General features: G+C 70.7%; 45 protein-coding genes, 1 tRNA gene and 3 pseudogenes (1 of these 49 only partly in view). 24 read left to right on the top strand and 25 right to left on the bottom strand.

The window, feature by feature from the left end:
- The 3 genes in view from ACIOGX_RS01135 to ACIOGX_RS01125 are tightly spaced (each overlapping or abutting the next) and all read left to right on the top strand, a layout consistent with a single transcriptional unit that may run on beyond the window.
- Positions 1 to 8,014 carry the 3' portion of an amino acid adenylation domain-containing protein gene (locus tag ACIOGX_RS01135; protein WP_401909124.1) on the top strand. Its footprint begins 3,308 nt before the window's first position, so the window shows 8,014 of its 11,322 coding nt (coding positions 3,309-11,322); its start codon lies beyond the left edge, outside the window; it ends in the stop codon at positions 8,012 to 8,014.
- Positions 8,011 to 9,873, top strand: a complete 1,863-nt coding sequence (locus ACIOGX_RS01130) for a class I adenylate-forming enzyme family protein (protein WP_401909121.1) — start codon at positions 8,011 to 8,013, stop codon at positions 9,871 to 9,873. Before ACIOGX_RS01135 ends, ACIOGX_RS01130 begins: the two co-directional genes overlap by 4 nt.
- Complete coding sequence (locus tag ACIOGX_RS01125) at positions 9,870 to 10,640, top strand: hypothetical protein (protein ID WP_401909118.1); 771 nt, start codon at positions 9,870 to 9,872, stop codon at positions 10,638 to 10,640. The genes ACIOGX_RS01130 and ACIOGX_RS01125 overlap by 4 nt, the downstream gene beginning before the upstream one ends.
- A 199-nt stretch (positions 10,641 to 10,839) precedes the next feature.
- Here ACIOGX_RS01125 and ACIOGX_RS01120 read toward each other — a convergent pair whose 3' ends face one another.
- The gene (locus tag ACIOGX_RS01120) at positions 10,840 to 11,706 is read right to left on the bottom strand and encodes an NmrA family NAD(P)-binding protein (protein ID WP_401909116.1); all 867 of its coding nucleotides are present in this window, start codon (positions 11,704 to 11,706) and stop codon (positions 10,840 to 10,842) included.
- Positions 11,707 to 11,769: 63 nt separating this feature from the next.
- On the opposite strand from ACIOGX_RS01120, the gene ACIOGX_RS01115 reads away from it, so the two are divergent.
- Positions 11,770 to 12,126 carry a helix-turn-helix domain-containing protein gene (locus tag ACIOGX_RS01115; protein WP_356513085.1) on the top strand — a complete coding sequence of 119 codons (357 nt, stop codon included), beginning with the start codon at positions 11,770 to 11,772 and terminating at the stop codon, positions 12,124 to 12,126.
- An 88-nt stretch (positions 12,127 to 12,214) separates the two neighbouring features.
- Here ACIOGX_RS01115 and ACIOGX_RS01110 read toward each other — a convergent pair whose 3' ends face one another.
- The gene (locus ACIOGX_RS01110; protein WP_356513083.1) at positions 12,215 to 13,141 is read right to left on the bottom strand and encodes a 2-dehydropantoate 2-reductase; all 927 of its coding nucleotides are present in this window, start codon (positions 13,139 to 13,141) and stop codon (positions 12,215 to 12,217) included.
- Between the two features lie 139 nt (positions 13,142 to 13,280).
- Here ACIOGX_RS01110 and ACIOGX_RS01105 point away from each other — a divergent pair, with 139 nt between their 5' ends.
- Complete coding sequence (locus ACIOGX_RS01105) at positions 13,281 to 14,807, top strand: GMC family oxidoreductase (RefSeq protein WP_401909112.1); 1,527 nt, start codon at positions 13,281 to 13,283, stop codon at positions 14,805 to 14,807.
- Positions 14,808 to 14,923: 116 nt separating this feature from the next.
- Here ACIOGX_RS01105 and ACIOGX_RS01100 read toward each other — a convergent pair whose 3' ends face one another.
- The 3 genes from ACIOGX_RS01100 to ACIOGX_RS01090 form a co-directional block, all read right to left on the bottom strand.
- Entirely contained in the window at positions 14,924 to 15,100 is a 177-nt protein-coding gene (locus tag ACIOGX_RS01100; RefSeq protein WP_401909110.1) for a hypothetical protein, read from the bottom strand.
- A gap of 66 nt (positions 15,101 to 15,166) precedes the next feature.
- Positions 15,167 to 15,346, bottom strand: coding sequence for a hypothetical protein (locus tag ACIOGX_RS01095; protein WP_401909107.1), 180 nt, complete (start codon positions 15,344 to 15,346; stop codon positions 15,167 to 15,169).
- A 12-nt stretch (positions 15,347 to 15,358) separates the two neighbouring features.
- Positions 15,359 to 16,012, bottom strand: a complete 654-nt coding sequence (locus ACIOGX_RS01090) for a TetR/AcrR family transcriptional regulator (RefSeq protein WP_356513075.1) — start codon at positions 16,010 to 16,012, stop codon at positions 15,359 to 15,361.
- Between the two features lie 148 nt (positions 16,013 to 16,160).
- Here ACIOGX_RS01090 and ACIOGX_RS01085 point away from each other — a divergent pair, with 148 nt between their 5' ends.
- The gene (locus ACIOGX_RS01085; protein WP_401909105.1) at positions 16,161 to 16,919 is read left to right on the top strand and encodes an SDR family NAD(P)-dependent oxidoreductase; all 759 of its coding nucleotides are present in this window, start codon (positions 16,161 to 16,163) and stop codon (positions 16,917 to 16,919) included.
- A 145-nt stretch (positions 16,920 to 17,064) separates the two neighbouring features.
- On the opposite strand, the gene ACIOGX_RS01080 is transcribed toward ACIOGX_RS01085, so the two are convergent.
- Positions 17,065 to 19,329 (bottom strand): serine/threonine-protein kinase, encoded by a 2,265-nt coding sequence (locus ACIOGX_RS01080; protein ID WP_401909102.1) that lies wholly within the window; start codon positions 19,327 to 19,329, stop codon positions 17,065 to 17,067.
- A gap of 161 nt (positions 19,330 to 19,490) precedes the next feature.
- Positions 19,491 to 20,249 (bottom strand): DeoR/GlpR family DNA-binding transcription regulator, encoded by a 759-nt coding sequence (locus ACIOGX_RS01075; protein ID WP_356513070.1) that lies wholly within the window; start codon positions 20,247 to 20,249, stop codon positions 19,491 to 19,493.
- Between the two features lie 72 nt (positions 20,250 to 20,321).
- Between ACIOGX_RS01075 and ACIOGX_RS01070 the strand changes: the two genes are divergently transcribed.
- From ACIOGX_RS01070 to ACIOGX_RS01035, 8 genes are all read left to right on the top strand, one after another.
- The gene (locus tag ACIOGX_RS01070; protein WP_356513068.1) at positions 20,322 to 20,588 is read left to right on the top strand and encodes a hypothetical protein; all 267 of its coding nucleotides are present in this window, start codon (positions 20,322 to 20,324) and stop codon (positions 20,586 to 20,588) included.
- A 317-nt stretch (positions 20,589 to 20,905) separates the two neighbouring features.
- On the top strand, positions 20,906 to 23,194 hold the full coding sequence (locus tag ACIOGX_RS01065; RefSeq protein ID WP_401758512.1) for a glycoside hydrolase family 3 N-terminal domain-containing protein: 2,289 nt from the start codon (positions 20,906 to 20,908) through the stop codon (positions 23,192 to 23,194).
- A 214-nt stretch (positions 23,195 to 23,408) separates the two neighbouring features.
- Positions 23,409 to 24,674, top strand: a complete 1,266-nt coding sequence (locus ACIOGX_RS01060) for an MFS transporter (RefSeq protein ID WP_401909099.1) — start codon at positions 23,409 to 23,411, stop codon at positions 24,672 to 24,674.
- Between the two features lie 188 nt (positions 24,675 to 24,862).
- Entirely contained in the window at positions 24,863 to 25,753 is an 891-nt protein-coding gene (locus tag ACIOGX_RS01055) for an SDR family oxidoreductase (RefSeq protein ID WP_401909097.1), read from the top strand.
- A 1,012-nt stretch (positions 25,754 to 26,765) separates the two neighbouring features.
- A complete protein-coding gene (locus ACIOGX_RS01050; protein ID WP_401909094.1) occupies positions 26,766 to 28,634 on the top strand; it encodes a polymer-forming cytoskeletal protein in 1,869 nt (622 codons plus the stop codon).
- Positions 28,635 to 28,783: 149 nt separating this feature from the next.
- On the top strand, positions 28,784 to 28,984 hold the full coding sequence (locus tag ACIOGX_RS01045; RefSeq protein WP_401909092.1) for a hypothetical protein: 201 nt from the start codon (positions 28,784 to 28,786) through the stop codon (positions 28,982 to 28,984).
- Positions 28,985 to 29,366: 382 nt separating this feature from the next.
- A complete protein-coding gene (locus ACIOGX_RS01040; RefSeq protein WP_356513056.1) occupies positions 29,367 to 29,801 on the top strand; it encodes a hypothetical protein in 435 nt (144 codons plus the stop codon).
- Positions 29,802 to 29,936: 135 nt separating this feature from the next.
- Complete coding sequence (locus ACIOGX_RS01035) at positions 29,937 to 30,623, top strand: TetR/AcrR family transcriptional regulator (RefSeq protein ID WP_401909089.1); 687 nt, start codon at positions 29,937 to 29,939, stop codon at positions 30,621 to 30,623.
- A gap of 339 nt (positions 30,624 to 30,962) precedes the next feature.
- Here ACIOGX_RS01035 and ACIOGX_RS01030 read toward each other — a convergent pair whose 3' ends face one another.
- Entirely contained in the window at positions 30,963 to 31,427 is a 465-nt protein-coding gene (locus ACIOGX_RS01030) for a GNAT family N-acetyltransferase (protein ID WP_356513050.1), read from the bottom strand.
- A 90-nt stretch (positions 31,428 to 31,517) separates the two neighbouring features.
- A pseudogene (locus ACIOGX_RS01025) lies at positions 31,518 to 31,635 on the bottom strand (IS5/IS1182 family transposase); the annotation flags it as partial.
- A gap of 314 nt (positions 31,636 to 31,949) precedes the next feature.
- On the opposite strand from ACIOGX_RS01025, the gene ACIOGX_RS01020 reads away from it, so the two are divergent.
- The 4 genes from ACIOGX_RS01020 (at position 31,950) to ACIOGX_RS01005 (ending at position 34,198) form a co-directional block, all read left to right on the top strand.
- The gene (locus ACIOGX_RS01020) at positions 31,950 to 32,255 is read left to right on the top strand and encodes a hypothetical protein (RefSeq protein ID WP_401909085.1); all 306 of its coding nucleotides are present in this window, start codon (positions 31,950 to 31,952) and stop codon (positions 32,253 to 32,255) included.
- Between the two features lie 325 nt (positions 32,256 to 32,580).
- Positions 32,581 to 32,952 carry a hypothetical protein gene (locus ACIOGX_RS01015; protein WP_401909082.1) on the top strand — a complete coding sequence of 124 codons (372 nt, stop codon included), beginning with the start codon at positions 32,581 to 32,583 and terminating at the stop codon, positions 32,950 to 32,952.
- Positions 32,953 to 33,099: 147 nt separating this feature from the next.
- Positions 33,100 to 33,217: transfer RNA gene (locus ACIOGX_RS01010), tRNA-OTHER, on the top strand.
- A 201-nt stretch (positions 33,218 to 33,418) separates the two neighbouring features.
- Positions 33,419 to 34,198, top strand: coding sequence for an SDR family NAD(P)-dependent oxidoreductase (locus ACIOGX_RS01005; RefSeq protein ID WP_401909080.1), 780 nt, complete (start codon positions 33,419 to 33,421; stop codon positions 34,196 to 34,198).
- A 52-nt stretch (positions 34,199 to 34,250) separates the two neighbouring features.
- Here the strand turns inward: ACIOGX_RS01005 and ACIOGX_RS01000 are convergent, their stop codons facing one another.
- Complete coding sequence (locus ACIOGX_RS01000) at positions 34,251 to 34,565, bottom strand: GNAT family N-acetyltransferase (protein ID WP_401909079.1); 315 nt, start codon at positions 34,563 to 34,565, stop codon at positions 34,251 to 34,253.
- Between the two features lie 149 nt (positions 34,566 to 34,714).
- A complete protein-coding gene (locus tag ACIOGX_RS00995; protein WP_401909077.1) occupies positions 34,715 to 36,052 on the bottom strand; it encodes a PLP-dependent aminotransferase family protein in 1,338 nt (445 codons plus the stop codon).
- Between the two features lie 120 nt (positions 36,053 to 36,172).
- On the opposite strand from ACIOGX_RS00995, the gene ACIOGX_RS00990 reads away from it, so the two are divergent.
- Positions 36,173 to 36,859, top strand: coding sequence for a DJ-1/PfpI family protein (locus ACIOGX_RS00990; RefSeq protein ID WP_401909075.1), 687 nt, complete (start codon positions 36,173 to 36,175; stop codon positions 36,857 to 36,859).
- A gap of 192 nt (positions 36,860 to 37,051) precedes the next feature.
- Here the strand turns inward: ACIOGX_RS00990 and ACIOGX_RS00985 are convergent, their stop codons facing one another.
- Entirely contained in the window at positions 37,052 to 37,492 is a 441-nt protein-coding gene (locus ACIOGX_RS00985; RefSeq protein ID WP_356513036.1) for a VOC family protein, read from the bottom strand.
- A gap of 444 nt (positions 37,493 to 37,936) precedes the next feature.
- Positions 37,937 to 39,328, bottom strand: a complete 1,392-nt coding sequence (locus ACIOGX_RS00980) for a Mucin-2 (RefSeq protein ID WP_401909074.1) — start codon at positions 39,326 to 39,328, stop codon at positions 37,937 to 37,939.
- Between the two features lie 230 nt (positions 39,329 to 39,558).
- Here ACIOGX_RS00980 and ACIOGX_RS00975 point away from each other — a divergent pair, with 230 nt between their 5' ends.
- A complete protein-coding gene (locus ACIOGX_RS00975; RefSeq protein WP_401909072.1) occupies positions 39,559 to 40,299 on the top strand; it encodes a VOC family protein in 741 nt (246 codons plus the stop codon).
- A 200-nt stretch (positions 40,300 to 40,499) separates the two neighbouring features.
- On the opposite strand, the gene ACIOGX_RS00970 is transcribed toward ACIOGX_RS00975, so the two are convergent.
- The gene (locus tag ACIOGX_RS00970; RefSeq protein ID WP_401909070.1) at positions 40,500 to 41,024 is read right to left on the bottom strand and encodes a hypothetical protein; all 525 of its coding nucleotides are present in this window, start codon (positions 41,022 to 41,024) and stop codon (positions 40,500 to 40,502) included.
- A gap of 7 nt (positions 41,025 to 41,031) precedes the next feature.
- Positions 41,032 to 42,168, bottom strand: coding sequence for a M20 family metallopeptidase (locus tag ACIOGX_RS00965; RefSeq protein WP_401909068.1), 1,137 nt, complete (start codon positions 42,166 to 42,168; stop codon positions 41,032 to 41,034).
- 238 nt (positions 42,169 to 42,406) lie between these two features.
- On the opposite strand from ACIOGX_RS00965, the pseudogene ACIOGX_RS00960 reads away from it, so the two are divergent.
- Positions 42,407 to 43,312: pseudogene (locus ACIOGX_RS00960) on the top strand (LysR family transcriptional regulator); the annotation flags it as partial.
- Between the two features lie 202 nt (positions 43,313 to 43,514).
- Here the strand turns inward: ACIOGX_RS00960 and ACIOGX_RS00955 are convergent.
- From ACIOGX_RS00955 to ACIOGX_RS00945, 3 genes and pseudogenes are all read right to left on the bottom strand, one after another.
- Positions 43,515 to 44,393, bottom strand: a pseudogene (locus ACIOGX_RS00955) (haloalkane dehalogenase); the annotation flags it as partial.
- Positions 44,394 to 44,420: 27 nt separating this feature from the next.
- Complete coding sequence (locus tag ACIOGX_RS00950; RefSeq protein ID WP_401909066.1) at positions 44,421 to 44,825, bottom strand: pyridoxamine 5'-phosphate oxidase family protein; 405 nt, start codon at positions 44,823 to 44,825, stop codon at positions 44,421 to 44,423.
- On the bottom strand, positions 44,822 to 45,514 hold the full coding sequence (locus ACIOGX_RS00945; RefSeq protein ID WP_401909063.1) for an NAD(P)-dependent oxidoreductase: 693 nt from the start codon (positions 45,512 to 45,514) through the stop codon (positions 44,822 to 44,824). The genes ACIOGX_RS00950 and ACIOGX_RS00945 overlap by 4 nt, the downstream gene beginning before the upstream one ends.
- A 76-nt stretch (positions 45,515 to 45,590) precedes the next feature.
- On the opposite strand from ACIOGX_RS00945, the gene ACIOGX_RS00940 reads away from it, so the two are divergent.
- Positions 45,591 to 46,289, top strand: a complete 699-nt coding sequence (locus ACIOGX_RS00940; protein ID WP_401909061.1) for a TetR/AcrR family transcriptional regulator — start codon at positions 45,591 to 45,593, stop codon at positions 46,287 to 46,289.
- A gap of 10 nt (positions 46,290 to 46,299) precedes the next feature.
- The gene (locus ACIOGX_RS00935) at positions 46,300 to 47,556 is read left to right on the top strand and encodes a hypothetical protein (protein WP_401909058.1); all 1,257 of its coding nucleotides are present in this window, start codon (positions 46,300 to 46,302) and stop codon (positions 47,554 to 47,556) included.
- 409 nt (positions 47,557 to 47,965) lie between these two features.
- Here ACIOGX_RS00935 and ACIOGX_RS00930 read toward each other — a convergent pair whose 3' ends face one another.
- Positions 47,966 to 48,841 carry a LysR family transcriptional regulator gene (locus ACIOGX_RS00930; protein WP_401909055.1) on the bottom strand — a complete coding sequence of 292 codons (876 nt, stop codon included), beginning with the start codon at positions 48,839 to 48,841 and terminating at the stop codon, positions 47,966 to 47,968.
- Positions 48,842 to 48,963: 122 nt separating this feature from the next.
- On the opposite strand from ACIOGX_RS00930, the gene ACIOGX_RS00925 reads away from it, so the two are divergent.
- Positions 48,964 to 49,962: an NADP-dependent oxidoreductase gene (locus tag ACIOGX_RS00925; RefSeq protein WP_401910490.1), complete on the top strand. Its 999-nt coding sequence runs from the start codon at positions 48,964 to 48,966 to the stop codon at positions 49,960 to 49,962.
- A gap of 273 nt (positions 49,963 to 50,235) precedes the next feature.
- Here the strand turns inward: ACIOGX_RS00925 and ACIOGX_RS00920 are convergent, their stop codons facing one another.
- The 6 genes from ACIOGX_RS00920 to ACIOGX_RS00895 form a co-directional block, all read right to left on the bottom strand.
- Positions 50,236 to 51,762, bottom strand: a complete 1,527-nt coding sequence (locus tag ACIOGX_RS00920; protein WP_401909052.1) for a hypothetical protein — start codon at positions 51,760 to 51,762, stop codon at positions 50,236 to 50,238.
- Positions 51,763 to 51,994: 232 nt separating this feature from the next.
- Positions 51,995 to 52,198, bottom strand: coding sequence for a hypothetical protein (locus ACIOGX_RS00915; RefSeq protein ID WP_401909049.1), 204 nt, complete (start codon positions 52,196 to 52,198; stop codon positions 51,995 to 51,997).
- Positions 52,195 to 52,566: a hypothetical protein gene (locus ACIOGX_RS00910; RefSeq protein ID WP_401909046.1), complete on the bottom strand. Its 372-nt coding sequence runs from the start codon at positions 52,564 to 52,566 to the stop codon at positions 52,195 to 52,197. Before ACIOGX_RS00910 ends, ACIOGX_RS00915 begins: the two co-directional genes overlap by 4 nt.
- A gap of 94 nt (positions 52,567 to 52,660) precedes the next feature.
- Positions 52,661 to 53,305, bottom strand: a complete 645-nt coding sequence (locus tag ACIOGX_RS00905; RefSeq protein ID WP_401910488.1) for a class I SAM-dependent methyltransferase — start codon at positions 53,303 to 53,305, stop codon at positions 52,661 to 52,663.
- A gap of 117 nt (positions 53,306 to 53,422) precedes the next feature.
- Complete coding sequence (locus tag ACIOGX_RS00900; protein ID WP_401909043.1) at positions 53,423 to 55,651, bottom strand: RICIN domain-containing protein; 2,229 nt, start codon at positions 55,649 to 55,651, stop codon at positions 53,423 to 53,425.
- A gap of 609 nt (positions 55,652 to 56,260) precedes the next feature.
- Positions 56,261 to 57,049, bottom strand: coding sequence for a hypothetical protein (locus tag ACIOGX_RS00895; protein ID WP_401909041.1), 789 nt, complete (start codon positions 57,047 to 57,049; stop codon positions 56,261 to 56,263).
- Positions 57,050 to 57,671: the final 622 nt, after the last annotated feature.

Here is a 57,671-nt window from a genome sequence, read left to right as displayed (position 1 = left end):
CCTCACCACGGTGGGCGGACTGTGGGCCCTGGAGGTGCTGCCCCACGTCGCGGTCGAACTGAACCGGCCGGATACGGCACTCACCCCGGAGGACGGGCGGATGGTGCACGCGAGCTGGCGGGACGCCGGACCGGCGGAACCGGGCGAGCTGACCCTCACCGCACACCACCTCGGTGTCGACGGCGTCTCCTGGCGCATCATCCGGGAAGACCTCCGGGCCGCTTGGGAAGCCGTCCGGCACGGGCGGACACCGCTGCTGCAACCGACGGGAACCTCCTTCCCCCAGTGGGCGCGGGCACTGGCCCAGTACGCCCACCACACCTCCGTGCTCGACGCGTTCCCCCGGTGGCGGGAGACGCCCGACGATCCCCCCGTCGCCGACCGCGCGCTGGACGGCGCGGTGGACACCGAGGACACCAGGCGCCGGCACTCCGTCACCCTGCCCGGCACGCTCACCGCGCGCCTGGTGACCGACACCACCGCGGCCTTCGACTGCTCGGTGCACGAACTGCTGCTGACCGCGTTCGCCCTGGCCGCCGCCGACTGGCGGGACGGACCGGACGCGCTGCTGGTGGACCTGGAGGGCCACGGCCGCGAGGAGTTCGCCGCCGGCCTGGACCTGTCCCGTACCGTCGGCTGGTTCACCACCCTGTTCCCCGTGGTGCTCGACCCGGGCTGCTCCTGGGCCGACGCGCGGACCCATCCGGCCGCACTCGACGGTGCGGTGGCCATGGTCAGGGCCTGTGTACGGGACGCCCCGCGCGCCGGACTGGCCTACGGTCTGCTGCGCCACCTCAACCCGCAGAGCGCACCGGCGCTGGCCGCCCGGCCGTCCCCGCAGTTCGCCTTCAACTACCTCGGCCGTTTCGACGTCGGCGGTGGCGGCGACTGGGCGGTGAGAGCCGACGCCACGGCCGGCGCCGACGCCACGGTCGTCGGTGCCCCCACCGGCGGCGGGTTGGCGATGAGCCACCCCGTGGAACTGGACGTGGTGATCGCCGACCACCCCGACGGCCCCCGGCTGGTCGCGAACTGGTCCTGGCCGGACGGACTGCTCGACGAGGCCCGGGTCGCCGCGCTCGCGCGGCAGTGGTCCGACGTGCTGGCGGCGCTGGCGCACCGGGGCCGCGCCCGGACGACCGGCGAACTGCCGCTGCCCCCGCTGGCGCAGGGACTGCTGTTCCACTCGCTCTACGACCACGACGGCGCCGACCCCTACCTCGTCCAGTTCGTCTTCGAACTCGGCGGAGCGCTGGACCGCGCGCTGCTGCGCGACGCACTCCACCGTCTGCTGCTGCGCCATCCCCAGCTCTCCGCCGGCGTCCGGCACAGCCCGTCGGGACGTCCCGTCCAGGTGGTCGTCCCGGACTCCACCGTGGAATGGCAGGAGATACCCGCGCACGAGGACCTCGAACGCTTCCTCGACACCGACCGCAGAAGGCGGTTCGACCTCGCCGACCCTCCACTGGTCCGCGGGGCCGTGCAGCACCGGGCCGACGAGCGGCACACCTTCGTACTGACCACGCACCACCTCCTGCTGGACGGCTGGTCGATGCCGATCCTGATCAGGGAGCTGTTCTCGCTCTACGCCGGCCGCACGCTCCCGCCCGCGACGCCGTACCGCGACTTCCTCGACTGGCTGTCCACCCGGGACTCCCGCGCGGACGAGGCCGCCTGGCGCGCGCTGCTGTCCTCCGTGGACGGTCCGACACTGGTCGGTGGAGCCGGGCGGCGCGGTTCGGCCGCGGCCCGCCACCGGCTGACCGCCGAGCTGGACGACGCCACGAGCGCACGTGTCGGCGCCGTGGCACGACAGCACGGGCTGACCACCAACGTCGTCGTACAACTGGCGTGGGCGGTGCTGCTCGGCGCCCTGACCGGACGGGACGACGTGGTGTTCGGCGCGACGGTCTCCGGCAGACCGGCGGAGCTGCCCGGTTCCGAGCACATCGTCGGCCTGCTGATCAACACCATCCCCGTACGGGTCCGCCTCGACCCGCACCGGTCGGTCACCGAGTCCCTCGCCGGCCTGCGGGCCCAGCAGCTGTCCATGCTGGACCACCAGCACGCCGACCTGACGCGGCTGCGGTCGATCGCGGGGCACGCCGAACTGTTCGACACCGTCGTGGTGTTCGAGAACTACCCGGTCGACGAGAACGAACTGCGTGATCTCGTACCCGGCCTGGACCTCCGGGACGTCCAGGGGCGGGACGGCACGCACTACCCGCTCACCCTGATCGCCATGCCCGGCGACCGCCTGCGGTTCCGCCTCGACCACAGCGCCGACCTGCTCGACGAGGAGGGCGCCCGCCGGCTGCTCGACCGCCTCGGCGTACTGCTGCGCCGGATCACCGCGCACCCGGAGGCGCTCCTGGGGCAGCTCGACCTGCTGCTGCCCGACGAGCGGGAGACTCCGGCGGACACCGGAGCGGACCCCGCCCCGGTCGCGCTTCCCGCGCTGTTCGAGGCACAGGTGCGCCGACGGCCGGAGGCCCCGGCTCTCACCTGCGGGGACACCACCCTGTCCTACGGGGAACTCAACGCGCGGGCGAACCGCCTCGCACGGCTCCTGATCGCGCGCGGCGCCGGACCGGAACGCCTGGTGGCCCTGGTGCTGGGACGGTCCGCGGATCTCGTGGTCGCGGTGCTGGCCGTGCTGAAGTCGGGGGCCGGTTATCTGCCCCTGGACCCTGCCCATCCCGAGGAACGGGTGCGGCAGACGCTGACGGACGCCGACCCCGTGCTCGTCGTGACGAGCGCGCGGATCGCGTCGCCCCGTCCGCAGATCGTGCTCGACGGCACCGATCCGGCCGCCGCGTACCCGGCGGACGACCTCCGCCTGCCCCTGGACCCCCGCGGCGTCGCCTACGTGATCTACACCTCGGGCTCCACCGGCGCCCCCAAGGGCGTCGTCGTGTCGCACCACAACGTCGGGCGGCTGCTCGCGGTGACCGACAGCCGGTTCGGTTTCGGTGACGACGACGTGCACACGCTGTTCCACTCCTACGCCTTCGACGTGTCGGTCTGGGAACTGTGGACGGCGCTGGGCCGCGGGGGGCGCCTGGTGGTGGTGCCGGACGACATCGCCAGATCACCGCGGGAACTCCTGGAACTGCTCGCCCGGGAGCGGGTCACCGCGCTGAGCCAGACCCCGTCGGCGTTCTACCAGCTCGTGCGGGCCGAGGCGGAGACGGCACCGGCTCTGCCCGCGCTGCGCGTCGTCGTGTTCGCCGGTGAGGAGCTGGAACCGACGCGCATCCGCTCCTGGCACGGCCCCGGCCGGCCGACGCTCGTCAACATGTACGGGATCACCGAGACCACCGTGCACTCGACCTACGCCGAGCTGACCGACCCCGACGAGACCGCGGGGACCGTCGGCACCGCGCTGCCCGATGTGCGACTGCACCTGCTGGACCACGCCCTGCGGCCCGTCCCACCGGGCTGCCCCGGTGAGATCCACGTGTCCGGCCCCGGCGTGACGCGGGGGTACCTGGGACGGCCCGGACTCACCGCGAGTCGTTTCGTCGCCCATCCCTTCGGCGCGCCCGGCGACCGGATGTACCGCTCCGGGGACCTCGCGCGGCGCCGGCCCGACGGCACGCTGGAGTACCTGGGACGGATGGACCAGCAGGTGAAGATCCGCGGCTACCGGGTCGAGCCCGGGGAGATCGAGCGGGTCCTCGAACGGCATCCCGCCGTGGACCGCGCCGCGGTGCTCGCCGATGGCGGCCGGCTGCTGGCGTACGTCGTGACGAGCGGGGATCCTTCGGCGGCCGAGCTGCGCGCGTACGCCCGGACGGTCCTGCCCGCGCACATGGTCCCCGCCTTCATCCTGCCGGTCGACGGGATACCGCTCACCGGCAACGGCAAGCTGGACCGACGGGCCCTGCCGGGACCGGAGTCCACACTGCCGGTGAGCCGCCCGCCGGAGAACGAGAGGGAACGGCTCCTGTGCGCGCTGTTCGCCGAGATCCTGGGGGTCCCCGAGGTCGGCGCGGAGGACAGCTTCTTCGATCTGGGCGGGCATTCGCTGCTGGCCACCCGGCTGATCAACCGGCTGCGTGCGGAACTCGGCTGCGAGCTGAGCATCCGCACCCTGTTCGACGCCCCGGTCGTCGCCGACCTGGCGGTGCGCCTGCCGGAGCGGTCCGGCGCACCGCGGGCCGGGATCGCCGCGTCCGCCCGCCCGGACCGCGTCCCGCTCTCCGCCGCGCAGCGGCGACTGTGGTTCTTCAGCCGTCTCTCCGGCCCCAACTCGGTCTACAACATGTCCTTCGCGGTCCGGCTGAGCGGGCCGCTGTCCGCGCGGCACCTTCGCGCGGCCCTCGTCGACGTACTCGACCGGCACGAGAGCCTGCGCACCACCGTCACCGAACTCGACGGCGAGCCCTGCCAGCACATCCGCACCGCCGAGGAGCTGCCGTTCGAGGCGGTGGCCACCTCGGAGGCCGAGCTGCCCGGCCTGCTCGCCGACGCGTCCGCCCACGTCTTCGGCCTCGGCACCGAACTCCCCGTCCGGGTCCTGCTCTGCGAGACCGCCCCCGAGCGGCATGTGCTGCTGATCCTGCTGCACCACATCGCCGCGGACGGCTGGTCACTGGCCCCACTGGCCCGCGACCTGTCCACCGCCTACCGCGCGCGCCTCACGGACCGGGCCCCGTCGTGGACGAGCCGGCCCGTGCAGTACGCGGACTACGCCCTCTGGCAGCGCGATCTCGACCGCCGCGCCGAGATCGCGTACTGGACGGAAACGCTGCGCGGTGCCCCCGAGGTACTGCCGCTGCCGACCGATCACGCGAGACCGCCGGTGTCCGCCCACCGCGGCGAGACCGTCGACCTCACCCTCGACGCCGGACTGCACACGCGGCTGAACCGGCTCGCACGGTCCACCGGGACCAGCCTGTTCATGGTGGTGCACGCCGCGGTCGCGGTACTGCTGTCACGGCTCGGTGCCGGGGAGGACATCCCCCTCGGCACCCCGGTGGCCGGACGGCACGACGCGTCGCTGCACGACACCGTCGGCTGCTTCGTCAACACCGTGGTGCTGCGCACCGACCTCAGCGGCGGCCCGACGTTCACCGAACTGCTGGAGCGGGTCCGCACCACCGATCTCGACGCCTTCGCCCACCAGGAACTGCCGTTCGAGCAGGTGGTCGAGGCGGTCAATCCGCCGCGCTCGCTCTCCAGCCACCCCGTGTTCCAGGTGATGCTGGCCTTCCAGGACACGCCGCCCGTGGAGTTCGACCTGCCGGGGCTGCGGGCCGAGCCGGTGGCCGTCCACGGCGGCGCCTCACGCATGGACCTGCTGTGGAGCCTGCGCCAGCGCCATGAGGACAACGGGGCGGAAGCCGGAGTCGAATGCCTGCTGGAGTACGACACCGAACTGTTCGCCCCCGCCTCCGCCCGTCTGCTGCTCGCCCGGCTGGAACGGCTGCTGCGCGCGGTCGCGGCGGAACCGCACCGTCTGATCTCCGACCTGCCGCTCCTCGTCGCCGGTGAGCGGGAGCAGCTGATCGGGCGCTGGAACGCCACCGACCACGACGTGCCCGGGGCCACGGTGGCCGAACTGTTCGCGGCACAGGCGCTCCGCGCCCCCGACGCACCGGCCGTCCACCACGGGGAGACCGTGCTCACCTACCGGGAGCTGTCCGAGCGGGCGGACCGCCTCGCGGCCGAGCTCAGCGCCCGCGGGGCCGGCCCCGGCAGCCTCGTCGCACTGGAGCTGCGGCGCGGCCCCGACCTCCCCGCCGCCCTTCTCGCGGTCCAGTCGACCGGCGCCGCCTCCATGCCCCTCGACCCCGCACTGCCACCGCGGCGGATCGCGGCACTCCTGGCGGACGCCCGCCCCGTGCTGGTGGTACGCGATGACGGCGGGCTCACGGTCACCGCCGGCGCCGGGCAGCCGGCGCTCGTGCCGGAGGGCACGGCGTACGTGACCTACACCTCGGGTTCGACCGGGCGGCCGAAGGGCGTCGTCGTGCCTCACAGCGCGCTGGTGAACCTGGTGCTCGCCCTGCGCGAGCGGCTGGCGGTCGGTGCGGCCGACCGCGTACTGGCCGCCGCACCCGCGGGCTTCGACATGTCCAAGCCCGAGCTGTACCTCCCGCTGGTCACCGGAGCGGCGATGGTGCTCGCCGGCCAGGACACGCTGCGGGAACCCGACGAGCTGTCCGCGCTGCTCGACCGGCACCGGGTCACCGTGATGCAGGCGACCCCGTCGCTGTGGCAGGCCCTGGTGACCCGGCGGCCTGACCGGCTGCGCCACATCCGCGCGGTCATCGGCGGCGAAGCGGTACCCGCGCCGCTGGCCGCGGAACTGACCGGCCTCACGGCATCACTGCTGGCCTGTTACGGCCCGACCGAGACCACGGTCTGGTCCACCGCCCACCCGGTCGGCCGCGTGACGACCGCCACGGTGCCCCTCGGACGTCCGCTGTGGAACACCCGGTGCTACGTGCTCGACGCCAGACTGCGGCCGGTACCTCCGGGCGTGACCGGCGAACTGTACGTGGCCGGCGCGGGCGTGGCCACGGGCTACCTGCACCGGCCGGCGCTGACCGCGACCCGATTCGTCCCGGACCCCTTCGGCCCCGCGGGGCACCGGATGTACCGCACCGGCGATCTCGCGTCGTGGACCACGGGCGAGGTGCTGCTCTTCCACGGCCGGACCGACGACCAGGTGAAGATCCGCGGTCATCGCGTCGAGCTCGGTGAGATCGAGGCCGTACTGGCCCGCCACGAGGACGTCGACGCGGCCGCGGTGGCCGTGCACGACCGGAACGCCGACGACCGCCGGCTGGTCGGATACGTCGTACCCGCCGACGCCGACCTGTCCTCGGTGGGCGCGCACCTGGCCCGGCACCTGCCGGACTACATGGTGCCCGCCCGCCTGCTGGCGCTGGACCGGCTTCCGCTGAGCGCCAACGGAAAACTGCTGCGCGACCGGCTGCCCGAACCGGACTGGGCGCCCGGGGGCGAGGACGACGTGCCCCCGCCGGAGAACCTGCGCGAGCACCTGATGGGCGAACTCTTCGCCGAGGTGCTCGGCCTGCCCCGCGTCGGCCCCGGTGACAACTTCTTCGAACTGGGCGGGCATTCGCTCCTGGCGGCGCGGCTGACCGACCGGGTACGGACCGTGCTCGGCCTGGAACCGACGATCCGGAACGTCTTCGAGGCGGCCACCCCCGCCGCGTTGAGCCGCCTCCTGGACCGCGCGTCGCCGGACCGCGCCCCCGGGCACCTGGTGCCGTTCCGCACCGGCGGCACGGCCGCGCCGGTGTTCTGCGTGCACCCGCTCAGCGGGATCAGCTGGCTGTACTCGGGGCTGCTGCGGCACATCGACCGGGACCACCCGGTATACGGCATCCAGGCCGAGGGCCCCGGGGGAGTGGCCGATCTGCCCGATTCCATCGAAGAGATGGCCGAGCGGTACGTGGGCCTGCTGCGCGCGGTCCGCCCCAGCGGCCCGTACCACCTGGTCGGCTGGTCGTTCGGCGGACTGGTGGCGCACGCGATGGCCGTCCGACTGCACGAACGGGGCGAACCGGCCGGAGCGCTGTTCCTGGTGGACACCGTCGCCGGCGACGCCGCCGGACCGGAACAGCCCATCGACGACCAGCGCGTCTTCCGGGTGCTGCTGACGGCCGCCGGTCTCGACGACGAACGCTTCGCGGCGACGGACCTCGACTTCGGCACCGTCGCGTCACTGCTGCGCCGCGAGGGGAGCCTGTTCGCCCGGTTCACCCAGGACGACATCAGGCGTCTCATCACGGTGTCGCGCCACAACGACAGGCTCACACGGGCCTACCGGCCACCGCGCCACCCGGGGGACACCACCTACATCGAGGCGGCGGGCGCGCCGCGCCGCGTACCCCACCACGAACTCTGGCGGCCCCACACCGGGGGCGACCTGACCGTCGCTCACGCCTCCGCGGCCCACCACCGGGTGATGCAGCCGCAGCACGTGGACGACGTCGGAGTCCCGCTCCGCGACCTGCTGAGGAGGCTGCGTTGACCCGTACCGGTCCCGGTGCCCTCGCCGAACTGCCCGTGGGCGCACGGGTGGTGATCCGGCTGCCCAACGGACGCGAACTCGCCGACACGCTGCTCACCTGCTTCGACCTCGAACTCGTCGCGGTCCCGCTGCACCCGCGTTCCACCGACCGGGCGGTGGCGGCCATCGCGGAACGCGTGTCCGCGAAGGCCCTGGTGGACGTCCACGGGCTGCACCGCACCAGCCTGCCCGACACCGACGCCGACGCGGCCCCGGACGGCCTCGCGTTCATCATGTTCACCTCGGGCTCCACCGGCCCCCAGAAGGGAGTCATGCTCAGCCGGCGGGCGGTACTGGGAAACGCGGCCAAGACCGCGGCACTGCACGGACTGACACCGGACCGTCCGCACGGGACCTGCCTTCCGCTGTACCACTGCAACGCGCTGGTCATGTCCCTGCTCGGCACCCATCTCACCGGCGCGCCGCTGACCCTTCAGGCCGGCTTCGACCCGGCCGCCTACTTCGCCGCGCTGAGCGCCACGGGGGCCAGGACCGCGTCCATCGTGCCCGCCCTGCTGGCGGACCTGCTGGAGACCGGTCCCGACTGGCCGGACGGCCTGGAGTACCTGATCACCGCGGCCGCCCCGCTGAACAGCGATTTCGCCCGCCGCTTCCACCGAATGTACGGCCCACGCCTGCGGCAGGGCTACGGCCTGACCGAGGCGGTCAACTTCAGCTTCACCATGCCCCGGCTCGACGACGCGGGCTTCCGCGAGCAGTACCTGGACCATGTGCCGCCGGTCGGGGCGCCGCTGCCGGACACCGAACTGCGCCTGGAAGCAGGCGAGGTGTGGATCAGAACGCCGGATCTCATGACCGGTTACTGGCAGGACGGCCGCGCGACCGCCGCCACGGTCACCGACGACGGCTGGCTGCGCACCGGCGACCTCGGCGAACTCCGCGACGGCCTGCTGGTGCTGCGCGGGCGCGCCGGTGAGCGCATCAACCGGGGCGGGGAGAAGCACTACCCGCTCGACCTCGAACACGGCTGGCGCCGGGCCGGCCTGTCCGGCCGCTTCGCGGCGGTCGCGGTGGGGGAACCCACGCTCGGCCAGGACATCGGACTGATCGCCACGGAACAGCCGGTCTCCGCCGTACGCGCACTGTACGAGCGGACGCCGCTGCGGCCGGCCGCGATCCAGTTCGGCGGATTCCTGGCGACGTCCACCGGCAAACCCCGGCGCAAGGCGATGAGCCGGGCCCTCACCGCGCGCCGGCTGGCCCCCGCCCGGTACGAACGGCTGCTGGACTACGCCGCGGCCACCGCGCACTCCCTGCTGCGCTCGGGGGCCGGGCATCCCGGCCTGCGCGCGCTGGCCGCTCGGGCCGGGGAACGCCCACGAGCGGGCGGCGAAGCCGTCTTCGGCGCCTTCGACTTCCTGCGGGAGCACTGGCAGAGCGCGGACGACCCGGAGCTGTCCCCGGCCAAGGCCCGGTGGCGGCGGACACTGCTCACCGAATGGCCCCTGGCGGTGCACGGCGAACTCGCCGCGGAGGTGGCCGCCCGCCACGGGTTCGAGGGGCCGCCCATTCCGCTGGGCACCGAGGCCCGTTTCGGAGACGGCTCGCTGCTCGTACTCCCGCACGGTCCCGCGGCCGACGACCCCGCCTGGCCGCTGGGCCTCCTGATGTCCTTCCTGGACGGTTCCGCCGAGGACGGCAGCGCCGATCGCTGGACGCGCCTGGCCCGGCTGCGCCGGGGCGGATTCCTGACCACCGGCTGTTCGGTGCTGCGCGCCGGGCGACATGATCTGGGTGGCGTCCTGTGGGCAGGGCAGCCGGATTCCGCATCGAACGAACTCACTGGAGCGACGGGATGACCCGAGACACCGAGACGACCGGCCGCATGAAGCGGTCGCCCGACCACGAGGACGAGATCCTCGACGTCCGGCGGCACCAGGACCCCGGCCGCAACCGGCTGACCCCGGTGCTGCGACTGCCGCCGGACGTCGCGCTGGCCGTGGTCGACGGCCTCGCCGGTCTGGTCCGGGAGGCACACCGCGGGGAGCGGGAGCAGCCCACCCCGGCCGACGCGCTCAAGCAGGCGCAGGAGTTCGAAGAGGGCCATGTGTTCATGCTGGAACCGCCCTTCGAGGGCTTCTTCGCCGACCGCTATCTGATGGACTTCTACGACACCGCGGAACGCGACCTCTGCTCGCGCATGCATCTGCACACCGGGCTGCGGTTCGTACGGATGATGACCGGCCCGGAGACCACGATCCGGGTCTCGAGCCTGTCGCCCCTCACCGTGCGCCCCGCGCCGCCGAGTTGGACCGGGCCGCTGGCCACCTTCACCGACGCGCTGCCCGGTACGCCCGCCGGGGTGCACCGGGACCGGCACAACGTGATCGTGCCGCCGAACTCCTGGGTGGACATGCAGATACCGCGAGGGGTGTCGCACCAGTTCAACGCGGTGGGCCCGAACGCGGTGATCGACTCGGTGCACCCGGAGGAGTCCATCGAGACCCTGCGCGAGGAAATGTCCGGGTACCGGATGATGGCGCAGACCATCTTTCTCGCCAAGGACAAGAGCCCGGCCGACACCTGCGCCGACACCACGGCCCCGGACGCCGGCGCACCCCGCTGACCACCGGCCGGCAGGAGGCGGACGTTTCCGTGCCGGGCGGGCGGCTGGTCCGTCGCGCGCAGGGTGAACGCCGCCTCCGTCGTACGGCACAGTGCGTGCACCGCGTGACGCGGAGCGCGCCGGGAGGCCGGACCCGGGAGGCCGGACCCAGGAGGGCGCCGATCGGGGCCGCGGCGCAGGGCACCGGGAACGCGGCCGGTCAGAAACCGATGTCCTCCAGCCACCGGCTCGCGGTCCGGGGGGTGATGCCCAGCAGCTTCTGGGCCGAGTGTTCGAGGGCGATCGCATACTCCGGGAGCGTGTCGAGAGCCCTGTACAGGTCAGCGACATCGGCGGCGGCGCCTTCTCCGATGAGCGGCGCGACGGAGGCGCGGAAGTCCTCGGGGGTGACCTTCTCGAAGCGCACGCGCCGCCCGAGCCGGGCACCGAACGCCTCGGCCAGATCCGGCGCCGTGATCGCCGGGGACTGCCCTACGGACACCACTCCGGTGACCTCCGGCCGCTCCAGCAGAGCGACCGCGACATCGGCGACGTCCAGGTGTGACGCCCACGACACGGGGAAGCCGGCCCGCATCGGGTAGGGCAGTACGCCCCGTTCGCGCACCGCCTCCACGATATGCGGCATGAGCAGGTTCTCCAGGAACAGCGTGGGCGCGATCACCGCGTGGGACACTCCGCTGTCCGCCAGGCCGCCCGCCAGCGTCGCGACCGCGTTCCCGGCCCGACCATCCGGATCGCCGCCGTCAGCGGGGGCAAGCGGCGAACCACTGGTCGAGAACACCACGCGCGCCGTCCCGGCGGCACGGACGGCGTCGGCGATATGGCGCGCGTAGGCCCGGCGGTCGTCCTCGGAGGCCAGTGGCAGATGTACGAACACCGCCTCGGCGTCACGGTAGGCCCGTGTCAGTTCCGCTGTGGACGCATAGTCCGCGACAACCACCCGGGCGCCGCTCACCACAGTGTCAGCGCTGCGGGTGACAGCGATGACCTTCTTGCCCGCAGCGGCCAGAGCCGCGGCAACAGGGGCACCCTGGGCGCCGGTCGCGCCGTGAATCACATAAGTCATGGCCCCATTAGTGCATGGGGTGCACCAGTTACATCAACTGCACTAATGGGCTATCGTCGGAAAATGACCAACTCCCGCCTGCCCGAGTGCGGTGTCGCCCGGTTTCTCACCCTGCTCAACGGGCCGTGGGCCACCCTCATCGTGCGTGAACTCCTGCACGGTCCCCGCCGTTTCACCGAACTGCGCGCCGCCCTGCCCGGCATCAGCCCGCACACCCTCACCAGCCGACTGCGCCAGTTCGAGACCCACGGCATCGTCACGCGCACCGCCTACGCGCAGATCCCCCCACGCGTCGAATACCGCCTCACCCCCCTCGGCGAAGGGCTGCACGACGTCCTGAACGCCATGGCGGCCTGGGCCGTGACCGTTCCCGATGCCCGGTCCGATGTCATCGGCGACGCGGAGGCGGCATCGTCCTGACACGGATCACCCCGTCCACCGACGAAGTGGCCGGCCATCCCGGCCCTGTCCTTGGCGTACCCGGTCCGTCCCTGTGGCAGGACCAGCGTCACGCCGTGGCGGTACGCAGGTGTTCGTAGACGCGCAGGCGAGTGGTCGCGGCGTCGAGGCAGGGCGTGGGCGTGCCGGAGCGACGGGCCTGGTCGAGGAAGGCGCCCAGCATCGGCTCGACTTCGGTCGGCCGCCCGGCGGTCAGGTCGCGGTAGACGGAGGTCGTGAGCGGGGAACCGGGCTGGGTGGCGGCCTCTTCCACGGAGGTGATCGCGTCGTCGCTCTGCGGATGCCCGGCCGCGGAGCTGACGGCGGCGGCCTCCGCGACGATGGCGCGGGCGATGCCGGCACCTCCCGGCACGGCGACGATCTCGCCCACAGGCGCGTTCATCAGTGTGGTGAGCGCGGTGATGGAGACGATGAAGAACCACTTGCGCCACATCTCACCGAGGATGTCCGTGCTCAGGGAGACAGCGATGCCGTCGACGTCGAGGAGGCCGGCGACGGTGGTGGGCCGCGTGCCGTCGAGGCCGCCGACCGTGAGGGACGCGGTGGGGTTCAGCTGCGCGACGGCGCCGTCGGACCGGAGGGCGGCGGCGATCATGGCCACACCGCCGAGCACCGCGCTCGTTCCGAACCGCCCGGTCAGCACATCGATGTGAGCGACACCGTTGAGCAACGGCAGAATCCGTGTCCCGGGGCCGACGGCGACGGCGAGTTGATCGGCCACCTCGGCGACGGCGTCCGCGCGGGTGGTCAGCAGGATGAGGCCGAACGGGCCGTCGAGCCTGTCCGCGGTCACCACCGTGGGGGACAGTGTCAGGTCCTCGTCCGGCGTGACCAGCCGCAGGCCGTGCGTGCGCAGGTGTTCGGCGCGCGCGGGGCGGAGCAGGAAGGTGACGTCACGGCCCGCCTGGACCAGGCGGGCGCCGAAGTACCCACCGGTGGCACCGGCGCCTACGACGAGGATGCGCTCGCCGCTCATCACGATCGTCCTCTCGGAGAGCCTCCACTGATGTGTTCGAGCTTAGGCGCGTGGGCCGCACACTGCCCGATGTCATAGGTTGTAGTTGAATCATTTGTGAGGCTTGTGTGCGGTTTCCTCACGAGTGGGCGGATATGGCATGGCGGATGTCGCGGAGTACGACTTCATCGTGGTGGGCGCCGGAACGGCGGGTTGTGTGCTGGCCGCGCGGTTGTCGGAGGGCGGCGCGGCGCGTGTGCTGCTGCTGGAAGCGGGCGGGCAGCCCCCCGCCGCCGTGCGGATGCCCTCGGTGTGGACACGCGGTCTCCAGGGAAGCAGCGTGGACTGGGCGGGATCCACCGTGGTGCAGGCCGCGACGGGCGCGAGCATTCCATGGCCGCGCGGGCGCGTGCTGGGAGGTTCCTCCGCGATCAACGGGATGTGTTTCCTCCGGGGCCACCGGTCCAGTTACGACGCCTGGCCGGACGCGGGCGCGGAAGGCTGGGGCTTCGACGACCTGCTGCCGTTCATGCGACGGAGCGAGAGAGCCCCGGGACGGGATCCGGCCGTGCGGGGCACGGAGGGGCCTCTGACGGTGGCCCCGGCGTCGTCACACCTCGCGTTGGCCGAGGCGACGCTGGCAGCCGCGGCCGAGGCCGGTTATCCGGTGGTGGCCGACATCAACAGCGGGCTGGAGACTGGTTTCGGCTGGTCGGATCTGAACATCGTGCGGGGGCTCAGGCAGTCTTCCGCGGACGCCTACCTCGCCCCGGCGCTCGACAGGCCCAACCTGGATGTGGTCACGGATGCACTGGTCCGCCGCGTGCTGGTGGAGGGCGGGCGCTGCACGGGCGTCGAGTACGGCGTGGGTACCGAGGTCTTCACGGTGCGCTGCCAGGGCGAGGTGCTGCTCAGCGCGGGCACCGTCGGCTCCGCCCAGTTGCTCATGCTGTCCGGTATCGGGCCCGCGTCCCATCTGCGCGAGGTCGGGATCACCCCCGTGCTGGACCTGCCCGGCGTCGGGGAGAACCTTCAGGACCACCCTCGCTCGACCGTCGTCTACAGCGCGGTACGGCCCATCCCGCAGACGGAGGCCAATCACGCCGAGGTGATCGGTCTGATCCGCAGCGACGACTCCGTGCGGAACCCTGATCTCCAGGTCCAGTTGGTGGAGATTCCCTACTACGCGCCGACGCTGCCTCCGGAGCTGCCGGTGCCGGGCCAGGGCTACTCCCTCGCCTTCTCCGGGGTCACCCCGCGGAGCAGGGGCAGGATCCGTCTGGCCACCAACGGCCCCGCGACTGCGCCCTTCCTGGACCCCGACTACTACGGCGACCCCCGCGACCTCGACGTGATGGCCGCCGGCCTCCGGATCGCGCGCGCCATCGGCCAGGGGCAGGCCCTGGAACCCTGGCGCGGCGAGGAAGTACTGCCCGGCCCCGGCGTACAGACCGTGGAGGATGTGCACCACTACCTGTGCAAGAGCCTGCGCACCTACTCCCACCAAGTGGGAACCTGTCGCATGGGTACGGACGACATGGCCGTCGTGGACACCGACCTGAGCGTGCGGGGAATCGGCGCACTGCGGGTGATCGACGCCTCCGTCATGCCCACCATTGTCTCCGCGAACATCAACGCGACCGTCTACGCCATCGCCGAGCGCGGGGCATCCCTCATCAGAGGCTGACCGCTGTCGTGCAACGCGCCGGGCAGGCGCGAACTCCGGCCGGCACGGAGGGTGAACGAACTGCTCGAACCGGCTGCAAGAAGGGCTGACAGCCACTCAACCAGCCTGCGGGTAGCTCAGTGGGGACCGCCCATCGACGAGTAGTCATAGGTGCCGTTGGGCTTGGCACGGTATGGGTAGCGGCCGAACTTCCGGCCGCGCCGCACTCGGCGCCCGCACAGCAGCAGCGCGGTGAAGATGGTCAAGAAAAGCAGCGCGACCCCGCTGCCGCCGAGTATCAGTGCTGTCTCCATCGGCTGCGTGTATGAGCCAGGGGACGGAGAGTCAGCCGGCATAACAGCCTGAGGTGCGGCCGGTCCTCACCCGGCCTCGGGGAGCATTGGCAGGCTCCAGGTCCGCCGAGCGAAGGAAGTCGGCGACCTGCCCGGCATGTCGCCGGTGACCGGAAACTCCGGGGCGGGGATGTCCTCCTCGACGCCGGTGTGACCGGGCAGAAGGTCGGCGACGGCCGTCCGGATCGCGCCGCGGACGTGGAACATGGCGCGCCAGTGTCAACGTTCCGGCTTCGGGTCAGGCCGGCGGGTCGGGGTGTATCTGGCGAGCATGGTCTGGACGGCCTGTTCGACGGCGTCGTGGATGTCGGAGGCCGCGGGGTTCCAGTCGGTCAGCAGCATGCGGGGCCACAGGACGTAGTTGGCGATCATGCCGAGGAACTGGTTCGCGGCGCTCACCGCGTCCGGGACATCGGCGTTGCCCGCCTCGTGCTCGGATTCCAAGTAGTGCTGAACGGAGGTGAAGTAGGGCAGTTTGCCGAGCTGGAACTGCATCCGTCCCAGTTCGGGGAAACGAGGCAGTTCGGCGATGACGATCCGGAACAGAGCTGTCATGCCGGGCCGGCCGACCAGGTCGGCATAGCGGTGGCCGATGGCTGTCAGCCCGGAGCGCAGATCTCCGGTCTGTGGCCGCGCGGCAGCGTCGCCCGCGTCACGCTGCCAGGACTCGGTGACGATGGCCTCGAAGAGGGCCGCCTTGGTGGGGAACCGCTTGAACAAGGTCGACTTCGAGACCCCGGCCGCTTCGGCGATCCGGGCCAGTGAGGTGCCGTCGTAGCCGCGATCCAAGAACAGTTCTGTGGCCGCGGTGGTGATCGCCTCGCGTTTCTGCTGAGCGAGTCTGCGGTGGTGTGCGGAGAGTTCTGCTGCCATGCGGACAGTATGCCGCAGACCCGAGGCGAGTCACTTGACTCGCCTCGACGGCCCTGCTTACGGTACGAGAACAAGGCGAGTCGAGTGACTCGCCTCCTATCTGCGGCGCCGAGTGCATTCCGGTAGCCGCGCGGTGGAGGAACAGTTCATGACGATCGACAAGATCGCTCTGGTGACCGGTGCGAATCGCGGCCTCGGGCGCAGCGCGGCCATCGCTCTGGCCATACGTGGGGTGCGGGTCGTGGTCACCCACCGCGGTGATGCGGCCGGGGCGGAGAAGACGGTGGAACAGGTGCAGGCGGTGGGTGGGACTGCCGCTGTTCTCCGGCTCGACATCAGCGACGTCTCCTCTTTCGCGTCCTTCACCTCCGAACTGGGCGAGCAACTGGAGCGCTGGGGTACTTCGCGGCTCGACATCCTGGTCAACAACGCGGGAGTGGGGATCTTCGGACCGCTGGAGGACGTCACGGTCGACGACTTCGACACGGTGATGGGCACCAACGTCCGGGGCACGTTCTTCCTCATCCAGTCACTGGTGCCGCTGCTGACCCGAGGCGGCCGCGTCATCAACGTCTCGACGTCACTGACCCGCCACACCAGCCCCGCCACCTCGGTCTACTCCGCCTCGAAGGCCGCCGTCGAAGCCCTGAGCCGTACCCTCGCCGCAGAACTCGGCCCGCGCGGAATCCGGGTCAACTCCATCGCCCCGGGGCCGACCGCCACCGACTTCAACGGCGGAGCGATGCGGGACGACGCCGGGATGCGCCAGGTTCTGGCCGGACAGACCGCGCTCGGCCGCGTCGGCGAACCTGAGGAGATCGGCGACGCCATCGCCACGCTGGCCGCCGAGGGCCTGCGCTGGGTCACCGCCCAGCGCATCGAGGTCTCCGGCGGCGCACTCCTCTGAGTGACCGGGCGACAGCCCATGGAGACGCGGGCAGCGACGGCCCCGACTCACTCCCAGCCGGTCTCGTCCTCGTCCAGCTCCGGCGCCTCAGGGTCCCGAAGCGGGCGCAGGACGCCGGCGGCGGAGTTCGTCGCTGCCGCCGGAGTCAGCCCGACTTCGGCGGCTTCTGCGCGTCGAAGGCGAAGACGGTGTTCTTGTCCGCGGCCACGATCAACGCGCGGCCCACGACGGTCACGCGCGGGCTCGCGTTCTCCGCGCCCGTCAGACCCTCGGCCTGCGGATCTGTGGTCCACAGAGTTCTTCCGTCGTGCGGCGACAGCGCGACCACCCGGCCTGTGGCCGAGCTGAAATACAGCGCGTCGGCTCCCGCCGCGGGGCCCGACGCGCCCTCCACGCCCGTCTGCCGCGACCACTTCTTCCGGCCGGTCGCGGGGTCGAACGCCGTGACGAGACCGGTCTGCCCGCTCATGTAGACCGCGCCGCCCGCCATGCCGGGCGTCCCCGCGTATGTCCTGTCCAGCCGCGAGTACGTGACCTTCCCCGAGGCCGGGTCGACCCGCGCCACCCCGTCGTACCCGGCCAGCGCCGTTCCCTCCATGCGTCCCAGGAGGAGTACGAGCCTGCCGTCGGCGACGCCCATCGGCACGGCGGGGCCGTCGACCGCGATGGGCCTGCCCAGTGCCCCCGAGCCGCGGTCGACCGGGTACAGGGCGGGGTGGCGCACCTCCAGGGCGTCCACCTCCGTATCCGTCGCGCACATCGCGAAGAGCTGGGCGCCCACCGGGACGGGAGCGCACTGCGTACCCGCGGGGAACGGCCTCTTCCAGGCGACCTCACCGCTGCGCGCGTCCCGGGCCTCGAAGCGGGAGTTGGAAGCGTCGACCGTCACGACGGCGGAGCCGACCACGAGGGCGTCCTGAGTGCGGCCCGTGACGGCCATCGACTGGGCGCCGGTCGGCACGGACCACAGCTCCCGGCCGGTGTTCGCGTCGACGGCCACCACCTCGCTGGAAGGGTCCTGCGGGGCGTCCTCGGCGGCGAAGCGGTAACCGAGCACCGTGTCGTCGGTGGCGCCCACCAGGTGCATGCCCTGGACGGGGACGCCCGGACTCTTCGCCGTCCACACCCGCGAGCCGTCCTGGGCCCTGATACGGGTCGCGACAACACTGCCGCCCCCGCAGAACAGCGCGTCGTCGCGCGCGACGCAGCGCAGCTCGTCGGGGATGTCCTCGCGACCGCCGGGCACGGTCTCGCGCCACGGCTCGAAGCCGTTCGGAAGCGCGGCACCCGGCGCCGCGGCGCTGCTGCCCTTGTCACCGTCGCCGCCCTTGTCGTCGCCGCTGGTCCCTCCGACGCCGCCCGTCCGGAGCATGGCGACTCCTCCGCCGATCGCCACCACCGCGACCGCGGCCGCGAGCACGGGCCGCCATCGGCCGCGCAGACGGCGGCCGATGGCGGTGCCTGCGCGCCCGGTACCGGGACCGGCCTGGGCAGTCGGCGCCGGGGCTGTCGGCGCCGGGGTGGCCGGCGCCACGAAGTCATGCTGGGTGATCATGTCGCGGGTGCGGCCCGCGCCGACTCCGTCCGTGTCGGTCCCGCCCAGGTCGGCCGACAGGTCCCGCAGCAGCACGAGGAGTTCGTCCGCCGAGGGGCGCCCCGTGGGATCCTTGTCCAGGCACGACTCGACGACCGTGCGCAGAGCCTCCGGCACGGCGCCCAACGACGGCTCCTCGTGCACCACCTGATACGCCGTCAGGTATGGGCTGTCCGCGTCGAAGGGCCCGTGGCCCGTCGCCGCGTACACCAGCAGTGTCCCCAGGGAGAAGACATCGGACCGCGGCCCCACACCACGCGGCGCCTGCAACTGTTCCGGCGACATGAACGGCGGCGTACCGATGACCCGTCCTGTCATCGTCAGCGTCTGCTGGTCCGCGGCGCGCGAAATGCCGAAGTCGATGACGCGCGGGCCCTCGGGCGAGAGCACGACGTTCGAGGGCTTCAGGTCACGGTGGACAACGCCCACCCGGTGGATGTCGCGCAGCGCCTCCGCCAGCCCGATGGCGAGTTTCCTCAGCTCCGGTCCGTTCAGCGGTCCGTTCGCGGCGATGCGCTGGGCGAGCGTGTGCCCCTCGATATAGGTCGTCGCCATCCACGGCTGCTCGGCCTCAGGGGCGGCGTCGACCACGGCGGCGGTGAACGCGCCGCTCACCCGCCTCGCGGCCGCCACCTCCTGCCGGAAACGGATGCGGAACTCGTCGTCCCCCGCGAAGTGCTGGTGGATCAGCTTGATCGCGACGGGCCGCCCCGAACTCGTACGGGCCAGAAAGACCGTGCCCATGCCACCCGAGCCGAGCCGCGCCTCAAGCGGGTAACCGCCGATCTCGGCTGGATCGCCTGCGCGCAGCGACACTCTTCCCGACCTCCCGTCTCCCGTGCGTCTCTGCCACCACGGGCCCGCGTATCTGTCCTGTACCCAAACTAGCCGCACGGCGGTACGGCGGAGCAAAGGGGGTGACGGACAGGGAGTTCGGAGCCGCACCCGTGCCGCGCACGGTGAAGCCCCGCCCGGGGTCAGACCTGGTGTACCGCGACGCCTGCCGCGGTCAGGTGGTCGGTCTGATCGCCGGGGGCGTCGGTATCGGTGACGAGGGCGTGGAGGGAGGACGCGGGAGCGACGAAGGCCAGGGCGGTGCGGGAGAGTTTGGCGCCTTCGGTGACGGCGATGACGCGGCGGGCCGAGGCGATCGCGGCGCGTTTGACGGCGGCGTCGTCCAGGTCGTAAGCGGTCAGGCCGTCCACGGCGTTCAGTCCGCAGCAGCCGATCACCGCCGTGTCGAACCGGAGGGCGGCCAGCGACGCCAGCGTCAGCGGGCCGGTCAGCGCCAGTTCGCCCGGTCGCGGCCGGCCTCCGGGCACCAGCAGCGTCAACTGCGGGGCCCCGGTGAGCGTGTTGACCGCGTGCAGGGACAGCGGCATCACGGTCAGTCGGCGGTCCGTCAGCACGCGGGCCACTTCCAGGCAGGTGGTGCCGCTGTCGATGACGACGGACTCGCCGTCCGCGATCAGCCGCGCGGCCTCGGCGGCGATGAGCTGCTTGCTCTCCAGGCCGTCCTGGGTCCGCAGCGCGAACGGCGGCTCCTCACCGCGCAGCAGCAGGCTCCTGGCCCCGCCGCGGTAGCGCTCGAGAACTCCCTGGGCGGCCAGAACCTCCAGGTCGCGGCGGATCGTCATCTCCGACGCCCCGGTGAGCTCGGCGAGTTCGGCGACGCCCACGCGGCCCGCCTCACGTACAGCTTCGGTGATGTGCCTCAGTCGATCAGTGCCAGCCACACCCATATTGAACACAATTGTCGTCTGAAAGACAACCTTTCGAAACGTGGGCTTGTTCGTTACGTTTACGCCGTGGACAGAAAGATACGGGCCGGCCGACTGGCCGCCTTAGCCCGCCTCGCCCTGAACGGCTTCCTCCTGGGGGTGTGGAGCGTACACATCCCCGGCATCGAGGAGCGCGCCGGAGCCGGTCACGCCGCGCTCGGCCGGCTCCTGCCGCTGCTCGGCGGCGGGGCCTTCGCGGGCATGCGGGCCGCCGGACCGCCGGCGGACCGGTCCGGGGCCCGTACCGTCGTGCCGCCCGGCGCGGCGTTCGTCCGGGCATCAGCCAGTGCGTGACGGAGCGCGCCCCGCCCCGCCTCTCCGCACGGGACGACGGACGGCGGCCGCGTTCGCGGGGACCGCGTCCCGCTCCCGGTCCTGACACGCACCCCCCGGACCGACCCGGCCACACCACGCGCCGCCCCGGAGTTCACTTCCGGCCCCGGCGCACCCACGGCCCGGCGCACCCATGGCCCGGCGCTTCGACGGTCCGGCACTCGTACCTCGGCGGGCCGGCCGCCTCGCAGGGCCATCGGCGCGCTCGGCCGCCGACGAACCCCGTGCGCGGGGCCGTTCCCCGCGCCTCTCACCGAAAGCTGTGAAAGGAAACCCCTGTGCCGTCCTCCCCGCGCTACCTCGACCCCGCTCTGACCGTCACCGAACGGGTCGACGACCTCGTCAGCCGTATGACGCTGCCCGAGAAGGTCGGCCAGATGCTTCAGTTGAACGCCAAAGAAGGCGTGCACGTCGTCGCGGACATGCACGCGGGTTCCGTCGTCCACGCCTCGCCGGAACGCGTCCTCGAAGCGGCCGAACTCACCGAGCGGTCGCGGCTGCGCATCCCGCTGCTGGTGGCCGAGGACTGTATCCACGGACACTCCTTCTGGGAGGGCGCGACGATCTACCCCACCCAGCTGGGCATGGCCGCGACCTGGGACGCGGCCCTTGTCGAACGGGTCGCCAGGGCCACGGCGGTGGAGGTGGCGGCGACCGGTGTGCACTGGACGTTCTCACCTGTGCTGTGCATCGCACGCGACCTGCGATGGGGCCGCGTCAGCGAGACCTTCGGCGAGGACCCCTTCCTCATCGGCGAGCTGGCCTCCGCCATGGTCCGCGGCTACCAGGGAGACGGGCTCTCCGACCCCACGGCGATCCTCGCCTGCGCCAAGCACTTCGCGGGATACTCCGAGACCCAGGGAGGCCGGGACGCCAGCGAGGCCGACATCTCACGGCGCAAGCTGCGCTCCTGGTTCCTGCCTCCCTTCGAACGGGTGGCCCGCGAGGGATGCCGTACGTTCATGCTCGGCTACCAGTCCATGGACGGTGTCCCGATCACGGTCAACAACTGGCTTCTCAACGACGTGCTGCGCGGTGAGTGGGGCTACACCGGCACGCTCGTGACCGACTGGGACAACGTCGGCCGCATGGTGTGGGAGCAGCGGATCCACAGCGACTACACCCACGCGGCGGCGGCGACGGTCCGCGCGGGCAACGACATGGTGATGACGACGCCGAAGTTCTACGGTGGCGCGCAGGACGCGGTCGAGCGGGGCATGCTCGACGAGGCGGAGATCGACGAGGCGGTCCGCCGCGTCCTGACCCTCAAGTTCGAACTCGGGCTGTTCGAGCGGCCGCGCCGTCCCGACCCCGCCCGCCAGGCCGAGGTGATCGGCAGCGCGGAGCACGCCGCCCTGAACCTGGAGACGGCCCGCCGCTCGCTCGTCCTGCTCACCAACGACGGCACCCTGCCCCTGGCGGGGGGATTCGAGGCGGGTGCCGGAGGACGGGCCGTCGCCGACGCGGGGACCGCGCCGCGCAGGGTCGCCGTCATCGGTCCCAACGCCGATGACGCGCAGACCCAGCTCGGCGACTGGGCCGGCTCCTCCGGCCAGGCCGACTGGCTCCCCGACGGCCAGCCGCGCGCGATGATCACGACGGTGCTCGACGGTTTCCGCGCACATGTCCCCGAGGGCTGGAGCGTGTCGTACGCCCGCGGCGCGGACATCCTCACCGTCGACGCCGACCCGGAGGGCGCGTTCTTCCCCGACGGGCAGCCCCGCCCCGAGGTCGTCGTCCCCGCGGAGCCTTCCGAGACGCTGATCGCCGAAGCCGTGGCGCACGCCGAGGCCGCGGATTACGTCGTCGCCGTCGTGGGCGACCGTATCGAACTGGTGGGTGAGGGCAGGTCGACGGCGACTCTGGAACTGGTCGGGGGACAGGTCGCCCTCCTCGACGCGCTCGCCGCGACCGGCAAGCCGCTGGTGGTCGTGATCGTCAGCTCCAAGCCACCGGTCCTGCCGCCGTCCGCGCACGGCGCCGCGGCGATCGTGTACGCGTTCAACCCCGGCATGCTCGGCGGGCGGGCGGTTGCCGAACTGGTCCTCGGCCTCGTCGAGCCGACGGGCCGCCTGCCGATCTCCTTCGCCCGCCACGCCGGGCAGCAGCCCACCTACTACAACCAGGTGCGCGGCCAGCACGGCAGCCGCTACGCGGATCTGACGCAGAGCCCGGCCTTCGCCTTCGGGGAGGGCCTGAGCTACACGACCGTCGAGTACGCCGACCTGGAGATCGCCGCCGCGGAGCTCGGGGCGGGCGACTCGGTCCACGCGCGGCTCACGGTCTCCAACACAGGCCCGCGCCCCGTCCTGGAGACCGTGCAGGTGTATGTCAGCGACACCGTCACCTCGGTGACGTGGGCGGAGAAGGAACTGAAGGCCTACCGGCAGGTGTCGCTCGCGCCAGGTGAGTCGCGTGAGGTCCTGATCGATCTGCCGGTCGCCGCCTGCACGCTCGTGGACGCGCGGGGCGAGCGCGTCGTCGAGGCCGGAGCCTTCGAGCTCCTGGTCGGTCCGTCGTCCCGCGACGAGTCGCTGCTGCGGGCGGGATTCACCATCAAGGACTGACCGCCGGCACACATGGGGAGCACCGGCACACATGGGGAGCACCGGCCGCCCGACGCCCGGGGTCTGTGACAGACATCGGACGACGCGCCTGTCCCACGCTCCGGAGTGAACAGGGAATCTGATCCAAGAGTGCGGTTATGAACACTATTGATGTTCTGTTTGTTCGAAGATACGGTGTGGGGCGTTCTGAGTTTGATCTCCCGGGGGGCATGCCGTGTCACGAATACCCGCCGCCGACAGCGTTGCGGGCAGTCCGTCCGCGATGCGGTCGGTGTGGAGCTCGCCGCTCTACCGCGGCGCGACCGTCGCGCTGTTCCTGTCCGGGCTGGGCGCCTCGGCCGCCGCCCCGCAGATCACCCTGTTCCTCGTCGACGACCTGCATGTCTCGCTGACCACGGCCGGCCTCTACTACCTCACGAGCATCACCGCCCCGGTCGCCGGATACCTCATCGGCGCACGCTCGGACCGCACGGGAAAACGGCTCGGCCTCTTCCGGCTGTGCGCCGTCGCCGGATTCCTCGGGTGGAGCGCGATGGCCGTGTCGGACCAGGTGTGGATGCCGTTCGTGATCAGCGCGGTGGTCCTGGCCTTCGCCGGTGCCGCCGGCTCCCAGTTGTTCGCCGCGCTGCACGACGATCTGAAGGCCACCGCCAGCCCCGTCGGCGACGGGATCGTCTCGATCGCGCGCATGGCGATGACGGCCGGATGGATCGTGGGTCCCGTCGCGGGCTCGCTGCTGGCCACCGCCGCCGGCCCGCGCGCCATGCTCGTGGCCACCGGACTGTGCACCCTCGCACAGATCGTCCCCATGGGCTTCGCGCGTACCCCCTCGGCGCCCTCCGGCGCACAGAGCGCGGCCATGTCCGAAGGGACGGCGGAGGCGCCGGGTTCCCGTACCCCCGGGCAGCACCCGGGGATACGGGAAATGCTGCCCCTGCTGGCCTTCACCGGGCTGTACGTGCTCGTCTACGCGGGGGAGCCGATCAAGTACGGCTATCTGACGATCTACATGAACAACGACATGCGCCTGCCGACGGCGGTCAGCGGCGCGGTGATCGGCATCCAGCCCTTGATAGAACTGATCCTCATGCCGGTGGCCGTGGTCGTCGCCCGCCGGATCGGCATGCTGCGCCTGATGGTCTTCGGCGCCGCCTTCGGCGTCGTCGCGAACCTCTGCTTCGCCCTGACCGGCAGCGCCACCGGCATGTTCGCCGGACAGATCCTCATGGGCGGCGTGTGGGGTGTCTTCGCCGGCCTCGGAATCATCGTCGCCCAACGCCTGCTGCCCGAAGCCGTCGCGACCGCCTCGGCCATCTTCATGAGTTCCCCCGCGATCGCCAGCGCCCTCGGCGGGCTGACCGGCAGCCTCGGCGTAGGCATGTTCGGGCTGCCGCACGTGTTCCTCGCACCGGCCCTGTACGGCCTTGTGGCAACGGTCGGCATCGCCGTCATGAGCCGCTCCCGGCACGCCGTGGGCTGACGAGTTGGTGCGTGATGGCGGGTGAGTGCCTTCGTCGCGGGCGGCGGTCGCGTGGCCACCCGCCGGTCGGCCAGGACCAGTTGGCGGCGGGGCGTCGGCTCCCAGGCTTTCTGAAACCCAGTAAACGGATGGTGCCTCCGGTAATCTTGGCGAGGACGCTTGACGCCTTCTGGACAGTGGGGGACAGGATGATTCTTGTGACGGGTGCGACCGGCACCATCGGCCGGTACCTGGTACGGGCGCTCGCGGAGGCGGACGTGCCCTTCCGGGCGCTGGTGCGGGACGCGCGCAAGGGCAAGGAGCTGGACTGCGCGTTCACGGTCGGGGACTTCGACGATCCGGTGTCCATGGCGTCCGCCTTGAAGGGCGTTGACCGTCTTCTGCTCAACAGCGGCGGCGCGCTTCCGGTGGAGGGGCAGCAGCCGATGGTCCGGCAGCAGACCGGCGTCATCGACGCGGCACGGGCTGCCGGGGTCTCGTCGGTGGTGAAGATATCGGCCTGGCAACCCGGCCCGGACACGAAGCTGTCCGTACGCGCGCACTGGGAGATCGAGCAGTACCTCAAGGCGTCCGGCCTGCGGTGGGCGTCACTTCAGCCCACCGGCTACATGCAGAATTTCCTCGCCGGCGAGGGCGGCTTCACCCACAGCGGTGCCCTGGAAGGTCCGTACGGTGCGGGACGTGTGGCGTACCTCGACGCCTACGACGTCGCCGCCTGTGCCGCGGCGCTGCTGACAGGCCCGGTCCGAGGCGGCGAAACCTATGCGCTCACCGGGCCGGAGGCGCTGACGCACGAGGAGATCGCCGCCAAACTCGCCATTCCCTTCCATGATCTGACACCTCAGGAGGCAGCCGAGGGGCTACGCGCACAGGGCTTGCCCGGATGGTTCGTGGACGACCTTCTGCGGCTCTACGCGGAGATGGCCGCCGGCGCGATGTCCGAGGTGACGACGGCGGTGCGGGAGCTGACCGGGCGGGCGCCGCGTACGTTCGACGAGTTCTTGGCGAACTCCACCGGGAACGCCGCCACGAACTCACCTACCCCGTCTCACCCGTTGAGGAATTCCGCACACCGGTAGGGGCCCAACGCGGGTCCGTCGGACGGCCGCAGGGTCACCTCGACATCGTCGGTCCTGACCTTCGGGTCGAGTACGGGACTGGGCGCGCGTCAACGTGCACACTAGCTGCCCCGGCCTTGCCCTGGTCGCGCCGCGACTCCGTGTAGACGCCGTCGAGGTGCACTGTGACGCGGACGCCCGTTCCGGTCACCGTGTAGCCGCCCAGATGCTGGATGAGAGAGGTGAGCCCGTCGCGGGGCTCGGCGGGCTGAGGCCCCGCGCTCGCGAACCGCGTCCAGCCGCTCACCGGTGAGCTGGGCCAGCACGAGCGAGGCCGTCTCGTGCGGGGCGTCAGCGGCCCTGCCCTGGGCGGTTCGGGATGACTTCGGCTGGGTCGGGGAGCCGAGGGCCCCAACACGGCGCCCCAGGAGCAAAGCGGCGGTCCTGACCGGTGATGAGCGGTCTCATCCCGTCCGCCTCGGTGTCCCATCCGGGCCCGCCGCTTCGTCAGCAGGCTGGCCACTGGCCGCCCTGCTGGACGGAGGCAGGACACCGTCGGCCCCGTTGCCGCCGATGGGCCTGGGAGGTGCGACCAGGGGAGGGGGTAGGTCAGCCCTCTTCCGAGCAAGCTCTAGTTGTGCCTGATGTGGCGTCAGAGCGTGTGCCACAGCCGGAACCGCTGGGACCGGTAGGCCGGCTGCCGACGGCCTGGAATGTGAGGGCCCGGAGCAGCCGGCCTGCCTGTAGGGGTGATCCGATGGGAACCCGTCTGTGGATCCGTGCCGCCGGCAGTCAGCCGTGGCCGTGGGCAAGCCGCCGACGGGGGGCGAAGGGCACTCGCGACCGGGCCTGCCCTGACGACCTTGCACCGGAACGTCGGTAATCCCTGTTTCGGTCAGCGTAGGTCTGGTTCGCGCCGGTTGTGGCGCGTCGGGATTCATGGGGTGTCCGGCGGGACAGCGGTATGGACCATACGGGGACCAGCCCGTGAGGACGGACGCACGCGCAGCAGAATCCAGGGGGGTTTTCAGCGGTGGCTTTTCTTGTGTACAGCATCCTCACCGACCCGGCTCCGCTCCAGGTGTCGGAGGCGGGTGGCACGTCCAAGGGGGCGGTCTACATCGTCGTCTCCAACCCGAAGGACCAGGACATGGCCTGGGTTTCCCTCACGGTGCATGTGCCCTTCGGGCAACAGGAGGATGCCCTGACGCCCGATCCGAAGGCGATCACGGCTCGGGTCCTGCCGGACAAAGCGAGGCAGCCGGGGGAGGAGCCGCTGACCAGCTGGGACGCCACGACAGGTGTCTTCACCGTGACCCCCCAGCCCACCACGTACTTCAAGGCGAGCGGTTCCATGATCCTCGTGCTGGAGGGCTTCCCGGTCTCCAGTGCGCCGGGACCGGTCCTGCTGCGGGTGACGGAGACGGTGTGGAACGGTCCCTGGAAGCAGGACTCCCCGGTGACACTGAGCCTGCTGAAGCAGGCTCCCAAGGCGCCGCGCAACTTCCGTCCGAAGCAGTCTCTGGTGGCCGCGGGCAAGAGCGTCGTCCTGCGGTGGGAGGGGTCCGACACCTTCACTTACCAGATCCATGGACCGGACGGCCCCTCAAAGAACCCTCCGCACAAGGCCGGGACCACCTGGGAGTGGACGCCTGCGGCGGGCGAGGAGCCGAAGCGGGACGCCACCTACACCCTGACAGCCGCCTCGTCACCTCAGCAGCAGCCCCCGGAGCACATCCTCACCACCACCGTCCACCTGCGCAGCCCCGAGTTCGAGAGCGTCACCGCCACCGACGGACTTCACACTCCGTGGGTCGAGGGCACCACGGACAAGGGGCGGATCACCTTCACCGCACAAGGCGCGCAGATCCACAATGATTCCCACACGCCCGGCACCATCACGGCCGCCACGGCCGACGTCGACAGCGTCACCGCCACGTCGGTGCGAGGCCGCGGCGACGACGCCGGCTGGATCCAGTTCCCGCCCACCGGGATCACGGTCGGCCATGGCGCGGGAAGCGACTTGGGTACCGTCACGGCTGACAAGGTCAGCGCCGCGAACGGGGTGAACACCCCATGGGTCGGCGACCGCGACGGCGGCAAGGGCTGGGCCGAGTTCCCGCAGTCCGGTGTGAACGTGCGCAAGGACGGAAAGCAGGCGTGGGGCACGGTCGCCGGCGACAAGGCGGATATGAACGGCATCAACACCGCCTGGGTGCAAGGCCGCGCAGCCGACGACGGATGGATCGCCTTCCCATCCGCCGGCCTGAACGTGTACCAAGGCGCCGGAAACCATCAGTGGGGGACCGTCGCAGCCGCCAAGGCAGACCTGGACGACCTGGTCACCCGCCGGGCCCAGGTCAAAGAGCACCTCACCCTCCAGGGCGGGCTGACCGTCGACAATGTGCTGGAGACGCAGGACGGTCCGCCCCGTCTGGTCGTCCACGGCCGGCTGGACGCCGAGGGCGAGCTGAACGCCGCCGGGAACGTCGTCGCCGGGGGCGACCTCACCGTCAACGGCGATCTGCGGCCGATGCGGAACCTGGAGGTCGGGGGTGCGGTCCACGCGGGCGACCTGACGGTCAGGGGCAAACTGACCACCGAGGACGCCCAGTTCGACCTCGTCGTCCACGGGGAGTCGCAGTTCGAGGGGAAGCTGAACGCCAACGGGCACCTGTCGGTCCGCAACGGCGGCGACTGGATCCTGCACACCAACGACGACAAGATATCGGTCAACGGCGGCCTGCGCGTCCAGGAGGAGTCGCTGTTCATCGGGAAGCTGAACGCCAACGGGCACCTGTCGGTCCGCAACGGGACCGACTGGCTCATGCACGTCAACGACGACCAGGCGGCGATCCAAGGCAACCTGCGCGTCCACGGCGCATTCCGCTCCGACAGCTGACGGCCCGTGCCCGGCGGCTCGCCCCGCCGGGCACGGACTCCGGCATCGGCCAGCGCGCCAGGCCGCTCAGTGGAGTCCGGGAAGCTCGACGATCCGGCCTGGCCGCGCGCACGGCTCACCGCCGTGCACGGCGCCGGGGAGACGTTCGTGTGAACGGCGTCCCGGGCTTCCTGGGGGCGTCGGTATTGATCGAGCCGTACGCGTACCCGCTGGGCGCGCATCATCAGCACACACTCCTCGCCCTGGCCCGTGCCCGTCCGGGCACCGTTGTGATCGCCCCGGAGGGCATCGCCCGGCAGGTGGCTGGCCAACTGTGCCATTTCCAGGGCCAGTTGCTCACCGGGTCGTGATCTGCGAAATTCCGCTCGGGCAGTCAGCGGCGGGAGAAGCCGCAGGCGTTCGGCGGGCGTCGAGCCGCGCGGGAGTTCCTGGGTGAGGCTTGAGCACCTCGCGTACCCGGCGCGGATGTCCGCGGCGGGGTGTCGGGGGCGGGGTGTCCGCAGCTGGGTGTCAGGGGCGATGGGCACGGGCGCCGGGGTGCCGGACCGGCCCGGCGTGACGACTGGATCGCCACAGTTCACGGCGCCGACCTGCTCCACCTGCCCGCCCGCGCCCGCGGCCCGACTGAAACGAGAACACTGTTCTTGACTCTGCCCGGGGGATGGGGCATTGTCTCTCTCAGTCGAGAACAGTGTTCTCGCTTCTTGCTCTCTCACTCGAAGGATGTCCGTCGTGACCACAGCAACCCTCACGGTCCACAACGCCCCGTCCCGGCGTTGGGACCGCATCGGCCGCGTCCTGATGGCCCTCAACTCCGCGGTCACCTTCGCGGTGTTCATCAACGGGTTGTTCCTGATGGCGGACGCGAGCGACGACCGCATGATGGTGGAGGGCTGGCGAACCTTCGGATACCTCGTGTTCAGCGCGATGTGGGCGATGCTCGCGTACCGGCCGCGCCAGGTTCCGGCGATCTGGGAAATGGTGATCTTCCACAAGGTCGCGGCGACGGTGCTCGCCTTCACCATCCTGGACACCACCGAGGGCATGCAGTCCTCGATCACCGACACCACGGTCGCGGCACTCACGATCTTCGCGTACATCGTCTGCCGCGGGTGGCGATCGTGGCGGGTCATCAAGCGTGACGATGCCCCGGCGAACGCGCTTTGAGCCGTCGTGTCCACAGGGCTGGTCGGTCCGGATGCCCCGGCCGGCCCTGCGCTGCGCTGCGGCTCCGCCCCCCGCTTCCGGGCAGGGGGCACCGTTGGTCCAAGGGGGCACACCGTTGACTTATAGGGTGGACGCATGGTCACTTCACGGCAAGTAGCACGCGAGCAGATGATGCGTGACATCGTGCGTGTGGGACGCGAGCACCTGGCAACGGTACTTCCGGCCGACCTGTCCCTGCGGGCAGTGGCCCGGGACATCGGAGTCGTCCCGTCGGCGCTCTACCGCTACGTCCAGGACCGCGAAGCGCTCATCACCCTGCTGATCGTCGACGCGTACAACGAACTCGCCGACGAGGTCGATGCGGCCCTCGCGGCGGCGTCGAGCCTGTCGTACCGCAAGCGGCTTGAGGTGGCGGCCCTCGCGGCGCGCGCCTGGGCCGTTCGTGAACCGTCCAGGTTCGCCATGCTCTACGGCACACCGGTGCCCGGTTACGCGGCTCCCGGCGACCAGACCGTGGAGCCCGGCACACGTTTTGCCCTCGCTCTCGCCGGACTGGTCGAGGACGCCTGGCAGGCGGGCGAGTTGAGAACGGTGGAGGCGCCGCTCAACCCGACCGTCCGCGCGGATATGGAGCGACTGCGGGGAGTGTTCGGTTTCGAGATGCCGGTGGGCAACGTCTCCCGGGCCTACGGTTTGTGGTCCGCGGTCATCGGCGCCATTCTGTTCGACGCCTTCGGCCACTACGCGGCGGATACGCTGAGCGATCCCGAGGAGTTCCTCCGCGCCCACACCAATGGCCTCGCGGACACCGTAGGTCTCTGACCGAGCCGGCCGAGCGCCGTCATGGGGGCCGCGCGAGACGCGAGGCGTGCGCGGTCGGTGGCGTCTACGGGGCGGGGCTCGGCGAGAGGCCGCCCTGGAGGACGCGGAGGTAGGCGTCGGCCGCGTCGGTCTGCCGGATGCTCGTTGACGGCGTGGATCAGTCGGTCGACGTCGTCGGCCACGACTGGATGCTCCAGGACCCCGAACGGGGAGCGGACGTGCTGCGCCGCTTCTGGGCGTCACCCCCCGGCTGAGGTCCTCGGCCACTTCAGACCGAGCGCGAGCCGGCCCCGCACCGGTCGGCCGCCGGTCCCGGTACGCGACGACCGGAACCCGGGTTCAGTCCAGTTTCAGCGTGCCCACTGTTTGGTCGCCGCTGGTCTCGCCCGTTGGCCGGAAGCCGAGCGCCAGGTAGAAGCCTGCGGGGCCATCGGGTCCGGGATGCCACGTGGTCGTCAGGTGAGTGTCGCCTCGGCGCCGGATCTCGGTGGCTACGGACTCCACCGCGAAGCGTCCGTAGCCTCGGCCCTGCTTTCCGTCCGCGATATTGAGGCGCCAGAGTCCGGAGCGGAAGTCGGTGCCTTCGCCGGTCCAGTCGATGTGGAAGAAGGCCATGAGGAACCCGACTGTCTCGTCGCCCTCGCAGATGAGCCGGGGCCAGGCGATGCCGGGGTGGACGTACGCCTCGGCGAGCGACTTCACCACGGGGGCCACCAGATGCTCCTGGTCGGAGCGGACCCTCAGGTTGATCGCGGCCTCGAAGTTGTCAGGGGTGATCTCTTGCAGGTGTGGTGACATTGGCATGTCCGCACTCTAAGCAGGCACTGCAAGTGATTTTCGCATCGCGTTACCCCGTGTTTCCCATGGTCAGCCGACGGGCCGGTGCTTCTTGGTCCAGTTCAGATGGGCTTCGCTGTGCTGCGGCAGCCTCTCGTAGTCCCGGCGGTTGCGGTGGGCGTTCATGATCCAGCCGATCGACCGCTCGATGCTTCCAACGGCGGGGCAGCAGCTGTTGCCGCCCGCGAGGCGAGGGCCCGTTGAGCGACGGACATGGAAGCCCGGTACAACCATCCGCACTGGCCACGGGTCACAGCACGTGTGAGGAAAACCGTTCTCAGGGACACGAGGGGACATCGCCTGTGCCCGCATCGCGGCAGACCCGACCGAGAAGCGCGTGGCGGCCCAGTCGGAACGCACCAGGACGTCGACCATCCGGGCCGCCCCGGACAGCGGCCCGCCGGCCCTCACGAATCCCGGGAAACGGCCGTGCTTCTGTCGCTTCTCCCGTCGCGGCAGGGACCGCGTTTCGCACTCCTGGAAACCGGCGTGACGCTGTTCGCCGTCCTCTGCTGGAGAGCGCTCGCCTTCGCGATGTACGCGGAGGGCTACGACCTCGACGAGAGCGCACCGGTCCAGATGACAGGCGACGACGACATCGCGGCCCTGGCGCGGCTGTTCGGGCTCTCGGTTGCGCTGACCTGGCTGCTGCGCCTGGTTCCCTGGTACCCGTTGCGCACCGCGGCGGACTCGCTCATCGCCCTGCGCCTTGTCGCGGTCGTGTTCCTGTCCGCGGTGATGTTCGTGGGCTTGCTCACCGGAGCCCGCCTTCCGCTGGTGGGCTGGAGGATCTGAGTTCGGCAGTTCGCCCGTGATGTTGCGAGCGCGACTGCCGCCGCCTGCACCAGAGCGCCTGCCACGACCGGGTGTTGGCGGGGACAGTGCCCCAGCAGACGGCCTGCACCCAGGAAGAGCCGGCCCAGGCCAGGCCAGGCCAGAGCGGCACCTGTGGGGCAGTCCGTGTGCTTCCCGCGCGGAGCGGTCCCGTAACAGCAGACCCCGTACCGGCTCTGAGCGGCTGCGGTGCTGGAGGCGGCCGAGGTGTCCCACGCGGGTATCGTGCTGCGGGAGTTGCGGATGACAGGGACGAGCGGACGCCGTTCCACGCGGGGGTAATCTGATGCGCACGCTTAAGGCAATAGTTCCAGTCCTCGCCCTGGTGGCGGTGGCGGCGGGGTGTTCCGCGTCCGACGACGGGGACGAGCAGCGGTTGAACGGGCTGCGGGAGAACTACTGCCTGCAACTGGGGATGTGGCAGAAGGCGCGGAACGCCGAAGGCTCGGTCACGCCGGAGTCACCAGCGTACGGGGAGGCCGCGCTCGTCGCCGAGGACGCCGTCCACGCGATGCGACCGCTCCGGGATGAGGCCGTGAGCGGAGGCGGCACTCTGGGGGAGACGACGGTGTTGGCGATAAACAACGGTGACGGCAACGCGGAGGCGCGTGCCGTGCAGTACTGCGCGGATGTCGGCTTCGAAACGCTGACCCGCTAGGCCCTGTCTTCAAAGTAGCGGCGTCCGCCCGAGGGCGTCGCCGAGCCGGCGGGACTTTGAAGACAGGGCCTAGGACGCCTATGCGCAGAGAGGACACGGAGCCTCTACTCTGAGCGGAACGGGTCAGCGCGCAATCCCGCAGGCTGCGGTGGTGTGGCAGAGCGGCCCATTGCGATCGGCCTGGGGAGCGCCCCCTCAGGCCGACTGATGGAGACGGGGCGGGCCTGCTCCTCTCTGTCCGTGGGTTCGAATCCCGTCGCCACCGCAGCCGACCCGGACTTGGGCTCGCGCATGGACGTACTCGTCGGTCCGTCCAAAGAAGTTGGGCTGATTGGCCGCGTCGAGCCGCGGTCCCCCGCGTCCCCCGTCCTTGAGGAGGCCGACAAATCCGGTCGCGGAAGTGACTGCTGGATCTGACCCCTGCCCCGACCACTGTCGCCGGGGACTCGGCGTCTAGGGTCCGGGCATGACCTCGCAGACCTATCTCTCGGAACTCTTCTCGCTGGACGGACGGGTCGCTGTGGTGACCGGCGGCAGTTCCGGCATCGGCCGCGCAATCGCCGGTGCCCTCGCGCGTGCGGGGGCGAGCGTTGTGGTCGTGGCGCGCGGGGAGGAGGAGTTGGCCGCGACGGTCGGCGAGTTGACGGCCGACGGCTGCCGGTCCGCCTGGGTGAGCGCCGACCTGGGCACGCGCGAGGGCGTGCGCGCAGCGGCCGAGGAGGCAGCGGAGGCATTCGGGGAGCCCGACATCCTCGTCAACTCCGCCGGGGTCAACCTGCGGCCCCCGATGGGTGAGTTGAGCGAGGAGGTGTGGGACACCACGATGGCGGTGAACCTGGAGGCGCCCTACCTTCTGGGACAGCGGTTCGGGCCCCGCATGGCGGAACGGGGTTTCGGGCGGATCATCCACATCACCTCCCAGCAGGCGCACAGGGCGTTCGTCCAGAGCGGCGCCTACGGCGTCTCCAAAGGGGCGTTGGAGTCACTGTCCCGTTCGCAGGCCGAGGCGTGGTCGCCGTATGGCGTCACCTGCAACACCCTTGTGCCGGGCTTCGTCATGACCCCGCTCAACGCACGGCTGTCATCTGATCCTGAGAAGGTAGCGGCGCTGGCCGCTCGCACCATGGTGGGGCGCAATGGTCTGGCCGATGACTTCGCGGGCGCGGCGGTGTTCCTGGCGAGCCGAGCCTCCGCCTATGTCACAGGGCAGGCAATCTTCGTCGACGGCGGGTTCTCCGTGCACTGAGCCGGCACCGGGGGCGCCCGGACATTGATCAAGTCCCTCGTCGGGGGGCGGATCAGCGGCGCAGAAGCCGATAGCCGAGTTCGGCCTGCCCTTCGACCGGTTCCTGGTCGTCGGGTTCGGGTGGCCGCAGGATCCAGCAGCCGGCGAAGTTCCCTTCGGTGAACCCGGCCCAGTACCCCAGGCCGGCAATCCGGTCCGCCTCCGCCAGGAACTCACGGTGTTCTGTCTCCACCTGTTCACGGCGGCGAACGCCGCCCAGGTAGCGCATCACCTCGGGATCGGCATCGAGCTCGACCTGATGGTCTAGGTGCTCATCGGACAGCGGGATCAGATGGGCCCGCTCGGTGTGCAAGATCGCCTGAAACATGCGACGTACTATCGCCAACGTCAAGTCCAGGGGCCAACTGGATATCCGGTGCTCGGGGCATGACCGGGCGGGCCGTCCTCGGCGCCCGCGGCGCGCGCCTCAGCGGCGAGAACGGATCGAGGCCGAGGGTCTCGCGCATGGTGACGGGTTCAGGTGGAGGCGTCTTCGACGGCGGCTCGTCGCACCGTACGCAGTGTCGACTGGAGACTGTCCAGGTCGGTCGAGCCCAGAGCGAGGCGGATCGCCTGCGGTGTGTGCGTCGAGGTGGTGAACGGCTCGGCCGTCGTCACCAAGATCCGCTGGCGGGCGAGAGTGGCGGTCAGGCGATCGGCGCGTGCGTCGTCGGGCAGCGGAAGCCAAGCGAAGTAGGACGAGGGGTGGCTGACGAGTGGTAGGCCCGCCAGCTCTCGTCCAGCGAGTGATTGGCGGGTCTGGGCGTCCTCTCGCTTCCGCGCTTCCAAGCGGTCCACCGTGCCGTCCGCGAGCCAGCGGCAGGCGATCGCGGTGGTGAGGGCGGGGGTGTTCCAGGTGGTCGCCCGGATCGCGCGTTCGAGAGAGGGCATCGCGGACGGCGGGGCGACGACGAAGCCCACCCGCAGGCCGGTGGCGACGCTCTTGGACAGTCCGGAGACGTAGATGGTGATGTCCGGCGCGGTCGCGGCCAGAGGTGGTGGAGGGTCTTCGACCAGGTAGGCGTAGGAGGCATCTTCGATGATGAGCAGTCCGTGCTGTCGAGCGAGCGCGATCAGGCGGGCTCGGTCGGTTGCCGGCATGACCCAGCCCAGAGGGTTGTGCAAGGTGGGCATGGTGTAGATCGCGCGCACCGGGCGGGTCGCGCACAGCTTCTCCAGGGCATCGAGATCCGGCCCGTCGGCGGTTGCGGGTAGGGGCGCCAGGTCGAGATGAAAGGCATGCGCGAGCACCTTGAAACCCGGGTAGGTGAGTGCGTCGACCGCGACGACATCGCCGGCGCTGAGCGCGGCCATGACGGTGATGGCCAGGCCATGCTGCGCACCGTTGGTGATGAGGATCTGATCCCCGTCGGTGGTGATTCCTCGACGCCTCAGGTGATGTGCGATCGCGGCTCTGTCCTGGGGACGGCCCCGGTGTGGTTGGTAGCGCAGCAGCGTGTCGAGATCACCGGAGGTGGCCACCTCTCGTAGAGCCTGCCGGAGGAGATCGGCTTGCCCCGGTAGCGACGGATAGTTGAAGTTGAGGTCGACCGCGTCCGTGGCGACGACCTGTTGGTCGATGCCGTGACCGGCGGGAACCGCGATGTCACACACGAACGTGCCGCGACCCTGTTCCCGGCTCACCAGGCCCATCGTTTCCAGCTCGGCGTACACCCGGGTCGCAGTCACCACGGCGATGCCCTCACGGGCGGCGAGCCCGCGATGTGTCGGCAGCCGCACGCCCGCGGCGAGCCGTCCGGTACGGATGTCGGAGGCGAACGCGTCGACCAGCGTCTTGTACCGCGGGGCTGCCATGCGCCGAATTGTATCCATGACAATTCTTTGACTGTCCTGTTCGTGGGTCCTTACCGTTTCGACCGTTTCGTGGGTCCTGACCGCCAAGACCTACCCCACTCATACGGAAGGACAGCCGCCGTGCATATCGCCATCCTCACCTTCGAGGGCTACAACGAGCTCGACTCCCTGATCGCGCTCGGTGTGCTCAATCGCGTCAAGACCGACGACTGGCGCGTCACCATCGCCACCCCCGGTCCCAAGGTGACGTCGATGAACGGGGTGGTCATCGAGCAGATGTCCACTCTCGAGGAGGCGTGCGCCGCCGATGCCGTCATCGTCGGGAGCGGTATCGCCACCCGCGAGGTCGTCGAGGACCCGGCGATCATGAGCATCCTGCGCAACCTGGATTCCTCGCGCCAGCTCATCGCGGCGCAGTGCTCGGGCGCGCTCGTGCTGGCCAGGCTTGGCCTGCTGACCGACATCCCCGCCTGCACCGACCTGATCACCAAGCCCTGGGTCGTCGCCGCGGGCGTTGAGGTGCTCAACCAGCCCTTCTACGCCAAGGACAACATCGCCACCGCCGGCGGCTGCCTGGCCTCGCACTACCTCGCCGCCTGGATCATCGCCCGCCTTGAGGGCAACGACGCAGCCGAAAGCGCGCTGCACTATGTCGCCCCGGTCGGCGAGAAGGAGGAGTACATCGAGCGCGCCTGGCGCAACATCGCCCCCTACCTGCCCGCTCCCGCGGCCGGGGCGGCTGCCGCGAGCCTGCTTCAAGGGGCCGACGTGGACGCTCTGTTGAGACGCCCCGGCGTGGATGCGTGATCTTCTGTCCCGCGATGGTCTGCGGGACAGCGCCGGAAGGGCCGCCGGCCGGGAGAAAGCGGCCCCGGCGTCCCGTCCCTCTGCACTCGATCTGACGGGCTGGACCATGAACATCGAGGTCAATCCCCTGGCTGTTCGGGCGGTTCGGAACCTCGACGATCTCGTTCGGCCGCGTGGTTCGGTTTCTCCTTCTCAGCGCAGTTGCTCGGCCAGTCCGACGATGATGCCCTCCGGGCCGCGGACGTAACAGAGCAGATAGCTGTCCTCGAACCGGGCGATCTCGCCGACGAGTTCGGCGCCGTGAGGGCGCAGGCGGGCAACGGTGTCCTCGATGTCGTCGACGGCGAACATGACGCGGTGCGTGCCCAGAACGTTGTGCGGCCGGTTGCGTGGCCCCGTGCTGATCACCGCGGGGCTGCGGTACTTCGACAGCTCGAGCCGGCTGTGACCGTCCGGGGTCCGGACCATCGCGATGTCACAGTGGACGCCGTCGAGTCCGGTGCACTGGTCGGCGAAGAGGCCCTCGACCTCCGCCCTGCCCTCCAGCTCCATGCCGAGTTCCAGGAAGAACGCGATGGCGGCGTCCATGTCCTCGACGACGATGCCGACGTTGTCCATCCGCTGAATCGCCATGCTGGTTTCTCCTTTTTCCTCGTGCGGCCGGTGGTGGCCGCTGATGTACCTGGGACGGAGCCGGTGGCACGTTCTCGACATCCGCAGACGGCCGAACTCGAAAAATCTGGATCGCGCCTCAGCACCGCTACGGCGGACCCGCGAGCCGGGCGCCACCACCGGGGGTGGGTGGGTACGGCGCAGGTGCCCGCTCCCATGCAGACGATCAGCCGCAGCGTACCGTCGAGTCGGCTGGCGGGCAGGTCCAGGCCGCGGTCCGATGCGGCGGTCACCCCGCACTGTGCCGTGCGGCGCCACCGGCGAGTCCCTTTCGGCCCACCGGCCTGCCCTCCGCGACTTGGCCGGGCACCAGGCGATGTCCGGTCGATCACGGCCTTCGTATCCGGGGGCCTCCGGGACGAGCGGCAGCGGAGTGGCGCAGGGCCGGCCGGTTCTGCGCGGCGGTCAGTCGGGAACGCCGGCCCTGTCCAGGACAGCGGCCATCTCGTCCTCGGGGAGCGCCGGGTTGGCACCCGCGCTGGAGGCCAGTTCAGGGACATGAAGCGCCTCGCGGAGCCGGTGGAACGGGAGGCGCGGATCACCGGCCGCCGCCTGGCGTGTCCAGACCGCGGGGTCATGGCTGAGCCGTTCGATCAGCGCGGGCGTGGCGGCCGGATCCCGGACGGCCAGCCGACGGTAGTTGCCGTCCGGGTGGTCCGCGTAGCGCGCGGCGAGACCCTCGCGAGGGAATCGGGGGTGCGTCTCCGCCATCCAGGCGGAGAACGTGCCACCGAGCCGCGCGTACACACGCATCAGGACCTCCTCCGGAGTGTCGGGGTGGTGCATGCCCAAGAGGTCCTCCACCAGCGGGTCCTCGGTGCGTGCGAGCAGGTGCATGAGGTCGGGCGGCAGGTGGGGGCTCTGGGCGACGGTGCGCCGGAGCAGCGGGTGGGCGGAGGTCGCTGACCGTCGCAGAACCTCGGGGTCGGCGAGGCCGTCCCGTACCCACTCCACGTCCCCACTGGCGAATGCCTCCACTGTGAAGTTGATCGACATGCGTCGTGTCTCGTCCAGTTCCGGCCTGAGGGAGACCGCGAGCCGTACGGCCGCCTCGGGGTCGACGGCGAGCCGCTCCACGAGGTCGGTGGGCAGCGACGGGTTCTCGGCGAGGGCGGCCAGGTGCGTCCGCTCGGCGACGCACCGTTCGGCCGTCGCGCGGTGGAGGAGCCCACGTCGCAGCGCCTCGGCGGCGGAGTTCGGATCGCGGAGGAGTTCGGCGGTGACGCGTGCGTCCACCCGGCACTCCTCCAGCGCGGCGGCCCGCCTCACCCCGGGGTCGGGGTCGCCAAGCAGCGCCGACCGCTCGCCCGGCGTCAGTTTCTCCCATGCGCGTGCCGCGCTCCGGCGTGCTGCCGGGTCACGGTGCGTGGCCAGCGAGGCCACGAACGACGGCACCAGACAGGGCGAGTCCAGCAGGGCCCGCCGTACGGAAAGGTCGGGGTCGTCGAGCAGACGGGTGCACACGTCGTCCGGCAGCGGCGCGACCGCCGTACGTGGGTCGCGCCACTCGGGTCCGTACGCGAGAGCGGCCCGCACCTTGGGGGAAGGGTCGTCTGCCAGCCGGGCCCGCTGCACGGGCTCGGCCCTGCTGCTCATCGCGAAGTCGATCCGAGCGCCGGGGTTCGGGTGCGCCAGGATCAACGCGACGGCCGGCTCGGGAAGTCCAGCCCGCTGGAGGGCGTGACGGGGCGGGCCGTCACCGCCGCCGTCGAAGGCGAGCAAGCGCAGCAGCAACGGTGTCGGCAGCGCCGCGTTGCGGGCGACTCCGTCCAGCGCGGATGCGTGGAACGAGACCATGATTCCCCTGCCCCTTACCCCTGCGTCTCCGTCGACTGGTCCACGACCATGATCACCCCGCGCTCGTCAGCCCGTCCGCCCGCCCGCCTGTCCGCCCGCCCGTCCGTCCGTTATGACCGGCCGGACAGGCCCGGGTTGGCGAGTGAGCGGTGCGGCTGGTGAGCGAGTTGATCTCTGTTTGGCGACGGTGCGTGCGGATGTCGTTGTGACCGGTGCATAGGATCGCCGGCATGACACTGCGACCTGCCCTGGTGAACATCAAGGCGCTTGATGACTCGGCGGTCGGCCGGTTCTGGGCGGAGGCGCTCGGCTGGAGTGTCGCCGGTGAGGGATCGGGCGCGACCGCCGCCCAACCCGTCGGCTTCGACTGGCTCGACCCGGTCGGTGTCTGCGTCGACGTCGTTGCCGTCCCGGAACCCAAGACGACGACAAAGAACCGTGTGCACCTTGATCTCGCCACCACCTCCGTGGCCCAGCAGACGGAGTTGGTCACGCGTCTGAAGGCTCTCGGTGCGAAGCCTGCCCACGTGGGCCAGGGCGATGTGCCGTGGACGGTCCTTGCCGACCCGGAGGGCAACGAGTTCTGCGTGCTGGAGCCTCGGGAGATCTACCAGGACACCGGGCCGATCGCCCGGGTGGTGGTCGACTGCGCGGATCCGCGGGCCATGGCCCGGTTCTGGGACGAGGCGATGGACTGGACCCTGCACGAGGTGACCGACGACCATGCCGTGTGGCGGTCCGCCAAGGGGGTCGGCCCATATCTTGAGTTCCGCCGCTCGCCCGACGTGAAGAGTGTGCCGGACCGCGTCCATCTTGACCTGGTGCCGGACCCCGGTGACGACAAAGCGGCGGAGGCGGCCCGGCTGGAGGCTCTCGGCGCCACCGATCTCGACGTCGGCCAGGGCGACGTCCCGTGGACGTGTCTCGTCGACCCGGAGGGCCACGAGTTCTGCGTCCTCGCCCGGTCCTGACGCGGAGCCTTGTCCACACACGGACACCTGCCCCTCGTGTGCTCATGCGCCACCACCCCGGGTGGGTGGGGTGCGGAGTCCCGTTCGATCCGGGCGACGAGAGTTGGTGTGTCGGGGCGCGATCAGCTCGCTCGCCAACCACACCACTCAACTTGCTCCACGATCACTCGCGGCGTCGACTCGATCGGCACGTGCCGCTCTCAGCGAATACCGTTCTTGGCCAGCTGGCTCAGCAGAGCGTTCACCAGGGGAGGCTCCAGGCCCAGAGCCAGGAACGCCAGGGGCCTGCGGCCGTGCCGTGAGATCTCGACCCGGTGGAAGGTCATGAAGACCGACGCGCCGCTGAGCCGGTTCAGCTCCGTCACCTCGCTCCACGCCACCGCGTCCCGCACGCCACCGAACAGATTGGTGACGACCAGACCGTCCGTGTAGAGGTAGCACCGCCTGAGTCCGAGCCTGGCGGACGTACGACGCCATGCCAGCATGAGGCCGAACAGAATGACCACCACCACTGTCATGACGGCGCCCTTGGCGAACGCCGCCGGGGGCGTGATGGCTGCCAAGCAGACGATCATGACGACGTACAGCACCGCGCCGCTCCGTCGCGCCATCTGCGCCAGGCCGCCTCCCACCCCCGCTATGGGATAACTGCCGAGCTTCTCGCCGAGGCCGAGCCCGTGCGTGCCCTGTCGCATGATGAATCGTCTCCCCTGGAGCAGAGCCATGATCTCCTCATCGCCTTGTCCGCATGATGAGTTGAGCGAGCAGACGGGTGCGGGGCACCATCTGCACGACCTCGACGTACTCGGTGTCCGCGTGAGCGCCGCCGCCCACGGCTCCCAGGCCGTCCAGCGTCGGACAGCCCGCAGCCGCGGTGTAGTTGCCGTCCGAGGCACCGCCGACGGCGATCCCCCGCAGTGGTTCCTGGCCCAGTTCCGCGGCGATTCGGGAGGCGAGGGCGAACAGTTCGGCGGAGGACTCCGGCTCCATGGGCGGCCGTTGGCTGCCGCCCAGCACCTCCAGCCGGGCGCCGGGCACCCGCGGTGTGAGCCCCCGGATGAGCGCGTCGATCCGGTCCTGCGCCACCGCGGTCGGTACGCGCACGTCCACCGACACCCGCGCCAGCGCGGGCACCGTGTTGCGCGCACTGCCGGCCGACAGCAGGGTGGGCGTGACGGTCGCGGAGCCCAGGACGGAGTCGGCTCCGTCGACGGCATCCATCGCGGCCCCGAGACCGGCGATGGACAGCACCTGGTGTGCGGCCTCGACCGCGGCGTTGATCCCCTTCCGCGGTTCCAGACCGGCGTGCGCCGCCCGGCCGTGCACGACGACTTCGTACCGCGAAGTGCCCTTGCGGGCGGTCTTGAGCGCACCCTTCTCGTCCGCGGACGCTTCCAGAACAAAGGCGGCCGCGCATCCGCGCACGGAGTCCTCGATCAATTGCCGGGAGGTCGCCGAGCCGACCTCCTCGTCCCCGTTGACCAGTACGCCCACCCCGTCCAGGGACGGAAGCGAGGCCAGGGCATGGAACATCTGCACCAGGCCCGCCTTCATGTCCAGGACCCCGGGGCCGCGGGCGATCCCGTCGGCCACCGACCAGGGGTGGCTCTTGATCGAGCCCATGGGCCACACCGTGTCGTGGTGTCCTACCAGCAGGACCCGCGGGGTGCCGAACGTCCACCGCAGATGGGTCACACCGTCGATCACCATCGTCTCCGGCCCGGCCCCCAGCAGCCTCTTCCCGAGCGCGCCCACCACCTCGGCGCTTCGCGCCACCGCCGCGTGGTCGGCCGAGAAGGACTCGCAGCGCACGAGTTCCTCCAGATCGGCCAGCATCGCCGGCAGTGCGACAGCGGTCCCCCCGGTCATCGGTTCCGCCCCATGCCAACTCCCTGCCGTGCTTCCCGTCGTGACGACATATTTCCTCCTCGGACTTCATGGGCAGCGGTGCGGCGGGGCCGTTCCCCCTGCGAAGCCCCGCCGTGTGAACGACGTTAGGGCGGGCCAAGGCATTCCACCAGCGACTGGATCGCATAGGATCCATGCGTCTGGAGAATGGGTAGTGGGAAGACGGGCGATGCCCGGAGGATCGTGAAGGGGGAGGGGCGTGTTCGAGGTCGACGCGCTTCGGCTGCTCGTGGCCGTAGCGGAGACCGGATCGTTCACCAAGGCGGCGGTCCGGCTCAACTACACACAGTCCGCGGTATCCCGGCGGATCGCCACGCTGGAACAGCAGGCGGGCGGAGCGCTGTTCGAACGGCTCCCTCGGGGCGTACGGCTCAATCCCGCCGGCCGTACGCTGCACCGGCACGCGACGGAGGTGCTCGACCGGCTCTCGCGGGCGGCGCGGGAGCTGGCCGTGCTGAACGCGGGGAACGGCGGACTGCTGCACACGGGAGCCTTCGCCACCGCCAACATCTCGCTCATGCCCACCGCCCTGCGGGCACTCCAGCACACCAAGCCGGATGTCGAGGTCATCGCCGTCGAGGGCACGACCGACACGCTGATGGAACGCCTCGCGGACGGGGCAGTGGACCTCGCCGTCGTCAGCGACTACCCGTACGGTCTGCCGTCGGCCGACGGTGTCACGACGACCGAGCTGTGCGAGGACGAACTGTTCGTGGCCCTCCCGCGCGCGCACCGCCTGGCCGGAGCCCTGACGGTCGACCTGCGTGAACTGCGCGACGAGGCATGGCTTCACAGCGCGTACGGCGACCGTCCCACCCTGCTCGCCGACGCCTGCGCACGGGCGGGCTTCACCCCCAGGAAGATCATCCGGATCGCGGAATGGTCCGCCAAGTTCGGCTACGCGGCCGCCGGACTGGGGGTGGCGCTGGTCCCCTCGCTGGCCGCCCCCGCTGTCCCCGACGAACTCGTCCTGTGCCGCCTCACCGACCCGGCCCTGCGCCGGACCGTCCATGTGGCACTGCCTGCCGCCCCGCTTCCGGCGGCACTGACACTGCGGGATCTGCTGCACGACGCCGTCGACCGAACCACCGGATCCAGGCCGCCGCGGCAGTCCCTTCCCCGCGACGGTGCGGGCGAGGACGTCGTCGACGCGGGCGGCGTCGGCGCCCCAGGTCGCGGCGGCGGGCGTGATGAAGCCGAGCACGGTCCGGATGTCGTCCGCACGCCCGTCGGTGGCAGCGTGCACACGCCCACCGGTGGGAGTGTGAGGGGCCCGGGGCGAGTGCCACCGCCGTGATCGAGGGCGCCTATTGGTGTGTCAGCCCGTGACGGTCGGCCCAGGCGGTGATCGCTGCGGCCAGTTCTTCGGGACGGTCCTCCGGGGAGTGGTGGCCGGCCAGGCCGTGACGGGAGACCTCCAGGCCCGCGATGTGCTCCTCGCACCAGGCCACGGCTCCCTGGTCGGTCATGGCACCGGGGCCCGGCTCGAACGCGGCGAGGAGCTTGGGGACTCCGGGGCTGGCGGCCAGCCAGGCGTCGTAGCGTTCGACGCGGGCCACGATGTCGGCGGGCTCGGCGTCCAGCGGCATCATGCGCGTCCACGCCAGTACCGGGCGGCGGCTGTGCGGGGTCGGGAAGGGGCGACGGTAGATCTCCAGGTCGGCGGGGTCGAGTGGGGTGGCCAGCGTGTCCGGGAGGCCCTGGATGAACAGCGACTTCTCCAGGATCATCTCCTCACCCACCCCAGGAGTACGCAGGAGGGTGAACAACTCCCTCCCGGCCGCCGGGAATTCGTCGCCGACCAGCGGTTTGACGATGGTCTCGGTGAAGGCGAGGCCACGGACGCGGCCCGGGAGGCGGGCGGCGCGGTCGAAGGCGAGCGCGCCTCCCCAGTCGTGGCCGACGAGCACGGCCTCGGCAAGACCGAGGGCATCGAACCACGCGTCGAGGTAGCGGGCGTGGTCGTCGAAGGAGTAGGCGAGGTCGGGCTTGCCGGAGTCGCCCATGCCGATGAGGTCGGGGGCCAGCAGGCGGCGGCCGGGCGCTGCCACGCCCGGCAGGACGTTCCGCCACAGGTGGGAGGAGGTGGGGTTGCCATGGAGGAAGACGAACGGCAGCCCGTCGGGGTCGCCGGACTCGCGGTAGTGGAGGGTGGAGTCGAGGACGGGGAGGGTGGGCATCGTGGTGTCACATCGCTTTCGTACAGGGGGTGATCAGAGATTGAGGCTCAGGACGCGTTCGACGGAGATCTCGACGACGACCATGTCCGGCGGGGTGGGCGGGGCCGCGCGGTAGCGGGCGGCGTAGCGGCGGACCGCTTCGGCCAGGCGTGCGGGGTCGTCGGTGACGGCGGCCCGGCCTTCGAGGGTGACCCAGCGGAAGCCGTCCGCCTGGCAGAGCGCGACGCGGGCCGCCGGGCCGCCCGCCGCTACATTCCGGGCCTTGCGGGCCCCGGCCCTGGTGGTCACCCGGGCGAGGCCGGTGGACGCGTCGAAAGTGAAGCGGACGGGGGTGACGTGCGGAGTGCCGTCGGAGCGAAGCGTGGTGAGGGTGGCTGTGTGGAGACGGGCGAGGAACGTCCGTACGCCGAAAGGGAGTTGGACGGTGGCCCGGCTCACCTCTTCTTCACGCCCTCGTTCCAGATCAGCTTGGCGATGTTCGGCTTCACGGCCGTGGTGATGACCCCCATGGCCGTGCGGCTGTACCGCTCCTCCTCCAACTCGCGCAGCATGCTCGCGGCGAGGTCCACGCGGGCGGTGAAGACCCCGTCGGCGCTGGTCTCGGCGGTGCGGTAGTCCGTGATGGCGGAGTGCTCGAAGAGGCCCGAGGGCCGTACGAGGGTCCAGTCGAGGTCCGTCCGACGGATCACGGCCTCCATACGGCGCATGTCCTCGTGGAGGGTACGGCCGAGGCGTCGGTTCACCAGGGGGTCGAGCACGTGGTTGAAGAAGTGCGCTCCGGTGGGCCGCCAGTTCGGGTCGGCGATGCTGGAGCTGACGGTGAGCAGCCGTGTGATGCCGTGGCGGGCCATGGCCCCGGTGATGGCGGTGGCGCTCGCCGAGTACGTGGTGACGGTCTCCTTGCTGAAGCGCGCGCCCAGCGCGGAGAGCACGGCGTCCGTCCCGCCGATCGCGGCGTCGACGGCCGCCGGATCGGTGGCGTCGGCGACGGCCACGGTGAGGCCCGCCCGCGCGAGGAGGGAGCCGGGACGGCGGGTCACGGCGACGACCTCGTGGCCGGCCGCGAGGGCCTGGCCGGTGAGGTGGCGGCCGGTCGGTCCGTTGGCGCCGAAGACTGCGATACGCATGATGTCGGGGCATCCCTTCGAGTGGTGTGCGGAACGCCCTTGACCTTGCCGATCACGAAATGCAGGCTCAACGCTGATGAATAACGCCGCCCCTGCCCCCGCCCGTACCCGAGGCCGCCCACGAGGCAAGCCGCCGACCCGCGAGTCGCTCGTCTCGGCCGCCCGCACACTGTTCCTGGAGCGCGGCTACCGGCGCACCACCCTGCGCGCGGTGGCCGGGGCCGCCGGGGTCGACCCGGCGCTCATCGCGTACCACTTCGGCTCGAAGAAGGGCCTGTTCGCGGACGTGATGCAGTTCCAGTGCGCCAACGCGCTGGCGGTGGACGACGTCCTCGGCGGCGACCCGGCCACCCTCCCCGACCGTCTGATCGACGCGGTGACGGACCTGTGGGAGGACGCCGACTTCCGCCGGCTCACCGCCCAGGGCGACGAGGCCGCCGAGGTGATCCGCGAATACCTGGAACACGAACTGCTGGCCCGGCTTGTTGAATTTCTGGGCGGCCGGGATGCGACCGCCCGTGCCACGGCCGTGGTGACGATCCTCGGCGGCCTCATCTACACCCGCTACCTCAACCCCCTTCCCACCCCCGCCGCCCTCACTCGGGCCGAGACCCGGCAGGTCCTTGCCCCGGCACTGCGCGCGGCGCTGACCCCGAGGCCGCGCATCACGGAAGCCGCCAGAACAGGCCGTCGGGGCTCGCCGGCTTCCGGTGGAGGCGCCCGTCCGGCCTTGACCACCTCGGCGCGTCCGGTGCGGTCTGCCGCGCAGTTGTGAGGCTTCACCCATGCTGACCAGTGAGGACGAGTCGTACGAGGCCGTCAGGCAACTGGCCGATGGAGTCGCTCCGGGCCAGGCGCTCGATGTGACGGACCCGGAGTCCTGGATCGGCCTCGACTTCGGGGTACGCCAACTGGCCTGGCAGCGGCCGGAGCTGATCCACTCGAACGCGTCGCCGTCCGGGCGGAGGTTGAGCCGGGACCGGCATGCGTCGCTGCCCACCGTCGTCTGGCCCCGGAAGCCCGGTGACGCCGAACTCGCCCTCGCCCTCTGCCACCCCGAAGGCCGGATCCGCGAGGCTGCGCTGGACCACGCCGAGGAGCGGCCCGCGCTGCTCGCCCTGGTCATCATCCGCTGCGCGGACTGGGCGGAGCCGGTACGTGAACGGGCCCGCGCACTCCTGGCCGAGGCGCCCCCGCACCGGCTCGCCGCGCACGCCGCGCTGATCCTGCGGGTCGCCCGCCGTTCCCGGGGCGGATTCGCCCAGGAACTGCTGACCGGGGTGCTGCGCGCGGGCCCGGCCGCGTACGTCGAGGCGCTGCTCGACAGCGGCGACCGGGCCACGGCTCGCCTCGCGCACCGCGCCGCCGTCGAGCGGGGGCTGCTCCCCGCGGAGCGGCTCGCTCGGACCGCCGCGCGCCATCGCGACGTCGTGGTGCAGGACCTGTGCGCCGAAGCAGCCGTGGCAGCCCTCGTCGAGGGCGACCCGGACGGGTTCACCGAGGTCGTGGTGGTGCTGTTGGGATCCCGGCATTCCCGGGTGAGGTCGGCGGGGGTGACCGCGCTGCGCAGGGTCGGGCGGCACGCCGACGCCGAGCCGTACCTCACCGATCGGTCCGCCGTGGTGCGGGCGTGCGCGCGGTGGGTACTGCGACGGGGTGGCACAGACCCTGTGCCGCTGTACCGCGCGCTGTGCACCGACCCCGGGGCCTGGCCCGCCGCCGCGGTGGGCCTCGGCGAGTGCGGGACGCGCGAGGACGCGGGCCTGATCCGGGCACTCCTCACCCACCCGGTCGCCGGCGTGCGCGCCTGCGCGGTGGCCGGGCTGCGGGCTCTGGAGTCGGCGCACGTCGACGACGTACGACCGCTCCTGGACGACTCCTCGGCAGCGGTGGTCCGGCAGGCGACCGTGGCCCTGTTGCCGTGGGCCGACCGCCTACCGCGAGATCTGCTGCTCGGACTCCTGGCCAAGGACCGTCCGCGCCACCAGCGGATCGCGGCAGTCCGACTGCTGCGCGCCATCGGGGTGCACACCGGGGTCTGACGCGCGGCTCCGGGCTGCGCTGCCCGGCACTCCCGCCTCCACGACCGGCCTGACCGGCGCCGACCACTTCGCCGTCTGTCCGCCGGACAGGCCCCAGATCGACCACCACACACTCAGTCACCCCATCAGATCGCGAGAACGCCTGGCGGCGACGCCCGGGACAGCACCTCGGCCTCGCCGACACCCTGAGACAGGGCGTTGCCGGGCCGCAGCTCGTGGCAGGCAGCGCTCTCACGCGATAGGGCAGCGGCTCCTGGTCGAGACGGCGTGCTGGATCACCGTTCCGTCGAGCCGGACGCTGAGCCGGCACAACCTGACCCCCGAGCGGTACCGGCAGACGCGCGACGAACACGGCGCGCGTGATCACGGCTTGGCGCAGTTCGGCGCCAGCGGGGTCGGCTGGTCCCCGTCAGGGTGCCGGGGCGGTCAGGACGGCCTCGGCCGCCAGCCGGAGATTCCCGATCATCGGATTCGGATCGTCCTTACGGCTGACCAGGACGACCTGGCTGGGGGGAGCGCCCTCGACCGGGACGGTGACGAGGCCGGGCCGCAGTGAGCTACGCCGATCGCCGACCGGTAGCACGGCGATCGCCCGGCCACTCGCGACGAGTTCGAGCTTGTCCTCGTAGCTCTCGATCGGCGGCACGCCGGCCCCGAGGATCCGGTAGGAAGTCCAGTCCGCGGTCTCGAACGCGCACGGCGCCGCCTCCTCGCCGGCCAGTTCTTCCGCGGTCACCGACGCGCGGTCGGCCAGGGGATGGCCGCGCGGGACCACGAGCATCCGGGGCTCCTCGTACAGCGGGGTGGTGAACACGTCGTCGGCGGCGAGCGGCAGCGGGGCGCGCGCGATCAGGGCGTCGACGCGCTTGTCGGACAGTGCCCCGACGTCGCGGCAGCTCAGGTACCGGGTGGCGATCTCGGCGTCCGGGTGACGACGGCGCAGTTCCCGTACGGCGGCAGTGATCACCAGGTCTTCAACGTAGCCGATGGCGATGCGTCCGGTCCCGGCATGTTCACGCACGGCCAGCTCGGCCTGGCGGGCGGTCCGCAGCAGGGCTTGGGCCCGGGGGAGGAACTTCTGGCCGGCCGGAGTGAGCCGGGTGCCCTTGGGCACGCGGTCCAGCAGTCGTACGCCGAGATACTTCTCGAGCCGTTGGATCTGACGGCTCAGCGCCGGCTGGGCCACGTGCAAGTCGGCGGCGGCCCGGCCGAAGTGCTGGTGCGCCGCCACCACGGTGAAGTAGCGCACCAGCCGCAGTTCCAGGTCCTGTCCGAGATCGTTCACCCTTCCAGCGTACGCGTCATGCCGTTTCGGAATGATGAGGTTGCCGAACCGGTCTTGGACGGCCATGCCGTCCTGGTCCTTGACTGAGGGAGCAACGTTTCCCCGAGAAAGCGACAGGCGTGATGAAGGCGATCCAGTTCCACGAAGCGGGCGGGCCGGACGTTTTGCGGTATGACGAGGTGCCGGTGCCCGAGATCGGACCGGGCGAGGTGCTCGTCCGGGTGCACGCGGCGGGCATCAACCCGCCGGACTGGTACCTGCGTGAGGGGATGAAGGTCATGCCGGCCGAGATGAGGCCGGCGCTGGAGTTCCCTCTGATCCCCGGAACGGACATGTCGGGCGTGGTCCAGGCGGTCGCTCCGGACGTGCTGGGGTTCGCCGTAGGTGACGAGGTCTTCGGCATGCTGCGGTTCCCCGGATTCGACGGCCGGACGTACGCCGAGTACGTGGCCGCGCCGGCGTCGGACCTGGCTCACAAGCCGGCCGGTATCGACCACGTGCGGGCGGCTGGGGCGCCGATGGCCGTGCTTACGGCCTGGCAGTACCTGGTTGATCTCGGCCACGATGTGCCGTCCCCTTTCACCGGTCGGGTGCACCAGCCGGTGCCGATCACGCCAGGGATGACCGTGCTGGTCAACGGGGCCGCCGGTGGCGTGGGCCACTTCGCGGTGCAGCTGGCGAAATGGAAGGGGGCACACGTCATCGCGGTGGCCTCGGGCCGGCACGAGCAGTTCCTGCGCAAGCTCGGCGCCGATGAGTTCATCGACTACACCAGGACGCAGGCCGCGGACGTCGTCAGCGGTGTCGACCTGGTGATCGACACCGTCGGCGGCCCGGACAGCTCACGCTTCCTGACCGTGCTCAAGCGCGGCGGCACCATGCTTCCGGTGTTCTGCGCCCAGTACGACCCGGAGGAGACGGCGAGTCTGGGCATCACGGTCTCGAACATTCAGGTGCGTTCCCATGGCCCTCAGCTCGCCGAGATCGGGCGCTTGTTCGACGAGGGCGAGCTCCAGGTCGGGGTGGACAGTACCTACCCGCTGCCCGAGGCGGGCAGCGCACACATACGAGCCGCGCAGGGCCACATCCAGGGCAAGATCGTGCTGACGGTGGTCTCGTGATCGCCGAACTCCGGTAGGCGGTCGGGGACAGCCGGAGTGGTGACGGCCTTCTGGCGTCGCGGGGGCCGGATCCGTCGACGTGGAGAGCAGGCGGGCGTCGAGTCCCGCCACCTGTGCCGCGGCCCGCGAGGTGTCGACGACCGTTGTCCTTCGGTCCGGGATCGCGTGCTCGATCCGGCGTCTTCACAGACAGAACCTGCTGCCCGACAGGGCGATTACCTGGCGCGCCGCGCCCACTGTTTCCCGGCGACCGCCCGCCCGCCGTGCCCGTCCTCAGTTGACCTCCCGCACTCTCGCAGCGGTCCGCGCGGCGAGTTCGCGGATCCCGTTCGCGGCGTTCTCCGAGAGCTCGCCGAGTATGGCGTCGGCGGCCGTGAGGAGGACACGGGCCTCCTCGGGGCGGCCCGCGGCGGCCAGGGCGAGGGTGAGCCGGTAGTGCTCCTCGGCGATGAAGCTGCCGAAGTTGACCTGCTGCCAGTAGCGCAGTGAGTCGTCGCCCGGGGTGGCCAGGGCGTCGCGCACGGCGGCCAGGCTGTCCGCTGCCTGCGGCAGCCGGCCCGCCTCCCGCTCCAGGCGGGCCAGGGTGCGCCGGGCCGAGGCCCGGTCCCATGCCGTCGCCTGAAGGGCGGCGTACAGGCCCTGGGCACGCAGCGCCTGGGGCAGGTCGCCGAGTTTCTCGAAGTCCCGGGCGAGCCCGCTCAGCGGAGCCGTGGCCAGGGTGTGGGGCGCCCCGGGGCGGCGGAGTCTGCTCTGGTCCATGAAAATGGTGTCGAGTTCGCGGATCAGCGTCACCCGCGCGAGGTCCGTCATCCCCTGGTCGCATGCCAGGTCGGTCCATGTCGAGACCGGCTCGTCCGACGGATCCGTTCCGAACATCGACTCGTCGAGCGCCCGCGCCCACTCTCGCAACTCGTTGGCGCCTGCGCCCGGTTCCGGCATACCGCCGAGGCCGCACGCCGTGTCGTAGTCCGTCTCCCGGACCTCAAGCAGCAGGGGCAGATCCCCGGTGTTCCCGCGCAGCCCCACCAACACGGCCGCGAGCCGCAGTTCGTCCGTCATCGAAGACCGTGTCTCGTGCCGCAGCAGATGCCGCAGCAATTCCAGATCACCCTCGGCGCGGTCGAACTGCGCGGCCCGCAGGGTGATCCGGCGCCGCACCGGGTCCTCGGCGACTTCACGCCATGCCGTGCGGTCTCCCTCCCGCAGCCGGGCGAGATCGGCGCGGCCCGCCGTGAGCACTGGCTCCCACAGCGGGGGACCGGCCGGGCCTATCCGTTCGTACGCGCACCCCTCATCCGCGTTGAGCAGTACGAAGTCCGGCTCGGTGCGCAGCAGCGCGGCACGCAGCCTGCCCACCAGCTCGACCGGGGAGCGTTTCGGGAAGCCCAGCGCCGCACGGAGCTCGGCCCGCTCCTCGTCGATTCCGAAGTACTCACGGATCTCCTCCTCGGTCTCCGCGACGCACGCCAGGATCCTCTCCTCTCCGTCATCTGGCGACAGATGTGTGTAGCCGCGCCAGCCGGGCAGGCCGATCACGAGTTCCAGAGTTTCGTCGACACTGGAGCCGATGATCCCCGCGGCACCCTCCGAATCGGCGTAGAGCACCGAGCCGTCCGCGCACACGAAGTACGTACCGCCGGTATCGTCCCCGGCTACCGTCTCCAGCGGCCCGCCCGAGGCGAGGCGGACCTCCTCGACATGGCCGTGGGCGGCACGGTCCAGGTCGAAGTTGAAGGGGAAGGCGGCCAGTTCGGCCAGGCGACGGTCCTGCCGCAACAGCCATAGCGCGTGATCGGTCATGTCACAGAAAGTAACATCGTCCACTGACAACGGACTCGCGGCCTCTGTGGGAGGCTCAGAGAGTGGGCGGAACGCATGGCCGTCGACGCGGTTTCGTGACGCCCCTCGACGCGCGAGCCGAAAGGCGCTGGCAGGCCGACACCAGCCGTGCCCGGCGCGCCTGGCATCGGCCTACGATCAGCGCATGAACACTGTGCGCCGACCGCTGGGGACCGGCCCCCGGCCCGTACCTTCAGAGCCCACTCAGGCAGACCTCGGGGGTCCCCGCCGCGTCCGGGCTGCCGATGCCGATGCCGATGTCGAAGCCGAAGCCGAAGCCGGAGCCGGAGCCGATGTCGGGACGGCCCCGCTGTCCCGGCCCGGCGAGCTGGAAGGCCTCGCACTGTTCCGTGAACGCGGCGTACTCGGCCCCGCCTGAAGACCGGTAACGCGTCACGGACCTTCATCGCCCGCCGCCGGACACTGCGTCCCAGTGAGGAATTCCGCACCCACCCAACCGATACAGAGTGGGAAGAGTTCCTCGGCCACTTCGAGCGAGGGAAGGTCGCGCCTGCCGTAGGCGCGACCGCGGTCGCGCCCACGGCACAAGTTGCCAGCATGAACGCAGCTGCGTCCGCTGCCCACTTCTCCGCATCGACCCTGCTCAGCGGCTCCGTCTGGTAGATCCGCAGCGATCTGGACGACCGGATCGCCGAGGCCGAACGCGAAGGCCGGCTCGGCGAGGCCGAAGGTCTGCGCGTCAGCCTTGCCGTCACGAAGAACAAGGTCGCTCGGCTCGACGACCGCCGACGCGGGGCCGACCATCAGCCTCGGGATTCCGACCTTCCTCAAGATCGCCGCACGAGATCGCCGCACGAGCCACCTGATCCCGTCTCCGCCAGGCGACCGGCGGAGACGCTCAAGGCTGACGACGCGCGAGGATGATCCCTCCCAGCTTGCTCTCGGCAGAAGTGAGGGTCTTGCGCGTCTCGACGGCGAAGCCGGCTTCGTCAAGCCAATCAATCGTCCGGTCATGCTGCCGACGATGGACATAGACCTTCATCGGGTGCCCGCCATAGCCCTCGGTCTTCAACCGCGACTCATCGCCGACATGGAAGCCGAGCAGCAACAGCCCACCGGGCCTGAGCACTCGACGGAAATGCGCAAGAACCGAGCTGATCTCGTCGTCAGGAATGTGAATCAGTGAGTACCAGGCGACCAGGCCCGTCACCGAGGCGTCAGCGAAGGCGAGGTCCGTCATGGAACCGAGATCGAACCGCACCCCAGGGTAATGGCGACGGGCCACATCGATCATGCCGGGTGACAGATCGATGCCGAACGCGTCCAGTTCCAGCTCCCGCAGGTGGCCCGTGATCCTGCCTGTCCCACACCCCACGTCCGCGACCGGCCCGCCGCCTTGGGAACGCACCAGGTCGGCGAACTGGGCCAAGACCGCACGTTCCACCGGTGATTCATCCAAGATGTGACGTGTCAGCTCTGCGTAACTCGCGGCGACGGTGTCATACGACGTCCGCGTATCTGCCAGCCAGTCATGTGCATTCAGTCCCATTTCCATCGACCGCAGGCTACTCAAGTCATCAAGCGACGTGACGACTTGGTTCAGCCTGACGGCCGCATCGCCGATCGCGTCCCTCACGTCATCGCCGGGGGCAGCGTGGGCCTACGGCGACACGTCCGTGAACTTCCACGCCTGGTCCAGTGCCCCGGACACCGGCCACTGCCCGGCGGGAGAACCCGGGCCGGGGTCCGTGGCGCCCAGTACGCTGCCGGTCGCGACGTTCGAGATCTTCGCCGTGCCGTTCCCGGTGTCGAGCAGCCGCCACCGCTGGCCCTGGTCGTCGGAGTGTGACCGCTGCGTCACGGCCGAGCCGGATCCACCAGTCAGGAAGAGCCCCGACAAGGCGTTCTGGATCCGTACGGTGTTGTCTCCGGCAGGCGAAAGGCGCCACCGCTGCGCGCTGCCGCCCGCGGCGGACTGCTGCTCCACACCGGCTCCGGCCTCCGTCGAACCGCCTGCCGGGGCCAGCACCAGACCGCTGTCACGGTTCGAGATCGTGTAGGTGCTCGCGGCCTTGACGGGCAGGTATGGATTGAGGACCTTCACTCCGCCCGGCAGACCGCTGATACCGGAGGGTTTCCTGTCGTCGACTGTCACCTGCTGTACCGAGTAGGGGCCGATGCGGTCGATCGTGTTGCCCTCGAACGTCACGCCGGTGGAGTTGCTCACGTACACGACGGATGACTGCGGAATACCGCACCGGTTCTTCGTCGCCGGGTACGTGGACTGGTGGGACCGCTGGAAGAAGTTGTTCCGCACGGTCACGTTCTTCGCCGAGCCGAGATTGAGCCCGGTGCCCCTGATGTCCTGGAAGACATTGTCCTCGATGGTGAGGTCGGGGTAGAGGGGCCTGCTGGCGCTTCCGGGGTCGAAGGAGACGGCGCCGACCTGGCAGGAGTCCCAGCCTCCGGGGGCCGACACCAGTGTGCCGGTAAAGGTGTTCCCCCTGATGACGAGGTTTCCGCCGCTGTTGGCGTTGGCGTCCGAGCTGTTCTCGGGTGTCACCGAGATCGAGTTGACGCCGCGCATCCAGTTGTTCTCGATGACTCCGTCACGCGCCTTGACCAGGAACCCGCGACCGGAGCTGTCGATGCGGTTGTTGCGGAAGACGAAGCCGCTGCCGATGCGGTCGAGGTTGGTGATGTCGGTGCCCGCGTTCCACGGCGAGGGGCGATCGAGTGTCACCTTGTAGGTGAAGTCGGCCTTCGCCCCGGCCAGGGCCTTGATGGCGGGGTCCTTCTCCGGGGCGATCGACCGGATGGAGGCGGTGGGCCCATCGGTCCACTGCTGTAGACGGTCACCCGGAAGGGCGTTGCGGAATCCGTCGGCGAAGGCGGCCCAGAGGGTGTCTCCGTCGGCTTTGAGGACCTTGGCGGTGCCGAAGCCCTGGACGCTCATCGAATCGTCCCCGGCACCGACGACCGTGGAGTTCTCGACTGTGGGTCCCTTCTTGACCCACCCGAATCCCATGGCGTCCCACGTCGTGGTCAGGATGGGCTTCTCGGTTCCTCCTGGAGGCGGCGGGCCCGGAACGACCCGGAAGTTGTCCAGATGTGTATTGCCCTCACCGGCCCTGTTCTGGAAGCCGAATCCCGGAGCGGTGTGGAGTGTCACGTCCTTGAACGTGTTGTTCGCCCCGCCCACCCCGATGGCGATGTCGGGACCTGATTCGGCCTCGCCCGCGAACGTGACGATGTCGCCGGTGCCGGCCGCCCATGCGCCGCCCATGGACCGGACCACGCCGGCGGTCCGGTCCTGCCAGGTGACGGGAATGTTGTACGCCTGGCTCCGCCAGAGCCGGAGAGCGGGGTCGTAGACCGACACGCGACGGGGAATTCTGTCCGGGCGGGGGTACCCGGCGTCGATCCGTACATCCATCCACGGTTTGCCGTCGGACGTCTCGCCGAGGCCAATGACGCGCCCTTGGGTGAACGGCAGGGGGTCGTAGTTGATCGTGAGACCTGTGACGGTGAGATTGTTCGACGTACCCGTCCGTACGGCCTGGACGAGCCGGGTCTGAATGATCGTCACGCCCTTGGCGTTGAGCGTGAACCCGTCGAGCCCGCTGAGGTCGAGAACGGAACCGCGGCGGTACTCACCGGGCTCGATGTCCACCTGCTTCTTCCCCGACGCGGTGGCACGGGTGATCTGGGCTTCGATGCTTTCCCGCTCCGGGACCGCGGCGGGGCCGGCCGCCCGCGCGCCCTGGAGCAGCGGGGTGACCCCCAGCCCGATGCCGACGAGCAGCAGCGCCATCAGGGTCGCGCCGACGAGACGAACTCGCGTCCGCGGTACGGCGACATGGCGTGCGGTGCTGAATAGTCGTTTCATGAAGCTCTCTTATGCCTATGCTCAGCACCCGCCGGGCCGCGCACAGGGCAAGCCAGGACGTCGGCCCGCGCGAGCGCCAAGTCCACTGACGGGCAAGCGTGTTCGCCAACCTATCCGCGACGAAACGAGACGAGAAGCCGTCACCCGGCTCCTTCGAGGTGCCGACGCCGACTGCTCAGACGGGGTGAGCAATGGAGCCCGTGCGGGTGGGAAGCGGGCCACCGCATGCCCATCGGTCCCAGTGGCGGAAGCGGACTTCAACGCCCTTCTCCTCGGCCGTTCACCGCCGCCCCAGTCAGCGCGTGGTGACGGCGCGCGCTGGCGGCCTCGTCCGGGTTGGCGGACTGGGTCGCCGTCAGAACGCGCTGGTGCCTGTCCACCGCCCCCACCCGGCTTTCCTACGTGTGGGCACGGGCGAGGCGGTGTGACGCGGTTCTGCGAGGTGCGGGACTGAGTCCGGCGGGCCCCTCCCTGAGCGGGGCACCGCTGGGTGATGGTGTCGCCGTGAGTCGGGACTTGAGAGCGGCTGACCACCCCTTTACTCTCCTCGGCGCGCCGCCGATGGCGACGCGCCGAGGTCATGCGGTCCGGCCCCGCCGTGTGCCTCGCTCAGCCGGCGCGACGAGTTCTGACTCCGTTGGCCTCGAAGTCGTAGACGGTCCGGTTGATCCGCAGGCCGTCGACAGCGCCGATCCACATGTAGTCGCGGCCCTTTCCCACCCCGGCGGTGTAGATGGTCGGCTGTGCGCCGCCGTCGTTGAGCACGGTCTTCAGCTGCGGGAAGGTGCACTGGGCGGTCAGCGTGCAGCCGGTCACGGTCCCCGCATTGCCCGTGAGGTACCACGTGCCGGTCGTGGTGGCGTTCAGGTAGGGACTCCATCTGTCCGTCACCGGGGAGGGGGCTGGGTTCCACACCATCGAGGAGTAGGTGGTGGCGGGCGCCGCGGTGAGGTTCGGATTGATCTCGAACCTGATGTTCGGCATGTTCCCCGGGCCACCGTAGGAGACGTTCTCGCCGGTCTGGAAGACGTGGAAGCCGACCTGCTTCAGTGCCAATACCCGGTCACCGTAGAAGTCGACCTCGTTGCCGAACTCGACCTGTTCACTGGGCGGGGTGAGGGAGGTGGACTTGTCCGCCACCTCGATTCCGAGGCTGCCCCGTCCGTAGGGCGGCCTCGCAGACGGGCCCTTTACGCCGAACGAGCCGAACGGGCCGTTCCTCAGGGCGGCGACGGGAGAGCCGATCGTGTTGCGGGTGATGACGCCCCAATGGTCCGAGCTTCCCTGGTTTCCGCCGGTGACGGCGGATGCCGATCCCGGAAAAGCCGAGACGGCGATCGCGACCAGCGCTGTGACCCCAAGCGCCACTTTTCGCTTCACACCGAAGCGAGCGTTCACGCTCACTCCTTTCGTGGTCGATACAAGGGCAGGACGGGCGTCGGAGACGGGCCCTGCGTAGCGCAGGCCACGGTAAGGACTCGCTGTGGCGAAACCAGCTAAGACGCACCTGTGGAATGGCGATCAATCCCAATAGTGGAGTGAACAGTCACTCTGTTCACTCCAGTGGAGCCGCATGCCATTCAACGGGTCGGGCCAGCCGAGCGGCCGCAGCCGACCGGGCTGATCGCCGGCCCCTCGCCGGCGTCGCGACTTCCAGCCGCCGTTCCTCATCATGATGCCGATCCCGCTCGCCGAGGGCGCCCGCGCGGTGCGCACTGAGGCGTTCGACGCGATGGCGGGGGAGTGGGAGCCCGCTTCCGGGCGGGGCAGGACACTGGGCTGCTGCTGTGGAAGCCGCCCGGGGCATGGTTCAGCATCAACGCCCCCACAGGCCGGCCGGTCTGAGGAACTGGTACGTCACATTGGAGCACCCCACCCGGCGCACCGATGACGGGTTCGACACCTTCGATCCGACCCGCGCCCCCGCCATCGCCCCCTGATCTGAGCGCTCTCACGTGGAAGGACGAAGACGAGTACGCCCACGTCCGGCGCCTGAGTATCGTCACCGACACCGAGCACC

The organism is Streptomyces sp. NPDC088147 (assembly GCF_044741565.1).
Lineage (GTDB): Bacteria > Actinomycetota > Actinomycetes > Streptomycetales > Streptomycetaceae > Streptomyces.
Note: the sequence above shows the minus strand (reverse complement) of the source record. Positions and strands in the feature narration are given on the sequence as shown.

Coding starts and splice junctions, on each gene's coding strand:
- ACIOGX_RS01125 (WP_401909118.1), top strand. CDS start 9,870: ATGACCCGAGACACCGAGACGACCGGCCGCATGAAGCGGTCGCCCGAC.
- ACIOGX_RS01120 (WP_401909116.1), bottom strand. CDS start 11,706: ATGACTTATGTGATTCACGGCGCGACCGGCGCCCAGGGTGCCCCTGTT.
- ACIOGX_RS01115 (WP_356513085.1), top strand. CDS start 11,770: ATGACCAACTCCCGCCTGCCCGAGTGCGGTGTCGCCCGGTTTCTCACC.
- ACIOGX_RS01110 (WP_356513083.1), bottom strand. CDS start 13,141: ATGAGCGGCGAGCGCATCCTCGTCGTAGGCGCCGGTGCCACCGGTGGG.
- ACIOGX_RS01105 (WP_401909112.1), top strand. CDS start 13,281: ATGGCGGATGTCGCGGAGTACGACTTCATCGTGGTGGGCGCCGGAACG.
- ACIOGX_RS01100 (WP_401909110.1), bottom strand. CDS start 15,100: ATGGAGACAGCACTGATACTCGGCGGCAGCGGGGTCGCGCTGCTTTTC.
- ACIOGX_RS01095 (WP_401909107.1), bottom strand. CDS start 15,346: ATGTTCCACGTCCGCGGCGCGATCCGGACGGCCGTCGCCGACCTTCTG.
- ACIOGX_RS01090 (WP_356513075.1), bottom strand. CDS start 16,012: ATGGCAGCAGAACTCTCCGCACACCACCGCAGACTCGCTCAGCAGAAA.
- ACIOGX_RS01085 (WP_401909105.1), top strand. CDS start 16,161: ATGACGATCGACAAGATCGCTCTGGTGACCGGTGCGAATCGCGGCCTC.
- ACIOGX_RS01055 (WP_401909097.1), top strand. CDS start 24,863: ATGATTCTTGTGACGGGTGCGACCGGCACCATCGGCCGGTACCTGGTA.
- ACIOGX_RS01035 (WP_401909089.1), top strand. CDS start 29,937: ATGGTCACTTCACGGCAAGTAGCACGCGAGCAGATGATGCGTGACATC.
- ACIOGX_RS01030 (WP_356513050.1), bottom strand. CDS start 31,427: ATGCCAATGTCACCACACCTGCAAGAGATCACCCCTGACAACTTCGAG.
- ACIOGX_RS01015 (WP_401909082.1), top strand. CDS start 32,581: ATGCGCACGCTTAAGGCAATAGTTCCAGTCCTCGCCCTGGTGGCGGTG.
- ACIOGX_RS01005 (WP_401909080.1), top strand. CDS start 33,419: ATGACCTCGCAGACCTATCTCTCGGAACTCTTCTCGCTGGACGGACGG.
- ACIOGX_RS01000 (WP_401909079.1), bottom strand. CDS start 34,565: ATGTTTCAGGCGATCTTGCACACCGAGCGGGCCCATCTGATCCCGCTG.
- ACIOGX_RS00995 (WP_401909077.1), bottom strand. CDS start 36,052: ATGGCAGCCCCGCGGTACAAGACGCTGGTCGACGCGTTCGCCTCCGAC.
- ACIOGX_RS00985 (WP_356513036.1), bottom strand. CDS start 37,492: ATGGCGATTCAGCGGATGGACAACGTCGGCATCGTCGTCGAGGACATG.
- ACIOGX_RS00980 (WP_401909074.1), bottom strand. CDS start 39,328: ATGGTCTCGTTCCACGCATCCGCGCTGGACGGAGTCGCCCGCAACGCG.
- ACIOGX_RS00975 (WP_401909072.1), top strand. CDS start 39,559: ATGACACTGCGACCTGCCCTGGTGAACATCAAGGCGCTTGATGACTCG.
- ACIOGX_RS00970 (WP_401909070.1), bottom strand. CDS start 41,024: ATGGCTCTGCTCCAGGGGAGACGATTCATCATGCGACAGGGCACGCAC.
- ACIOGX_RS00965 (WP_401909068.1), bottom strand. CDS start 42,168: ATGACCGGGGGGACCGCTGTCGCACTGCCGGCGATGCTGGCCGATCTG.
- ACIOGX_RS00945 (WP_401909063.1), bottom strand. CDS start 45,514: ATGCGTATCGCAGTCTTCGGCGCCAACGGACCGACCGGCCGCCACCTC.
- ACIOGX_RS00940 (WP_401909061.1), top strand. CDS start 45,591: ATGAATAACGCCGCCCCTGCCCCCGCCCGTACCCGAGGCCGCCCACGA.
- ACIOGX_RS00935 (WP_401909058.1), top strand. CDS start 46,300: ATGCTGACCAGTGAGGACGAGTCGTACGAGGCCGTCAGGCAACTGGCC.
- ACIOGX_RS00925 (WP_401910490.1), top strand. CDS start 48,964: ATGAAGGCGATCCAGTTCCACGAAGCGGGCGGGCCGGACGTTTTGCGG.
- ACIOGX_RS00920 (WP_401909052.1), bottom strand. CDS start 51,762: ATGACCGATCACGCGCTATGGCTGTTGCGGCAGGACCGTCGCCTGGCC.
- ACIOGX_RS00910 (WP_401909046.1), bottom strand. CDS start 52,566: ATGGTCGGCCCCGCGTCGGCGGTCGTCGAGCCGAGCGACCTTGTTCTT.
- ACIOGX_RS00900 (WP_401909043.1), bottom strand. CDS start 55,651: ATGAAACGACTATTCAGCACCGCACGCCATGTCGCCGTACCGCGGACG.